Origin of the sequence: Dielma fastidiosa (genome assembly GCF_003475485.1) — a bacterium.
Taxonomy (GTDB): Bacteria; Bacillota_I; Bacilli_A; order Erysipelotrichales; family Erysipelotrichaceae; genus Dielma; species Dielma fastidiosa.
Genome location: NZ_QRQL01000008.1, coordinates 57,182 through 114,852, shown reverse-complemented (window position 1 = coordinate 114,852; position 57,671 = coordinate 57,182). Strand labels below are relative to the sequence as shown.

Annotated in this window: 67 protein-coding genes, 1 pseudogene, 1 CRISPR repeat array and 1 riboswitch (2 of these 70 running past the window's edge); of the genes and pseudogenes, 63 read left to right on the top strand and 5 right to left on the bottom strand. The window is 38.8% G+C overall.

Annotation, left to right across the window (positions count from 1 at the left end; genetic code table 11):
• The 56 genes and pseudogenes from DWZ33_RS14360 to DWZ33_RS14095 form a co-directional block, all read left to right on the top strand.
• Nucleotides 1-332: the 3' portion of a VRR-NUC domain-containing protein gene (locus tag DWZ33_RS14360; protein ID WP_118455459.1), read on the top strand. The gene continues 13 nt to the left of window position 1, outside the view; only the last 332 of its 345 coding nucleotides appear in the window; its start codon lies off the left edge, out of view; it ends in the stop codon at nt 330-332.
• Between the two features lie 2 nt (nt 333-334).
• Complete coding sequence (locus DWZ33_RS14355; protein ID WP_220452450.1) at nt 335-2,062, top strand: AAA family ATPase; 1,728 nt, start codon at nt 335-337, stop codon at nt 2,060-2,062.
• Nucleotides 2,062-2,268, top strand: coding sequence for a hypothetical protein (locus DWZ33_RS14350; protein WP_118455455.1), 207 nt, complete (start codon nt 2,062-2,064; stop codon nt 2,266-2,268). Before DWZ33_RS14355 ends, DWZ33_RS14350 begins: the two co-directional genes overlap by 1 nt.
• A 30-nt stretch (nt 2,269-2,298) precedes the next feature.
• The gene (locus tag DWZ33_RS14345) at nt 2,299-2,784 is read left to right on the top strand and encodes a DUF669 domain-containing protein (RefSeq protein WP_118455453.1); all 486 of its coding nucleotides are present in this window, start codon (nt 2,299-2,301) and stop codon (nt 2,782-2,784) included.
• 86 nt (nt 2,785-2,870) lie between these two features.
• Nucleotides 2,871-4,622 carry a hypothetical protein gene (locus DWZ33_RS14340; protein WP_118455452.1) on the top strand — a complete coding sequence of 584 codons (1,752 nt, stop codon included), beginning with the start codon at nt 2,871-2,873 and terminating at the stop codon, nt 4,620-4,622.
• Nucleotides 4,622-5,050 (top strand): hypothetical protein, encoded by a 429-nt coding sequence (locus DWZ33_RS14335; RefSeq protein WP_118455450.1) that lies wholly within the window; start codon nt 4,622-4,624, stop codon nt 5,048-5,050. Before DWZ33_RS14340 ends, DWZ33_RS14335 begins: the two co-directional genes overlap by 1 nt.
• 6 nt (nt 5,051-5,056) lie before the next feature.
• Nucleotides 5,057-6,964 (top strand): phage/plasmid primase, P4 family, encoded by a 1,908-nt coding sequence (locus DWZ33_RS14330; protein WP_118455448.1) that lies wholly within the window; start codon nt 5,057-5,059, stop codon nt 6,962-6,964.
• 3 nt (nt 6,965-6,967) lie between these two features.
• Entirely contained in the window at nt 6,968-7,984 is a 1,017-nt protein-coding gene (locus DWZ33_RS14325) for a DNA cytosine methyltransferase (protein WP_118455446.1), read from the top strand.
• 197 nt (nt 7,985-8,181) lie between these two features.
• Entirely contained in the window at nt 8,182-8,703 is a 522-nt protein-coding gene (locus DWZ33_RS14320; RefSeq protein WP_182425740.1) for a DUF3310 domain-containing protein, read from the top strand.
• Nucleotides 8,690-9,325 (top strand): FAD-dependent thymidylate synthase, encoded by a 636-nt coding sequence (thyX, locus tag DWZ33_RS14315; RefSeq protein WP_118455442.1) that lies wholly within the window; start codon nt 8,690-8,692, stop codon nt 9,323-9,325. Before DWZ33_RS14320 ends, thyX begins: the two co-directional genes overlap by 14 nt.
• 22 nt (nt 9,326-9,347) lie before the next feature.
• Entirely contained in the window at nt 9,348-9,653 is a 306-nt protein-coding gene (locus tag DWZ33_RS14310; RefSeq protein ID WP_147352898.1) for a hypothetical protein, read from the top strand.
• Nucleotides 9,646-9,846, top strand: coding sequence for a hypothetical protein (locus DWZ33_RS14305; RefSeq protein ID WP_118455438.1), 201 nt, complete (start codon nt 9,646-9,648; stop codon nt 9,844-9,846). Before DWZ33_RS14310 ends, DWZ33_RS14305 begins: the two co-directional genes overlap by 8 nt.
• 175 nt (nt 9,847-10,021) lie before the next feature.
• Nucleotides 10,022-10,291 carry a hypothetical protein gene (locus DWZ33_RS14300; RefSeq protein WP_118455436.1) on the top strand — a complete coding sequence of 90 codons (270 nt, stop codon included), beginning with the start codon at nt 10,022-10,024 and terminating at the stop codon, nt 10,289-10,291.
• Nucleotides 10,281-10,859, top strand: coding sequence for an HD domain-containing protein (locus DWZ33_RS14295; protein WP_118455434.1), 579 nt, complete (start codon nt 10,281-10,283; stop codon nt 10,857-10,859). Before DWZ33_RS14300 ends, DWZ33_RS14295 begins: the two co-directional genes overlap by 11 nt.
• Before the next feature lie 281 nt (nt 10,860-11,140).
• On the top strand, nt 11,141-11,563 hold the full coding sequence (locus DWZ33_RS14290; RefSeq protein WP_118455432.1) for a DUF1492 domain-containing protein: 423 nt from the start codon (nt 11,141-11,143) through the stop codon (nt 11,561-11,563).
• Between the two features lie 129 nt (nt 11,564-11,692).
• On the top strand, nt 11,693-12,190 hold the full coding sequence (locus DWZ33_RS14285) for a terminase small subunit (RefSeq protein ID WP_182425738.1): 498 nt from the start codon (nt 11,693-11,695) through the stop codon (nt 12,188-12,190).
• A complete protein-coding gene (locus DWZ33_RS14280) occupies nt 12,180-13,433 on the top strand; it encodes a PBSX family phage terminase large subunit (RefSeq protein ID WP_220452449.1) in 1,254 nt (417 codons plus the stop codon). Before DWZ33_RS14285 ends, DWZ33_RS14280 begins: the two co-directional genes overlap by 11 nt.
• 24 nt (nt 13,434-13,457) lie before the next feature.
• The gene (locus DWZ33_RS14275) at nt 13,458-13,778 is read left to right on the top strand and encodes a hypothetical protein (protein ID WP_118455429.1); all 321 of its coding nucleotides are present in this window, start codon (nt 13,458-13,460) and stop codon (nt 13,776-13,778) included.
• A gap of 21 nt (nt 13,779-13,799) precedes the next feature.
• Nucleotides 13,800-15,296, top strand: a pseudogene (locus tag DWZ33_RS14270) (phage portal protein).
• A complete protein-coding gene (locus tag DWZ33_RS14265) occupies nt 15,296-17,359 on the top strand; it encodes a minor capsid protein (RefSeq protein WP_118455427.1) in 2,064 nt (687 codons plus the stop codon). Before DWZ33_RS14270 ends, DWZ33_RS14265 begins: the two are co-directional and overlap by 1 nt.
• Nucleotides 17,360-17,375: 16 nt before the next feature.
• Complete coding sequence (locus DWZ33_RS14260) at nt 17,376-17,672, top strand: hypothetical protein (RefSeq protein ID WP_118455426.1); 297 nt, start codon at nt 17,376-17,378, stop codon at nt 17,670-17,672.
• A gap of 288 nt (nt 17,673-17,960) precedes the next feature.
• Nucleotides 17,961-18,566, top strand: coding sequence for a phage scaffolding protein (locus DWZ33_RS14255; protein WP_118455424.1), 606 nt, complete (start codon nt 17,961-17,963; stop codon nt 18,564-18,566).
• A gap of 50 nt (nt 18,567-18,616) precedes the next feature.
• Entirely contained in the window at nt 18,617-19,693 is a 1,077-nt protein-coding gene (locus DWZ33_RS14250) for a phage coat protein (protein WP_118455422.1), read from the top strand.
• A gap of 22 nt (nt 19,694-19,715) precedes the next feature.
• Nucleotides 19,716-20,168, top strand: coding sequence for a hypothetical protein (locus DWZ33_RS14245; protein ID WP_220452446.1), 453 nt, complete (start codon nt 19,716-19,718; stop codon nt 20,166-20,168).
• Complete coding sequence (locus DWZ33_RS14240) at nt 20,144-20,524, top strand: hypothetical protein (RefSeq protein ID WP_118455420.1); 381 nt, start codon at nt 20,144-20,146, stop codon at nt 20,522-20,524. Before DWZ33_RS14245 ends, DWZ33_RS14240 begins: the two co-directional genes overlap by 25 nt.
• The gene (locus tag DWZ33_RS14235) at nt 20,524-20,994 is read left to right on the top strand and encodes an HK97 gp10 family phage protein (protein ID WP_118455418.1); all 471 of its coding nucleotides are present in this window, start codon (nt 20,524-20,526) and stop codon (nt 20,992-20,994) included. The genes DWZ33_RS14240 and DWZ33_RS14235 overlap by 1 nt, the downstream gene beginning before the upstream one ends.
• Nucleotides 20,991-21,416 carry a phage tail terminator family protein gene (locus tag DWZ33_RS14230; protein WP_118455417.1) on the top strand — a complete coding sequence of 142 codons (426 nt, stop codon included), beginning with the start codon at nt 20,991-20,993 and terminating at the stop codon, nt 21,414-21,416. The genes DWZ33_RS14235 and DWZ33_RS14230 overlap by 4 nt, the downstream gene beginning before the upstream one ends.
• A gap of 9 nt (nt 21,417-21,425) precedes the next feature.
• Complete coding sequence (locus tag DWZ33_RS14225) at nt 21,426-21,608, top strand: hypothetical protein (protein WP_118455415.1); 183 nt, start codon at nt 21,426-21,428, stop codon at nt 21,606-21,608.
• Between the two features lies 1 nt (nt 21,609).
• Nucleotides 21,610-22,917, top strand: a complete 1,308-nt coding sequence (locus DWZ33_RS14220; protein WP_118455413.1) for a phage tail sheath family protein — start codon at nt 21,610-21,612, stop codon at nt 22,915-22,917.
• Nucleotides 22,918-22,934: 17 nt separating this feature from the next.
• Nucleotides 22,935-23,408 carry a phage tail tube protein gene (locus DWZ33_RS14215; RefSeq protein ID WP_118455411.1) on the top strand — a complete coding sequence of 158 codons (474 nt, stop codon included), beginning with the start codon at nt 22,935-22,937 and terminating at the stop codon, nt 23,406-23,408.
• A gap of 78 nt (nt 23,409-23,486) precedes the next feature.
• Nucleotides 23,487-23,918 (top strand): phage tail assembly chaperone, encoded by a 432-nt coding sequence (locus DWZ33_RS14210; protein ID WP_118455409.1) that lies wholly within the window; start codon nt 23,487-23,489, stop codon nt 23,916-23,918.
• A 242-nt stretch (nt 23,919-24,160) separates the two neighbouring features.
• Nucleotides 24,161-26,293, top strand: coding sequence for a tape measure protein (locus tag DWZ33_RS14205; RefSeq protein WP_118455407.1), 2,133 nt, complete (start codon nt 24,161-24,163; stop codon nt 26,291-26,293).
• A complete protein-coding gene (locus tag DWZ33_RS14200) occupies nt 26,293-26,970 on the top strand; it encodes a LysM peptidoglycan-binding domain-containing protein (RefSeq protein WP_118455405.1) in 678 nt (225 codons plus the stop codon). Before DWZ33_RS14205 ends, DWZ33_RS14200 begins: the two co-directional genes overlap by 1 nt.
• Nucleotides 26,971-26,988: 18 nt before the next feature.
• A complete protein-coding gene (locus DWZ33_RS14195; RefSeq protein WP_118455403.1) occupies nt 26,989-27,954 on the top strand; it encodes an XkdQ/YqbQ family protein in 966 nt (321 codons plus the stop codon).
• Nucleotides 27,944-28,345, top strand: a complete 402-nt coding sequence (locus DWZ33_RS14190; RefSeq protein WP_220452445.1) for a DUF2577 domain-containing protein — start codon at nt 27,944-27,946, stop codon at nt 28,343-28,345. The genes DWZ33_RS14195 and DWZ33_RS14190 overlap by 11 nt, the downstream gene beginning before the upstream one ends.
• Nucleotides 28,342-28,746, top strand: a complete 405-nt coding sequence (locus DWZ33_RS14185; RefSeq protein WP_118455400.1) for a DUF2634 domain-containing protein — start codon at nt 28,342-28,344, stop codon at nt 28,744-28,746. The genes DWZ33_RS14190 and DWZ33_RS14185 overlap by 4 nt, the downstream gene beginning before the upstream one ends.
• Complete coding sequence (locus DWZ33_RS14180) at nt 28,747-29,811, top strand: baseplate J/gp47 family protein (protein WP_118455398.1); 1,065 nt, start codon at nt 28,747-28,749, stop codon at nt 29,809-29,811.
• Entirely contained in the window at nt 29,804-30,421 is a 618-nt protein-coding gene (locus tag DWZ33_RS14175; RefSeq protein ID WP_118455396.1) for a putative phage tail protein, read from the top strand. Before DWZ33_RS14180 ends, DWZ33_RS14175 begins: the two co-directional genes overlap by 8 nt.
• On the top strand, nt 30,402-32,486 hold the full coding sequence (locus tag DWZ33_RS14170) for a hypothetical protein (protein ID WP_147352897.1): 2,085 nt from the start codon (nt 30,402-30,404) through the stop codon (nt 32,484-32,486). The genes DWZ33_RS14175 and DWZ33_RS14170 overlap by 20 nt, the downstream gene beginning before the upstream one ends.
• A 375-nt stretch (nt 32,487-32,861) precedes the next feature.
• Nucleotides 32,862-34,016 (top strand): RNA-directed DNA polymerase, encoded by a 1,155-nt coding sequence (locus tag DWZ33_RS14165; protein ID WP_220452444.1) that lies wholly within the window; start codon nt 32,862-32,864, stop codon nt 34,014-34,016.
• Nucleotides 34,013-34,279: a hypothetical protein gene (locus DWZ33_RS14160; protein ID WP_118455390.1), complete on the top strand. Its 267-nt coding sequence runs from the start codon at nt 34,013-34,015 to the stop codon at nt 34,277-34,279. The genes DWZ33_RS14165 and DWZ33_RS14160 overlap by 4 nt, the downstream gene beginning before the upstream one ends.
• Before the next feature lie 18 nt (nt 34,280-34,297).
• A complete protein-coding gene (locus DWZ33_RS18455) occupies nt 34,298-34,405 on the top strand; it encodes a CD1375 family protein (RefSeq protein ID WP_276330539.1) in 108 nt (35 codons plus the stop codon).
• Nucleotides 34,406-34,442: 37 nt separating this feature from the next.
• A complete protein-coding gene (locus tag DWZ33_RS18450; RefSeq protein WP_276330538.1) occupies nt 34,443-34,568 on the top strand; it encodes a CD1375 family protein in 126 nt (41 codons plus the stop codon).
• A gap of 72 nt (nt 34,569-34,640) precedes the next feature.
• Nucleotides 34,641-34,940: a hypothetical protein gene (locus DWZ33_RS14155; protein ID WP_118455388.1), complete on the top strand. Its 300-nt coding sequence runs from the start codon at nt 34,641-34,643 to the stop codon at nt 34,938-34,940.
• Nucleotides 34,941-34,945: 5 nt separating this feature from the next.
• On the top strand, nt 34,946-35,149 hold the full coding sequence (locus DWZ33_RS14150; RefSeq protein ID WP_118455386.1) for a holin: 204 nt from the start codon (nt 34,946-34,948) through the stop codon (nt 35,147-35,149).
• A 1-nt stretch (nt 35,150) separates the two neighbouring features.
• The gene (locus DWZ33_RS14145; protein WP_118455384.1) at nt 35,151-36,143 is read left to right on the top strand and encodes an SPOR domain-containing protein; all 993 of its coding nucleotides are present in this window, start codon (nt 35,151-35,153) and stop codon (nt 36,141-36,143) included.
• Between the two features lie 69 nt (nt 36,144-36,212).
• Nucleotides 36,213-37,742, top strand: coding sequence for a type II CRISPR RNA-guided endonuclease Cas9 (gene cas9, locus DWZ33_RS14140; RefSeq protein ID WP_147352896.1), 1,530 nt, complete (start codon nt 36,213-36,215; stop codon nt 37,740-37,742).
• The gene (cas1, locus tag DWZ33_RS14135; RefSeq protein WP_118455380.1) at nt 37,739-38,674 is read left to right on the top strand and encodes a type II CRISPR-associated endonuclease Cas1; all 936 of its coding nucleotides are present in this window, start codon (nt 37,739-37,741) and stop codon (nt 38,672-38,674) included. Before cas9 ends, cas1 begins: the two co-directional genes overlap by 4 nt.
• Nucleotides 38,675-38,678: 4 nt before the next feature.
• Nucleotides 38,679-38,990: a CRISPR-associated endonuclease Cas2 gene (cas2, locus tag DWZ33_RS14130; RefSeq protein WP_118455525.1), complete on the top strand. Its 312-nt coding sequence runs from the start codon at nt 38,679-38,681 to the stop codon at nt 38,988-38,990.
• The gene (locus tag DWZ33_RS14125) at nt 38,987-39,895 is read left to right on the top strand and encodes a hypothetical protein (RefSeq protein WP_118455378.1); all 909 of its coding nucleotides are present in this window, start codon (nt 38,987-38,989) and stop codon (nt 39,893-39,895) included. The genes cas2 and DWZ33_RS14125 overlap by 4 nt, the downstream gene beginning before the upstream one ends.
• A gap of 92 nt (nt 39,896-39,987) precedes the next feature.
• Nucleotides 39,988-40,682: direct repeats of the CRISPR family, unit length 36 nt; unit sequence AATAGTGATTCTAGTAAAATGTATTTGTGCTTAGAC.
• Nucleotides 40,683-40,820: 138 nt separating this feature from the next.
• A riboswitch (NiCo riboswitch) is annotated at nt 40,821-40,914 on the top strand.
• A gap of 111 nt (nt 40,915-41,025) precedes the next feature.
• Complete coding sequence (locus DWZ33_RS14120) at nt 41,026-41,952, top strand: cation diffusion facilitator family transporter (RefSeq protein WP_118455376.1); 927 nt, start codon at nt 41,026-41,028, stop codon at nt 41,950-41,952.
• Between the two features lie 103 nt (nt 41,953-42,055).
• A complete protein-coding gene (locus DWZ33_RS14115; protein ID WP_118455375.1) occupies nt 42,056-43,171 on the top strand; it encodes a DUF362 domain-containing protein in 1,116 nt (371 codons plus the stop codon).
• 447 nt (nt 43,172-43,618) lie between these two features.
• Complete coding sequence (locus DWZ33_RS14110) at nt 43,619-44,404, top strand: histidinol-phosphatase (RefSeq protein ID WP_118455373.1); 786 nt, start codon at nt 43,619-43,621, stop codon at nt 44,402-44,404.
• Nucleotides 44,405-44,414: 10 nt separating this feature from the next.
• Nucleotides 44,415-45,374: a hypothetical protein gene (locus tag DWZ33_RS14105; protein WP_118455371.1), complete on the top strand. Its 960-nt coding sequence runs from the start codon at nt 44,415-44,417 to the stop codon at nt 45,372-45,374.
• A gap of 35 nt (nt 45,375-45,409) precedes the next feature.
• Complete coding sequence (cls, locus tag DWZ33_RS14100; RefSeq protein ID WP_022937823.1) at nt 45,410-46,951, top strand: cardiolipin synthase; 1,542 nt, start codon at nt 45,410-45,412, stop codon at nt 46,949-46,951.
• Between the two features lie 13 nt (nt 46,952-46,964).
• A complete protein-coding gene (locus tag DWZ33_RS14095; RefSeq protein ID WP_022937822.1) occupies nt 46,965-47,819 on the top strand; it encodes a patatin-like phospholipase family protein in 855 nt (284 codons plus the stop codon).
• A 51-nt stretch (nt 47,820-47,870) separates the two neighbouring features.
• Here DWZ33_RS14095 and DWZ33_RS14090 read toward each other — a convergent pair whose 3' ends face one another.
• The 4 genes from DWZ33_RS14090 to DWZ33_RS14075 form a co-directional block, all read right to left on the bottom strand.
• Nucleotides 47,871-48,401, bottom strand: a complete 531-nt coding sequence (locus DWZ33_RS14090) for a flavodoxin domain-containing protein (protein WP_118455369.1) — start codon at nt 48,399-48,401, stop codon at nt 47,871-47,873.
• Entirely contained in the window at nt 48,394-48,783 is a 390-nt protein-coding gene (locus DWZ33_RS14085) for an FMN-binding protein (protein WP_118455368.1), read from the bottom strand. The genes DWZ33_RS14090 and DWZ33_RS14085 overlap by 8 nt, the downstream gene beginning before the upstream one ends.
• A complete protein-coding gene (locus DWZ33_RS14080) occupies nt 48,770-49,261 on the bottom strand; it encodes a MarR family winged helix-turn-helix transcriptional regulator (RefSeq protein WP_118455366.1) in 492 nt (163 codons plus the stop codon). The genes DWZ33_RS14085 and DWZ33_RS14080 overlap by 14 nt, the downstream gene beginning before the upstream one ends.
• Before the next feature lie 279 nt (nt 49,262-49,540).
• Complete coding sequence (locus DWZ33_RS14075) at nt 49,541-50,362, bottom strand: undecaprenyl-diphosphate phosphatase (RefSeq protein ID WP_022937817.1); 822 nt, start codon at nt 50,360-50,362, stop codon at nt 49,541-49,543.
• 308 nt (nt 50,363-50,670) lie between these two features.
• On the opposite strand from DWZ33_RS14075, the gene DWZ33_RS14070 reads away from it, so the two are divergent.
• The 7 genes from DWZ33_RS14070 (at nt 50,671) to DWZ33_RS14040 (ending at nt 57,419) form a co-directional block, all read left to right on the top strand.
• Nucleotides 50,671-51,846, top strand: coding sequence for a S1C family serine protease (locus DWZ33_RS14070; RefSeq protein WP_118455364.1), 1,176 nt, complete (start codon nt 50,671-50,673; stop codon nt 51,844-51,846).
• A gap of 313 nt (nt 51,847-52,159) precedes the next feature.
• Nucleotides 52,160-52,624: a DUF986 family protein gene (locus DWZ33_RS14065; protein WP_022937815.1), complete on the top strand. Its 465-nt coding sequence runs from the start codon at nt 52,160-52,162 to the stop codon at nt 52,622-52,624.
• Nucleotides 52,625-52,766: 142 nt separating this feature from the next.
• Nucleotides 52,767-53,225 carry a PTS sugar transporter subunit IIA gene (locus DWZ33_RS14060; protein ID WP_182425736.1) on the top strand — a complete coding sequence of 153 codons (459 nt, stop codon included), beginning with the start codon at nt 52,767-52,769 and terminating at the stop codon, nt 53,223-53,225.
• A gap of 9 nt (nt 53,226-53,234) precedes the next feature.
• On the top strand, nt 53,235-54,536 hold the full coding sequence (locus DWZ33_RS14055) for a PTS sugar transporter subunit IIC (protein WP_118455360.1): 1,302 nt from the start codon (nt 53,235-53,237) through the stop codon (nt 54,534-54,536).
• Nucleotides 54,537-54,562: 26 nt separating this feature from the next.
• Nucleotides 54,563-54,877, top strand: a complete 315-nt coding sequence (locus tag DWZ33_RS14050; protein ID WP_022937812.1) for a PTS sugar transporter subunit IIB — start codon at nt 54,563-54,565, stop codon at nt 54,875-54,877.
• Between the two features lie 8 nt (nt 54,878-54,885).
• Complete coding sequence (locus DWZ33_RS14045) at nt 54,886-56,370, top strand: sulfatase (RefSeq protein ID WP_118455358.1); 1,485 nt, start codon at nt 54,886-54,888, stop codon at nt 56,368-56,370.
• A gap of 86 nt (nt 56,371-56,456) precedes the next feature.
• Nucleotides 56,457-57,419 (top strand): sugar-binding transcriptional regulator, encoded by a 963-nt coding sequence (locus tag DWZ33_RS14040; protein WP_022937810.1) that lies wholly within the window; start codon nt 56,457-56,459, stop codon nt 57,417-57,419.
• Nucleotides 57,420-57,575: 156 nt separating this feature from the next.
• Here the strand turns inward: DWZ33_RS14040 and DWZ33_RS14035 are convergent, their stop codons facing one another.
• On the bottom strand, nt 57,576-57,671 hold the 3' portion of the coding sequence (locus DWZ33_RS14035; protein ID WP_118455356.1) for a helix-turn-helix domain-containing protein. The gene runs 1,308 nt beyond the window's last position; only the last 96 of its 1,404 coding nucleotides appear in the window; its start codon lies off the right edge, out of view; it ends in the stop codon at nt 57,576-57,578.

Below are 57,671 nucleotides of genomic sequence, written 5' to 3'. Positions count from 1 at the left end.
AAAACTTTGAAAACAAAATCAAAGGATTCCTGAAAGACCATGGATGTTGGTTCTTGAAATATTGGGGCGGTGCAGCATATACAAAGTCAGGCATCCCTGACATCCTGGCATGTTGCAATGGAAAGTTCCTTGGGATTGAAGTCAAGGCAAAGAATGGAAAACCAAGTGAATTGCAGCTTTACAATTTGAAAAAGATTGATGAAGCAGGTGGTTTTGCAATTCTTCTTTATCCTGATGATTTTGAAACCTTCAAGACTATGATTGAACTGATTCAGAGTGGATGCACATGTGGTCAGTATTATAAAAAATTGAAAGGAAGGTGGTCAAGTTGATTGTGTCACACAGCAAAGTGGAATGTTTTGAATCCTGTCCATATAGATATGATTTGAGATACAACCAGGAAATCAGAACAATCCCACCTGATAATGCAGACAATGCATTGTTTCTTGGAACAGCACTTCACACTGGACTGGAAAAAGATGTTCAGACAGCAATTCATGAATATTTTATGGAATATCCAGTCATAAGTGATGCTCACATCAATGAAGCAATGAAACTTGAAGTGATGATTCCAAAGGCAGCAGCAATGATTCCATCAGGTGAACATGAAGTGAAAATTGAAGATGATGACTTCATTGGTTTCATTGACCTGCTTGCACCTGCAAAAACAGAACAGAAACTTGGTGGTGAACATCAGGTAATTCCAAATGTTTATGACTTGTATGATTTCAAATATTCAAACAATGTCAGCAAATACAAGGATTCACCACAGCTTCACTTATACAAGTATTTCTTTGAAAAGAACAATCCAGGAAAAATCATCAGAAACATGTTCTTCCTGTTTGTGCCAAAGGTGAATATCAAGCAATCAAAGAAAGAAGACCTTTTCCAGTTCAGGCAAAGATTGCAGGAAGAACTGGACAAGAAAGAACCACAACTGGTTCATATAGAATATGACCCTGAAAAGGTCATCAACTTCCTTCTTTCAACAAAAGGAATGTTGGAAGCAAAGGATTTTCCAAAGAACACAAGTTGGTTATGCAACTATTGTGAATATAAAGACTATTGTCAGAAAGGGATTGATTTTATGAATTTACCAAGTAGTGAAAGAAGAAACATCAGTGAAACAAAGAAAAGAAAAATTTGGATTTATGGTGCTGCATTTAGTGGAAAGACAACCATGCTTGATGATGCACCAAATCCGCTGAACTTGAACACAGATGGAAACATCCAGTTTGTCACAATGCCTTATGTCAGCATCAAGGATGAAGTCACTGTCAATGGCAGAATGACCAACAGGAAGTTTGCATGGGAAGTTTTCAAGGACACCATTGCAGAACTGGAAAAGAAGCAGAATGACTTCAAAACCATCATCATTGACCTGTTGGAAGATACCAGGGAAATGTGCAGGGTGTTCATGTATGATTCCCTTGGAATTCAGCATGAATCTGATTCAGGATTTGGAAAGGGTTGGGATATTATCAAGACAGAATATCTGTCCACAATGAGAAGATTTTTCAACCTTGACTATGAAAATCTTGTGGTTGTATCACATGAGGACATTTCCAAGGACATCACCAAAAAGAATGGTCAGAACATCACCAGGATTGCACCAAACATTCAGGATGCAATTGCAAATAAGATTGCAGGAATGGTGGACATTGTTGCAAGGGTTGTTGTGGAAGATGATGACAGCAGAACACTGAACTTCAAGCAGAATGAAGTCATCTTTGGTGGTGGCAGATTGAAAGGAATCAGTCAGACAACCATTCCCCTTTCATGGGATGCTTTGATGGATGTTTATGACCAGGCAAATCAGGCAGCAGGAAGCACACAGGAAGCCACACAGCCGACTTCAAGAAGAAGGTCAACCAAATCCACACCTGACACAGAAAATCCTGCCACAGACGATTCTGACAAGCCACAGCAGGATTCAGAGCCTGCACAGGAATCAAATGAAACAGCAGAACCTTCTGCTGAATCAGATACACAGCAGGATGCACCACAGGAAGAAGCACCTGCACCAAAAACAAGAGTTAGAAAAAGAAGGGGTGAAAACTAATGGATGAATTATTGAAGATGTTGCTTGAAGCAGCAGAAAAAGAAGGAAAAGTGCATGTTGTGAAGAAGACTGTCAACAAGGAAGACAGCATCATCAAGGATGCACAGGAACTGGCACATGCAAACAAGGTTCTGTATGATGCCCACATCAAGGAAGGGTTCAACAGTGCAGAAGCACTTGCCCTGGTAGTTGCAACATTAAATTAAAACAAAGAAAGGTTAAAATGGTGAAAAATTATGGCACAGGATATGTTCAGCAAATGGGATAAGGAAATTGACACAGAAGGATTGCAGAAGGATGTTGAAGAAGCTGCTGCAAATGGTGGTCAGGGCAATTATAAGGAAGTTCCACATGGCAATTATGAAGTTGCAGTTCAGCAGATGGAACTGAAAGCATCCAAGAAGGGTGACCCTATGGTCAGCATTTGGTTCAAGATTGTTTCTGATGGTGAATACAAGGGAAGTATGATTTTCTATAATCAGGTTGTCACCCAGGGATTTCAGATTCACAACTGCAATGAAATGCTTCGCAAGATGGTTGAAGAAATGGGTGCAGACATGCCTGTTGTGGAATTCAAGACATACAAGCAGTATTCTGAATTACTTATGGACATCTTTGAAGCGGTTGCAGATAACTTTGAATATGGTTTGAAGTACACTGCAAACAAGAAGAACAAGGATTTCAGTGACTTTGAAATCACAGATGTATTTGTTCTTGAGTAATTGAAACAAGGTTCTTCCCAGGATGCAAATTTTTTTGAAATCAATGTATCTTGGGAAGATACCTGATTGAAAGGAAGGTGAAGAAAATGCTGTTTTATGACTTTGAAGTCTTCAAATATGACTGGTTGGTTGTTGTCTTGGACATGAATGAAAAGAAGCAGCATGTCATCATCAACAACAAGGAAGAACTTGAAGCATTATATCAGGCAAACAAGAATGATATTTGGGTTGGTTTCAATTCAAATTATTATGACCAGTATATTTTGAAAGGAATCCTTTGTGGATTTGACCCAAAAAGAATCAATGATTTCATCATTATCAAAGGACAACCTGGATGGAAATTTTCTTCACTGCTTCGCAATGTACCATTGAACAATTATGATGTAATGCTGAACCTGGACAAAGGGTTGAAATGGTTTGAAGGAAGTATGGGGAACAACATCAAAGAATCAGGTGTTCCATTTGACATTGACAGGAAACTGACACAGGAAGAAATTGATGAAACAGTGAAATATTGTATTCATGATGTAGAACAGACTGTTGAAGTGTTCCTTCAAAGGAAGGAAGAATTCAATGGAAGATTGGAACTTGTGAAACTTGCCTGCAAGGGAAGACCACTTGACCTGTCTTTGATTTCAAAAACAAAACCACAGTTGACTGCAATCATCCTGGATGCACACAGGCAGGGTGACAGAAATGATGAATTTGACATTGATTTCCCTGACACAAACCAGGTAAAAAAATACAAAGATGTCCTTGACTGGTATTCAAATCCTGATAACAGATGTTATTTCAGACATGTTCCAGGAAAGAAGAAGCCTGAAAAGAATCAATATTCAGTGATGGTTGCAGGGTGTCCACACACTTTTGCATGGGGCGGTGTTCATGGTGCTTTGGAAAAATACAGCGGTGAAGGATATTTTCTGATGATGGATGTTGCTTCACTTTATCCATCATTGATGATTAGATACAATCTGCATAGCAGGAACATTGTTGACCCACAAAAGTTTGTGGACATCTATCATGAAAGACTGGAACTGAAAAAGAAGAAAGACCCATTGCAGGCGGTTCTGAAAATCGTGTTGAATTCAACCTATGGTGTATTGAAGGACAAGAACAATGATTTGTATGACCCTTTGATGTCAAACAAAGTTTGTGTCTATGGTCAGATTCTTCTTCTTGACCTGATAGAACACATTGAACCTTATGCACAACTGATTCAGTCCAACACAGATGGTATTTTGATAAAGATGCCTGATGGACAGGATGAAGATGAATGGTTCAACAAGATTGATGACATTGCTTATGAATGGGAACAAAGAACTGGTCTGACACTGGAATTTGATGAATACAGAAAAGTTTTTCAGAAGGATGTGAACAACTATATCATTGTTGCACCTGATGGACATGTAAAGTCAAAAGGTGCTTATGTGAAGAAGCTGTCAAATCTTGATTATGGGGATTTCCCTATTGTGAATCATGCCTTGGTTGAATATATGACCAAGGGTGTTCCAGTGGAAAACTTCATCAACAGATGTGATGACCTGAAAGAATTTCAGATGGTCACAAAGATAACAAATAAATATTCCACCATCCTGCATGGTGATGAACCGATAAAAGAAAAATGCATCAGGGTGTTTGCTTCAACCAAGGAAACAGATGCAGGTGTCAAGAAGGTATCAATCCGAACAGGGAAACCTGAAAAGATTGCATCCAGTCCTGAACACTGTTTCATCTTCAATGAAGACATGGCTGATGTCAGATGTCCTTCATACCTGGACAAACAATGGTATGTGGACATGGCAAATAAAAGATTGGAAGATTTTGGGGTGATGTGATGGATATACAAATCAAATATGACAATGGACAAATGAATATTCGTATGGATGCATTCTTTCCAACATCCCAGGCAAGATTGAAGAAACTGTTGAAGGTTGTTGACCTGGATTTTGAACACAGGGAAGAAATAATGCAGACCATGCAGCAGTTCTTTCAGGACAAGGTGAATGAACTGGAAGAAAGAAGAATCAGTTCAGGAAAGAAAGCTGTTGAATATAAACAGAAGGTTGCAGACACAAATGCAATTATTGAATCCAGGAAGCATCCAAATGGTGTTCCATTGACCAAGGATGAACTGGCAGACATAAAAGAACAGAACAAACACTTCAAAGCGGTATATGCAGGATGCATGTCTGATTTCAACAGAAGCATCAGGCAGAAGGATTTGTTCTTGAAGCACTTGGAAATATTAGAGCAAAGGAAGTGATGAAGGATGTTTTTCAAAGGTTATGTTGAAACCAAGGACAAAAAGTGCATAGAGAAATTCAAAAACAGAACAGACTTCAAGACTTATGAACAAGTCAAGTCACTTCCTGAATTTGCAGGAATTTTGGATGAAGAAACAATCCTGGTTGACATTGATGACTTTGAACAGTCAGAAGTGTTGATGAATATTGTGGAAGACTTGCAGTTGAATTGTAGAGTTTACGCAACAACCAGGGGAAAGCACTTTTTGTTCAAGAATGCAGGTGTTGAAAAATGCTTCACACATTGCAAACTGGCAATTGGTTTGACAGCAGACATCAAGGTTGGTGTCAAAAATTCCTATGAAATATTGAAATATGATGGCAAGGAAAGGGAAGTCATTTATGACATCTATCAGGAAGATGGTGAAGTCTATCAGGAAATTCCAAAGTGGATGCTTCCAGTCAAAGGAAAGGCAGAATTCCTGGACATGGATGCAGGTGATGGAAGAAACCAAGCATTGTTCAATTACATCCTGACCTTGCAGTCAGCGGATTTTGAAAAGGAAGAAGCAAGGGATGTGTTGCGGATAATCAACAAATATGTCCTGAAAGAACCTTTGTCTGATGAAGAACTGGAAGTCATCATGCGTGATGAAGCATTCAGCAAGCCTATATTCTACAAGGGAACAACCTTCCTGTTTGATAAGTTTGCAGTGTTCTTGAAGAACAACCATCACATCATCAGATTGAATGGTCAGCTTCACATGTATAAAGATGGAATCTATGTGTCAGGGCAGGAAGAAATTGAAGCAGTGATGATTCAGCACCTTCCACAGTTGAACAGGGCAAAAAGACAGGAAGTCATGGCATACCTGAACATTTTAATCAGGGATAACACAAAGGCTGCACCTGCTTGCATGATTGCATTCAGAAATGGTCTTTATAATGTTGCAACAGATTCTTTTTCAGATTTCACACCTGATGTGGTTATCACAAACAAGATTCCTTGGGATTTTAACAGGCAGGCATACAGTGAAGTGATTGACAACATGCTTGACAATGTTTCCTGCAAGGATGCAGAAACCAGGTCACTTCTTGAAGAAATTGTTGGTGCTTGCATGTATAGGTCAAACACACTTGCAGGTGGAAAAGCATTCATCCTGACTGGAACAGGCAGCAATGGAAAAAGTACATATTTGAAGACCCTTTCAAACCTTATGTCTGAAAAGAATATTTCATCACTTGACTTGAAAAAGTTGGGTGACCGATTCAGCACAGTCATGATGTTTGGAAAATTGGCAAACATTGGTGATGATATTTCAAATGAGTTTGTCACAGACACAGCGGTCTTCAAGAAAATTGTCACTGGTGAAACCATTGATGCAGAACAAAAAGGGCAACCAAAGTTTGACTTCAAACCATTCTGCAAGCTGCTGTTTTCAGCAAATAGCATTCCAAGGATGGGGAAAGGTTCTGATTCACAGGCAATCATGAGAAGACTTGTTATTGTTCCATTCAATGCAAAATTCAAGTCTGATGACCCAAATTTCAAACCAGGAATTGAAGAAGAATTGAAAGGTCAAGAATCCATGGAATATCTGATTCAGCTTGGAATCCAGGGATTGAAAAGGGTTCTTGAAACAAAGAACTTCACCACATCAGCAGCAATGCAGCAGGAACTTGAAGAATATGAAGAAAGAAACAATCCGCTTCTGATGTTCGTCAAGGATTGTGAAGATGAAGACTTTGAACTGGAAAATGAACCAACATCAGCGGTTTATGAAAGATATAAGGAATTCTGCCTGTCAGAATCCTTGCAGGTACTGTCAAAGATTGAGTTCAGCAGGCAGATGGTGAAAACATTCAACTATAAGATTGTGAACAAGACAATCAACAAGAAAAAATACAGATTATTTCAGAAGGTGGTGAACTAATACATGGAAGAACAGAAATTGCAGATTCTTGAATTGTTCGGTGGAATTGGTTCACCCAGGGTTGCATTGAAGAACCTTGGTGTTCCAGTGAAATCTATTGACTATGTGGAAATTGATGAAAAGGCGGTCAGGTCATACAATGCAATGTTTGCTGATGAATTGGCATATAAAACACAGTCAGTTGTTGGATGGAATCTGAAACCTGACATCCTGATTCATGGAAGTCCTTGTCAGGATTTCAGTATTGCAGGACACCAGGGAAAAGCAACAGCATCAGAAGGAAGAATCAATAAAGGAAAAGGTGGTGATGAAGGTTCAGGAACAAGGTCATCCCTTATGTGGGAAACAGTTCACATCATTGAACAGATGGGTGAATGGAAACCAAAGGTTGTTATTTGGGAAAATGTGAAGAATGTTTTGTCAAAGCACATGAAGCATAATTTTGAAAAGTATCTTTCATATATGAAAATGCTTGGATATACAAACAATTATGAAGTCCTGGATGCAAGGGATTTTGGACTTCCACAGGCAAGACAAAGGGTTTTCACAGTTTCTGTCCTGGATGGTGAACCATTTGATTTTGACATGATGAAAAGAAAACCTATGAAAGACATTCAACAGTTCCTGGAAGAAAAGGTTGATGATTGTTATTTGGTAACACAACCAAGTGTTTATTCTGTAATAGGCAAAAAGGGAATAAGAAGGGCAACCATAATCAAAGAATATGCAAATACAATCACAACAAGACAGGACAGAACACCTGCACAGGTCATTGACCTTGGCGGTGGAAAGTACAGATATTTGACAGAACTGGAATGTTGGCGGTTGCAGGGATATTCAGATGAAGATTTTCTTGCAGCAAAATCTACTTGTCAGGTTGAAGAAGGGAAGATGAACAGAACATTGTATCATCAGGCAGGGAATTCAATTGCAGTTCCTATTTTTGAAGCAATGTTTGAAGTGATGCTTCCAAAATTTTTTAACATAAATGTATCTTTAGAATATACAGAAAGGCGGTGATGTATCTTGGTAAAACCAACAGACATTGTTGACAACTTCGGTGATTCATACCTTGGTTGTCCGAACTGCAAAGAACCAGTTCATTTTCCTTTGATAAGGAATCCACAACACATCTATGACAAAAGACCAAAGCGGTGTTCAAAGTGTGGTGAAGAATTTGACTGGTCTGATAGCAAAGAAGGGAAAGGTGATTGATGATGTCAAATGTGATTCATCCTGGACACTATAACATCCCAGAAAGAAAAGAATGCATTGAAGAAATGCTTGAAAAATTTGGTTATGAGAAAACAGAAGCATTTTGTGAACTGAATTCTTATAAATACCAGTACAGACATGAACAGAAGAATGGTCAGGAAGACCTGGACAAAGCTGCAAACTATCAGGATATGTTGCAGCATTATCAGGAAGAAGACCCAAGATTCAAGATTGCTGAACACTTTGGACTGGAAGGTCAGAAGAATCAGTTGATTGAAGAAATGGCAGAACTGACCCAGGCATTGACAAAGTGGAACAGGAAATGTGGACTTGGACAACCTGTTGCATCTGAATGGTCAGTCAAAGCACTGGAAGAACACATCTTTGAAGAATTGGCAGATGTGAAACTGGTTCTTGACCAGGTGATTCACCTGATGGAATGTGAAGACCAGGTTCAGAAGGTTATGAAACAAAAAATTGAAAGAACTTTTGAAAGGATAGGTGAACAGAATGCAGGCAATTAAAGCATACACACAGATTTACAATGATTTTGATGGACAGAAGATGTTGGAAAAAATTGAAAAGGTTGCAAGAACCTGTTACAAGTCAGAAGAAAAGATTCAGGAAGGTTCTGCTGAAAAGATGGTTGCATCCCTTATCAAGTCAGGACATGAAGCAATGCTTGAACATGCATCTGTCACAGTAAAGTTTGTTGTTGACAGGGGAATCAGTCATGAACTGGTCAGACACAGACTTGCATCCTTTGCCCAGGAATCCACAAGATATTGCAATTATTCAAAGGATGATTTTGGTTCTGAAATCACATTCATCATTCCTGAATACCTGGACTATAAGTCAGCAGGATGGAACACCTGGAAAGAAACCATGAAAGCATGTGAAGATTCTTATTTCAAACTGCTTGATATTGGTCTGACACCACAGGAAGCAAGGGCGGTTCTTCCAAACAGTTTGAAGACAGAAGTGGTCATGACTGCAAATCTTCGTGAATGGCGACACTTTTTCAAACTTCGTGCTTTAGGAACAACAGGGAAACCACATCCACAGATGCTTGAAGTGACAGTTCCCCTGCTTGAAGATTTCAAACAGATGATTCCAGTTGTCTTTGATGATTTGGTGGTGAAGTAATATGAACAGGCAGCAAAGAAGAATGGCACAAAGGAAGGGTCTTCCAGTAACACATGAACCAGTCTTCAACATGAAGCAGTCTGACATCAAGAAGATGAAGCAGGATGCAACAGAAGCAGCGGTGGATGCAGCAATGATTCTTCTGCTTGGAATTCCAGTGAAGGTCATGAAAGAAAAATATGGTTGGGGCATGAAGAAAAGACTTCCTGAATTTTGTGAAGCAATGATTGATGTCTATACAGATTTTCAGAATGGTGACATGACACTGGAAGAATTTGCAGACCTGATTTATCAGGAATGTGGGGTGAAATTTCAGAAAAATGAATAAGTACAACAATGAAGGTTATCCTGACCCAACTGCATATTATGGCATGAAAGAAATTGTCAAGGAAGAATCCGAACAGGAAAGAAAAATCAGACACCTGATGCACATTATCAGGGAAGCTGCACACCTGGCAGGATTTGAAGTGGTCGGAAGAATCACCTTCAAGGATAAGAAAACAGGAAAGGAATTCAAATAATGAACAGAATCAAACAGTTTTTCAAAAGATTGTTCTGCAAACATGAATTCAGTTGGTGCAGAAAGGTTGAAAAGTTCCACTGCATCAGCGGTGAAACACAATATCTTGTTTGTCAGAAATGTGGAAAAATCAAAGACACAAGATTCATCAGATATGATTGAAAGGATGTGGTGATATGAAACCAGTTAGAACAGAAACAACAAATGCGGTTTACACACTGGAAGGTTGTCAAGACCTTCCAGTGACAAGATACACAAATGTGATGAACAATGAGCAGGGTGTTGAATGCTGTTGGGAAATGGATGCACAGGACTTGGAAAACATCAAGAACAATGGTGGAAAGGTTTATCTTTACATTCAAGGTTCTGCTGTTCCACCAGTGCTGTTGACAACTGAAAGTGCAGTGTTCTTCCAGGAAGGGAAAGGTGAAAATGATGAACAATAAAATTCAGATAGACACATTTCTTGATTTCATGAATATTGGTGGAAAACCTATCATCAATGTGGACACAATTGACTGGTTGGTGAACAATGGTTTCTTTGTCAAGCCTGCTGCAATCAAGCATCATGGCAATTATACTGGCGGTCTGTTTGACCATTCGTTGATGGTTGCAAAGGTTCTTGTGGAAATGACACAGAAGTTTGACATCCCTTGGACAAGACCTGAATCACCATACATTGTTGGAATGCTTCATGATGTCTGCAAGATGGATGACTATGTGGATGACAATGCATCTGATGTGGTGGTCATGGGAACTGGTTCACCTATCAGCAAAGACCCAAAGTGGACATACAATCCTGCACCTATGTTCAAAGGTCATGGTGACAAGTCGGTGATGATGCTGTCACAGGTGATGACCCTGACAGAAGAAGAAATGTTGTGCATTAGATTTCACATGGGTGCTTATGTCACTGATGATTGGGATGCTTATGACAGAGCAATCAGGAAATATCAGTCAGTGTTGTTCACTCACACTGCTGACATGTATGCATCAAAAGTGAAAGATGTATAGGTGAAAAGTCAAGATAAAAGTCAAGATGTCAAAGCCTGAAAGCCTTGATTTTACTGGAAAAGTCAAGATGTCAAGATGTTTTCTATTTAAGGATATATAAAAGAATGAAATCATCAAAATTTAATGATTCTCTAAAAAATACTTATAATAGTAAAAACACATCACATCTTGACTTTTCAGAAGGTCAAAGTGATTCAAAGCCTTGAAAATAAAGGATTTCTTGAAATCAAGATGTTGAATTCAAGATGTTGACTTCTTGAATTAGAAAGAAGGTGAAAGATGTGACAACAAAAGAATACCTGTTGCAGATAAAGGAACAAGGAAAAAACATTCTGAATCAGGAAGAATATATTCAAAGATTAAGGGATTCTTTAGGGGTTGCAGGAATTAGATATGATAAGGAAAGGGTGCAAAGTTCACCTGAACCTGATAAATTTGCAAGAATTTTCGGTCAGATATTTGAAGAAGAAGAAAAGTTGCAACAGATGAAGGATGACCTTGCATTGAAAAGGGTTGAAATTATCAATCAGATTCATCAGCTTGAAGACAGCAAGCATCAGAATGTCTTGTATATTGTGTATGTTGACGGAAAGAACCTGAAAAAAGCAGCACAGGCAATGTGTTTTTCTTATGATTATGTAAAGGAAATACATATTGCAGCTTTGCAGGCATTTGAAGAAAAGTTCCCACCACAGTCTGCTTGAATCCCACTGTCATGTTATAGTAAACTATAACATGAAATGTTAGGTCAATTGAAAGCATCCAAGGAAACACCATCCAGTTTCCAAGGGTGCTTTTCTTATGTAAATTTTTAGAAAGGCAGGTGTTGCTGAATGGCAAAACTGACAGATAAACAGAAAAAGTTTGTTGAAGAATATCTGATTGACCTGAATGCAACACAGGCTGCAATTAGGGCAGGATATTCTGTTAAAGATGCAAAAGAACAAGGATATGAGAACCTCACAAAACCTCACATTAAAGAAGCAATTTCAAAAGCAATAGCAGAAAGGTCAAGAAGAACTGGAATCAGTCAAGACAGAGTTGTGAATGAACTTGCAAAAATTGCATTTGTAAATATGCTTGATGTTGTTGATGAAGAAGGAAAAATCAGGTCAACAGCATCAGAAGATGACCTTGCATGTATTGAATCTATAAAACACAAAGAATCCAGTTCAATCAATGGTGATAGTACAGAAAGGGAAATCAAGATTGCATCCAAATTAAAAGCACTTGAACTTTTAGGAAAACATCTTGGAATGTGGAATGACAAGTTGGATGTAAATATGAATGTTCCTATTATTTTTGAAGGGGAACAAGACATTGCTGATTGATGATTCTGCAATTAGAATAAATTTACCAAAATTGATTGATGTTGGATATGGTGATTTTTGGAAAACAAAACAAAGATACAGAGTTTGCAAGGGAAGCAGAGGTTCAAAGAAATCAAAGACCACAGCCTTGAACATGATTTTCAGATTGTTCAAATATCCTGAATCTAATGGGTTGTGTGTCAGAAGGTATTCAAACACCTTGCGTGATTCTGTCTTTTCAGATTTGAAATGGGCAATTCATAAAATGGGTGTTGATTCACATTTTGAATGCACTGTTTCACCTATGCAAATAACAAGGAAAGCAACTGGGCAAAAGATTCTGTTCAGGGGACTTGATGATGGTTTGAAAATCACATCAATTGCAGTTGATAAAGGTGTTCTTTGTTGGGTATGGATTGAAGAAGCCTATGAAATAAGCAATGAAGATGACTTCAACAAATTGGATATGTCCATTCGTGGTGAAGTTCCTGATGGATATTTCAAACAAATAATATTGACATTCAATCCTTGGTCTGCAACATCCTGGTTGAAACCAAGGTTTTTTGACAATCCTGATGAAGATACATTTATAAAGACAACCACATGGAAATGCAATAAATGGTTGGATGAAGCAGACAGGAACATCTTCTTGAAGATGCAACAGAACAATCCAAGAAGATACAGAATTGAAGGTGATGGTGAATGGGGCATTGCAGAAGGTCTGATATATGAAAAAGTCAGATTTGAAGACTTTGACATTGATGCAGTCAGAGCAATCCCAGGAATCAAGTCTGCTTTTGGTCTTGATTTTGGTTTCACTGACCCAAATGCATTTGTCTGTTTGATGATAGACAATGCAGCAATGAAGATATATGTCTTTGATGAATGGTACAGAACAGGTGTGACCAACAAAATCATTGCACAGGCAATCAAAGACAAAGGATATGGTGGACAGCGGATTGTTTGTGATTCTGCTGAACCAAAATCAATTGCTGAATTGCAGGAAGAAGGAATCAAGGCAGAACCTTCCAGGAAGGGAAAAGACAGTGTAAATCATGGAATCCAGTTGATTCAGAACTATGAAATCATTGTCCATGAAAAGAACTGTCCTGAATTCAAGAAAGAAATTCAAAATTATTGTTGGGAAACTGACAAGAATGGAAAACCAACAGATAAACCTGACCATGAATTTTCACATGGTATGGATTCCATGCGATATGCAACAGGAAAGGTTCTTGTTGGTGACACATTCAGCTTTGATTAGTAGGAAAAGGGAAGGTGAAAAACAGTGACAGTTGATGTTTTAGGTACAAAGTACACAATAACAGAATCCAACAAGGTGAAAGATGACAATTTGAACAATGGTGATGGTTATTGTGACCATTCCACAAAACAGATTGTCATTGACACCTTCCAGGATTGCCCTGGTTCACTTGCAGACCTGAAAAAATACAGACAGCAGGTCATCAGACATGAACTGGTTCATGCATTCCTGTTTGAATCAGGTCTTGGTGCTGATAGTTGGGGAATAAATGAAGAAATAGTGGACTGGATTGCATACCAGTTCCCAAAACTGGCAGAAGCCTTTGCAAAGGTGGATGCACTATGATGAACAGAAAGGTGGTGAAGAATGATGTTCAATTTTGCTGAATCCTTCAAAGCAAAACTTGAAAGACTGGTCAATGTCAATGCAGCATCCAAATTGACGGATGAACAGTTCATTGTGAAGGAAATAAACAGATTCAAGCAGTCGCAAAGAAGGAAAGAAATGCTTGATGGTGAAAAATACTTTGATGGATGTCATGACATTCTGACAAGGGAAAGAACTGTCATTGGAAAAGATGGTGAACTGGAAGTTGTCAAGAACCTTCCAAACAACAGAATTGTTGACAATCAGTATAAAAAGATGGTCATTCAGAAATCCAACTATCTGTTGGGTCAACCTTTCACCATTCAGTGTGACAATGAAGTTTATTTGAAGATTCTGAAACAGTTCTTGAATAAGCGGTTCATGCGAACACTGAAAGCGGTTGGTGAAGATTCCCTGAATTGTGGAATTGGTTGGTTGTTCCCTATGTATAATGACAAAGGGGAATTCATCTTCAAGCGGTTCAGACCTTGGGAAATCATTCCAGGGTGGAAGGATGCAGAACACACTGAACTGGAATATTTCATCAGAATCTATGAAGTGGTTGGATATGTTGGAAACACAGAAAAAGTCATTGAAAAGGTTGAAGTTTATGATGAATCAGGTGTTTCCTACTTTGAATTGACTGACAGCGGAACACTGAAACCTGATGGTGAACAGCATGTTCCATATTTCAGTATTGAAGACCAGGGATTCAATTGGACAAAGATTCCTTTGATTCCTTTCAAATATAACAACAAGGAAATTCCATTGATTAAAATGGTGAAGTCCTTGCAAGATGGTCTGAATCTGATTGAATCAAATTTCCAAAATCAGATGGAAGAAGACACAAGGAACACAATCTTGGTTCTTGTGAACTATGATGGTGAAAATCTTGGTGAATTCAGAAAGAACCTTGCAACCTATGGTGCAGTGAAGGTCAGAACAGTGGATGGTGCAGGCGGTGATGTCAGAACACTTCAAGTGGAAGTCAATTCTGAAAATTACAAGTCCATCATTGAACTGTTCAAAAAGGCAATCATTGAAAATGCAATGGGATATGATGCAAAAGATGACAGAATGAATGGAACACCAAACCAAATGAACATTCAATCAATGTATTCTGACATTGACCTGGATGCAAATGGAATGGAAACTGAATATCAGGCATCTTTTGAAGAACTGCTTTGGTTCTTGAACATGCACCTTTTCAACATTGGAATGGGTGACTTTGAATAGGAAGAAGTGGAAATCATATTCAACAGGGATATGATGCTGAATGAAGGTGAAGTCATTGACAACATCAGCAAGTCTGTTGGAATCATCAGTGATGAAACACTTGTTGCACAGCATCCATGGGTTGATGATGTTCAGGCAGAACTGGAAAGACTGGATGAACAGAAACAAAAGAACATGGAAGAATTTGGTCTTGGTATGATGCAGGGTCAGAATGTTCCTGGTTCTGATGAAGAAGGACAGGAAGGTGCAGGTGATGAATAATGGCAAAAAAGAAAAAGTCATCTGCATACTGGAAGAAAAGATTTTCTGAACTGGAAAATGCACAAAATCAGTATGGACAGAACACCTTCCATCAGATTGAACCTGCATTTGATAAAGCACAAAGACAGATTCAGGCACAGATTGAATCCTGGTATTCAAGATATGCAAAGAATAATGGAATCACAATGGCAGAAGCAAGAAAACAGTTGTCTGCTGCTGAACTGAAAGAATTGCAATGGGATGTCCAGGAATACATCAAATATGGACAGCAGAATGCAATGAATCAGCAGTGGATGAAGGAACTGGAAAATGCATCTGCAAGATTCCACATCAGCAGACTGGAAGCCTTGAAACTTCGGACACAGCAATCATTGGAAGTTGCTTTTGGCAATGAACTTGATTCCTTGGATGGTATGGTCAAGCACCTTTATCAGTCAGGATATTATCACACATGTTTTGAAGTGCAGAAGGGTTTCAATATTGGTTGGGAAATTGGTCAGATTGATGAAAGGAAGCTGCAAAAGATTATTTCAAAACCTTGGGCAGCGGATGGAAAGACTTTTTCAGACAGGGTGTGGCAATCAAAGACCACAATGGTCAATGAACTGCATCAGCAACTGACCAGGACAATCATTCAGGGCAAAGCACCTGATGAAGCAATCAGAACCTTGTCAAAGTATGTTGCAGACAAGACCAAAAATGCAAAGTATGCAGCAGGAAGACTTGTGATGACTGAACAGGCATTCATTTCCAGTGCTGCACAGAAGGATGCATTCAATGACCTGGATGTGGAAGAATTTGAGATTGTCGCAACACTGGACAGTCACACTTCTGAAATATGTCAGAACATGGATGGACAGCACTTTCCTATGAAGGACTTTGAACCTGGTGTCACTGCACCACCTTTTCATGTTTGGTGCAGGTCAACAACTGTTCCATACTTTGATGATGAATGGGGCAGAAGCGGTGAAAGGGCAGCAAGGGGTGAAGATGGTAAAACATACTATGTTCCATCTGATATGACCTATCCTGAATGGCAAAAGTCATTTGTTGATGGTCAAACAGAAGATTTGAAACCAGTTGTTCCTGATGATATAATGGAAGGTAAACCACAAACACTGGCAGAAAAAATTCAAAAAGTCAAAGAAGACATTGCTGCAAATGGTGGTGTCATCACAGAAGACCACATCAAAGCAGCAGGAAAAGCTGTTCAGGATGATTTGGTTGCTTCCAGGGCAGTATTCAAAAAGGATTTTGATGATGCAACTGCTGCATATAATAATTCAGACATCAAAAAACAGATTGATGAATTGGATGCAAGAAGAACAGAACTTCACAAGAAATATTATGATGCACCTTATGGTTCTGATGAAAGAAAGCAGTTCTATAATGAATGGGAACAGGCAAAGGCTGATTATTGGAAAGTTTATTCCAGTGATGAAGCAATTTCTTTAAGAAGCAGGATTTCTGATGCAAAGAAGAAATATGAAGGAACATGGGAAACAAATGCTGATGAATTGACTGAAAAACTTGGTCAGTTCAGAACAATGGGAATTGGAAGTCATGACCTGAAAAAAGAACACTATTCAGGCAGGGGAACATTGCGTGATATTGTTACAACAGCATATTCACATTATCCTGCTGATTGGGTGGAAGCATCCATTAAGAAAGGACATTTGAAAATATCAAAGGTTTCAAGGGGATTCTATGATGGAAGAACCATTGCAATTGATGGATTGTCAGAATCAAGTCAGATTTCAACTGCATTTCATGAACTTGGTCACAGATTTGAAGATGTGGTCAAAGGAATCTATGAAGCAGAAGATGTTTTCTATAAAAGAAGAACCAAAGGATGTCCTTTGGAATGGCTTGGAACTGGTTATTCAAGGTCAGAAAGAACAAGAAAAGATAATTTCCTTCATTCCTATATGGGCAAGGAATATCCTGACAACTTTTATGAACTTGTTTCCATGGGTTTTGATTGGGCATACACTGACCCAACAAGATTGTGGGCAGATGAAGATTTTGCACAATTCATTTATGGAATTCTATCATTGAAATAGAAAGGCGGTGTTGTTTATGGCAAAGATTGTTGCAACTGGAAAATATTTGACTGACAGAATCACTGTTGAAGTCACACAGGAAGATGGAACACTGGTCATCACAATGGATGACAATGAATCACCTGAATTGCAGAAACATCTTGATGATTGTATAGCAAGACAACCTGCAATGGGTGGAACATATTTCCCTGAACCTGATTCAATGCTTGCTGCATTCAATGTTTTGAACAGCATTTTCTTTGATTCACTTGAAGAAATCAGTGTTGATGGTGACATTGGTGAAATTCCTTATGAAGAAAAGACCATATATTGATGAAAGGCATCCTGAAAAGGGTGCTTTTTAATACGGTAAAATATCAGACTTGTTGAAAAATCTATGAAGATGAAAATGTGCAGGGGTGACACAGAAGTAACTTCCTTTCAGCAAGGCTGATTTTTTATTGTCCTGGTGGATGACATAAAAAGCCACATCACAAAGAATCTTTTGGTTTTCAAACCAAGGTCATCTTTTTAGGATTGCAGATGTAAAAGAACAAGTTCAAATGGACATGGACTGAACCATGAAAAAATAATGTTTTTGAAGAAAGGATGGTATTGAAAAATGAAGAAAGAAGAATTTGTGAAGTTAGGAATTGATGAAGAAACTGCAAAGAAGTGTGAAGCTGCTTCCCAGGAAGAACTGAAAGGTTTCATCCCAAAGACAAGGTTTGATGAAGTGAACAACGAAAAGAAGAAGTTGGAACTTGACCTTCGTGACAGGGATGGACAGCTTGAAACCTTAAAGAATTCCACAGGTGATGTGGAAGCAATGAAACAGCAGATTGCAACATTGCAGGCTGACAATAAAGCAAAAGATGAAGCACATGCTGCTGAAATCAAGAAAATGAAGGTGGATGCTGCTGTTGAAGCTGCACTGACAAGTTCAGGTGCAATCAATGCAAAGGCTGTTGTTCCTTTCCTGAAAGATTTGGACAAGGCTGAACTTGCTGATGATGGCACAGTGAAAGGTCTTGCAGAACAGATTGAAGCACTTACAAAGGCAGATGACACAAAGTTCCTTTTTACTGCTAAAAAGCAGACCCAGGTGAAAGGTGCAAAACCTGGTGAATCAGGAAATGAAGATGGTGACCATGGGGTTGATACTTCCAAGATGACCTATTCTGAAATGATGGCATATCTTGCACAGAATCCTGATGCACAAATCTAAAGCACCAAGAACACACAACAATATTTTATGAAAGGAAAAGGTGAAACAAAATGGCAAAATTTGATTCCAAAAGTTTCAATCCCCAGGCATTCGGAAAGTATGTTGACCGAATTCCTAATGTAACTAAAAACGAACTTGCAAAGAGTGGTGCTGTTGGCACGAATCAGAATGCACATGATGCACTTGCAAATCAGACTGGTTCTTTGTATGCAAGAGTTCCTTACTTCGGCAGAATTGATGGTTCTACCAGTCAGAACAATGATGGTGGACATGACATTGAGAGCAGCAACACAACCACTTATGAACAGGGATTCATTGTGGCAAGCAGAATGGATGGTTGGACTGAAAAGTCTTTCAGCAAGAACATCACAGCAGGTGTTGACTTCATGGACAATGTTGCAGCACAGATTGCTGACTACAAGATGGATGTTAAGCAGGCAATGTTGCTTGCAATCCTTGCAGGCGTTTTCAGCATGAAGGCAACTGGAACTGGTGTTGCTGAAAAGGCTGCAAAGGAATTCCTTGAAAAGCATGTCTATGACATCACTGGAAACACTGGTGATGATGCACTTGTTGCTTCCACTACTTTGAACAAGGCAATTCAGAAAGCAGGCGGTGACAACAAGAACATCTTCAAACTTGTCATCATGCACAGTGAAGTTGCAACACATCTTGAAAATATCAAGCTGTTGAAGTACATGACACAGACTGATGCAGATGGTATTGAAAGAGAACTTGCACTTGCAACCTGGAATGGAAGAACTGTTCTGATTGATGACAATATGCCTACAACGGAAGTTGAAGCAAAAGAAGGTGTTGAAGCATACACTGCATACACCACTTATGTTCTTGGTAATGGTTCAATCATCCTGGATGACATTGGTGATGAAGTTCCGTATGAAATGAGCCGTGACCCTAAAACAAATGGTGGTCAGGACACACTTTATGTTCGTGACAGATACATTTGTGGTGTTGATGGTATTTCCTTTGAGAAACCTTCTTCCATCACTGCATCTGCTTCCAACACTGACCTTGCAACTGGAACAAACTGGAACATCATCAATGATGGTACAAAGGCAATTCCACACAAGGCAATTGCACTTTGCAAGATTGTTTCCAAGGGTTAATTGATGAAAGGGGTGTTGCTGAATGAATGAAATGATTCAAAAAGTTCTTGCAAACATCCTGACTATTATGAACAACACCAGTCTTTCAGAACCATTCTATGAAGCGGTTCTGAAAAGACTGGTTTCTTTTGGGTATAACCTGGAAGAAGATGATGGTTGGGTTTTATGTTTTTGTATGCAAAAAGTTGAAAATCACATCAAGAATTTTTGCAACACTGATTCAATCCCTGATGGTTTATTTAATGCAGCAGTTGACAGGGTTTGTGGTGAATTCTTGTTCACAAAAAAGCAGACTGGACAGTTGGACATTGGTGAACTTGACCTGGATGGTGCTGTCACAAGCATCAAAGAAGGTGACACACAAATCAATTTTGATGCAGGGTCATCTGATGAATCCAGGTTCAATCAACTGGTGAACTATCTGATGAATCAAGGGGAAGGTGATTTGATATGTTTCAGAAAAATAAGATGGTGAAAAAAGCAAGAAAAGCAATTGAATCCATGTATGAAGGAACATGCACAATCACTGAACACCAAAAGGTTCAAAAGGATAACAAATCAACAGGTTTTCAGGATGTGATTGTTCAGGAAGATATTCCTTGCAGATTGTCTTTCAAGACAATCAACAACACAAATCCAAATGAAAATGCTGCATCCGCACTTGTCCAAGTAACAGAAGTATTCCTTGCACCTGAAATTGTTGTCAAGCCTGGTTCAAAGCTAACAATCACACAGAATGGTGTCACCACAGATTATAAATCCAGTGGTATTCCTGCAACTTATAGCACGCACCAGGAAATAGTGGTTGAAATCTTTAAGGGGTGGGCATAATGGCAAGCGGTGGAAATGTCGATTTTAGGGAATTGCAAGAGTTCAGAAGGAAGATGGAAGCATCATTGAATGATGACCAAATCAATGACTTCATAGAATCTTGTGCAAAAGAACTGGCTGCAAGGTTGCTTGCAAAGGTTATCAAAAGGACACCTGTTGGACAATATCCTGCAAGCACAGGAAAAAAAGGCGGTACACTTCGCAGGGGTTGGACTGGTGGAAAAACACAAGGTGGAAAGGCTTATGCCGATTCATTGCGTGTGAATCATTATGGAAATACTTATGTGATTGAAGTGGTGAATCCAGTTGAATATGCATCCTATGTGGAATTTGGTCATAGAACCAGGAATCATGAAGGATGGGTTGAAGGAAAATTCATGCTGACCATTTCAGAACAGGAAGTTCAAGGTGATGCTGCAAAGATTCTTGAAAACAAACTGAAAAGAAAGTTGGGTGAAGTTTTCAGATGATAAACAAAATCATTGATGGAATCAGTGTTGCAATCAATGCTGAATTTGGTGATGACTATGAAATTTATACTGAATCAGTTGAACAAGGTTTGAATGAACCTTGTTTTTCCATTTTATGTCTGAATCCTACAAATGAACAGTTCCTTGGAAGAAGATATTTCAGAAAGAATCAGTTCTGCATTCACTATTTTCCAAAAGGTGAAGAAAAGAACAAGGAAATCAATGAAGTCAGGGAAAGGTTGTTTGAATGCCTGGAACTGGTGACAGTTGATGGTGATTTGTGCAGGGGAACAAATATGAGTAGTGAAACAAGTGATGGTGTACTTTCGTTTTTTGTGAACTATGACATGTTCATGTATAAGATGCAGGAAGGAACACCGACAATGGAATCTTATGATTATAGCACTGATGTGAAAGGATAAGGTGAAAGAATGGTAAAGAAAGAACCTATGCAGGAAGCTGTTTCCAAGTATAACAAGGAACAGATTCTTGCATCAAACAAATATTACAACAGACATGATGTCATCAATGCCCTTTGGACTGATGGTTCAGAAAAGTCCATTGAAGAAGTGGATGACATGATTGAAAAATTTATGAAAGGAATGGTGAAGTAAAATGGCTTTAGGCGGTGGAACATTTACTGTTCAGAACAAAGTGCTTCCTGGTGCATATATCAACTTTGTTTCACTTGCAACTGCAACTGCAACATTGTCTGACAGGGGATATGCAACAATGCCACTTGAACTTGATTGGGGCATTGAAGGGGAAGTGTTTGAAGTAACAAATGCAGATTTTCAGAAGAATTCCATGAAAATCTTTGGTTATGATTACACCAGTGAAAAGTTGAAAGGTCTTCGTGACCTGTTCAAGAACATCACCACACTGTTTGCATACAGATTGAATGGTGATGGGGTTAAGGCATCCAATGCCTTTGCAACTGCAAAGTATGCAGGAACAAGGGGAAATGACATCAAGATTCAGATTCAGGTGAATGTGGATGATGACAGTCTTTTTGATGTCAACACATATCTTGGAACTGTTATGGTTGACAGTCAGACTGTTGCAAAAGCAGCAGACCTTGTTGCAAATGATTATGTGACATTCAAGTCCAGTGCAGAACTTTCAAGCACAGCAGGAACACCACTTGAAGGTGGAACAAATGGTAATGTCACAGGAACAAATCACCAGGCATATTTGGACAAGATTGAATCTTATTCATTTAATGCAATGGGTGTTGTTACCACAGAAAACACCATCAAAAGTCTTTATGATGCATTTTGTAAAAGAATGCGTGATGAAGTTGGTGCAAAGTTCCAGGTGGTTCTTTATAACAAGGCATCTGATTATGAAGGTGTTATCAATGTAAAGAACAAGACAACTGATGAAGGATGGTCAGAAGCATCCCTTGTTTATTGGGTGACTGGTATTTCAGCAGGATGTGCAGTGAACAAATCAAATCTGAACAAGGTTTATGATGGTGAATTTGCAATCAATGTTGACTATACACAGACACAGTTGACAAAGGCAATTCAGGCAGGTGAATTCACACTTCATCAGGTTGGTGATGACATCAGAGTTCTTGAAGACATCAATTCCCTTGTTACGGAAACAGAAACAAAGGCATACATCTTCAAGGACAATCAGACCATCAGAGTGATTGACCAAATTGCAAATGACATTGCAGTGCTTTTCAACACCAAATATCTTGGTGCTGTTCCAAATGATGAAGCAGGCAGAATCAGTCTTTGGGCAGATATTGTCAAGCATCATGAGCAGTTGCAGGACATCAGAGCAATTGAAAACTTCACTGATGAAGATGTAAAAGTTTCCCAGGGTGACACCAAGAAAGCGGTTGTTGTTCAGGATGCAGTGACTGTTGTCAATGCAATGGCAAAACTTTATATGACTGTCACAGTGATGTAAGAAAGGGGTGAATCAGAATGTCTAATATCACAATGAAAGCAAAAGATTCCATTTCTGCAAAGTTGGCAGAATGTTTCATCACAATTGGAAACAACAGATACAACTTCATGCAGGCAATCAATTTTGAAGCAAATTTTGAAAGGACAAAGACAGAAGTTCCTATCCTTGGAAGAACAGGAACTGGAAACAAGTCAACTGGTTGGAAAGGTACTGGTTCAGCAACTTTCCACTACAATACCAGTATTTTCAGGGAAATGATGTTGAAGTACAAGGACACTGGTGAAGATGTCTATTTTGAAATTCAGGTGACCAATGAAGACCCTACAAGTGCAGCAGGCAGACAGACAGTTGTCTTCATGGACTGCAATATTGATGGTGGTATCCTGGCAAAGTTTGATGCTGATGGTGAATACCTGGATGAAGAACTGAATTTCACTTTTGAAGACTTCAAGATGCCTGAAACCTTCAAGTTGCTTGATGGTATGCAGTAAACATTTTGACCCACATGTCTTCAAAATAGGCATGTGGGTCTTATTTTTTTAGAATAAAACAGAAAGGTGGTATATACCATGTCAGATTTAAGCAGATTTTTGAAAGCAAACAAAATCAAAAGAGAAAATACAACTTTTGCAGCAACAAAATCCCTTGTGGATGCAAAGGGCAATCCCCTTCCTTGGACAATCAAACCTTTGACAACCAAGGAAAATGATGCAATCAGGGATGAATGCATGATTGATGTTCCTGTCAAGGGAAAACCAAATGTTTTCAGACCGAAACTTGATACAAGCAAATATATTGGCAAGATGATTTGTGCATGTGTGGTTGAACCAAACCTTTATGACAAAGACTTGCAGGATTCCTATGGTGTGATGTCACCTGATGATTTGCTGAAAGAAATGATTGATGACCCTGGTGAATATCAGGAATTTGCAACCTTTGTTCAGAACTTCAATGGTTTCAACACTACACTGGAAGACAAGGTTGAAGAAGCAAAAAACTAATTGAAGAAGGGGATGCAGAAGCAAACTTTGCACATTATGCATTGCAGAAACTTCACATTTTACCTTCACAATTTGTAAATTTGAGTATGGAAGAAAAGGCTTTTGTGATTGCTTCAATCAAAATCAGAATCGACAAGGAAAAGAAAGAAGCAGCAAAAGCAAAGAAAGGAAAATAAAAAGGGATGAATGTTGGTGTTCATCCCTTTTCAAATTATACCAAGAAAGGATGGTGAAGAAGAACAATGGCAAGTATAGCAACATCAATTCAGATTATTGATAGAGTTTCAGCACCAATCAACAACATGATTGTTGCACTGGACAATATGTGTTCTGCTTATGAATCTGTTCAGGATTCCATGAACACTGGTTTCAATACAAGAACCATTGACCAGGCAAGACAGGCAATTGATGCTGCTGCACAACAGGTCACACAGCTTGGAAACAACATTGAAGATAATGAAGAACATCAGCAGAACTTCAACAGGTCTGTTCAGAATGGTTCATCTGCTATGGATGGATTGCTTGGAAAGGTCACAAGCCTGGTTGCAGCTTATGCGACATTTCAGACTGTTGAAAAAGTGATGGACATGTCTGATGAATTGACCCTGACAACAGCAAGACTTGACATGATGAATGATGGATTGCAGACCACAGATGAACTGGTAAATATGGTTTATGCATCAGCACAGAATGCAAGGGGTTCATTCACTGATATGGCAGCAGTTGTTGCAAAGTTTGGAAACAATGCAAAGGATGCATTCAGCAGTTCAGAAGAAGTTGTTGCTTTTGCAAACTTGATTCAGAAACAGATGACCATTGCAGGTGCATCCACACAGGAAGCAAGCAATGCAATGTTGCAGTTGTCACAGGCTTTGGGTTCAGGTGTGTTGCGTGGTGATGAATTGAATTCCATCTTTGAACAAGCACCAAACCTGATTCAGTCTATTGCTGATTATCTTGATGTTCCTATTGGAAAAATCAGGGAAATGGCACAGGATGGACAGTTGACAGCGGATATTGTAAAAAATGCAATCTTTGCAAGTGCGGATGACATCAATGCAAAATTTGAACAGATGCCTATGACCTGGGGTCAGGTATGGACAACCATGGGAAATGCTGCACTGATGCAGATGCAACCAGTTCTGACAAAAGTCAATGAGATTGCAAACAATGAAGATTTCCAACTGTTTGCAGCAAATGCGGTTTCTGCTTTTGCAACTGTTGTGGAATGGTTGTTGAATATCCTGGAACTTGCATCTTCCATTGCAGCCTTTATCAGTGATAATTGGTCAATCATTGAACCTATTGTTCTTGGTATAGCAACAGCACTTGGTCTTTACACAGCAGCATTGATTGCAAACAATGTTGTTCAGGGAATCAGTGCAGCAATGGCAGGGGTGAAAGCTGCTGCTGATATGATGCAGGCAGGTGCAACCTTCACAGCAACAGCAGCACAATATGGACTGAATGCAGCTTTGATGGCATGTCCTTTGACATGGATAATTCTTCTTATCATTGCCCTGATTGCAATTATTTGTGCTGTTTGTGCAGCAATCGCAAAGATGACTGGTGTTGCAAACAGTGGTTTTGGTGTGATTTGTGGCGGTGTGAATGTTGTTATCCAGTTCTTCAAGAACTTGGGTCTGACAGTCGCAAACATTGCCCTTGGAATTGGAAATGCAATTGCAGCACTTGGTTCAAACATGATGACTGCATTCCACAATGCAATTTGTTCAGTCCAGTCTTGGTTCTACAATCTGTTATCAACTGCACTGACAGTTGTTGCAGGTATTTGTGAAGCACTGAACAAACTTCCATTTGTTGAATTTGATTATTCAGGAATTACAAGTGCAGCAGATGACTATGCAGCAAAAGCATCAGAAGTAGCAGGAAACAAAGAAGACTACAAGTCAATTGGTGATGCATTCAATGAAGGAATGTCAACCTTTGACACATTCCAGGATGGTTGGGCATCAGATGCATTCAATGCAGGTGCAGCTTGGGGTGATGGTGTTGCAGATAAGGTTTCCAACATGTTCAGTGGAAGTGATGGCGGTGTTGATACATCCAACATGTTCAATGGCGGTGGTTATTCAGGATATGATGCAGGTCAAGTTCCTGCAAATATTGCAGATACTGCTGCAAATACTGGAAAAGCTGCTGATTCACTGGACATCACAAGTGAAGATTTGAAATATCTTCGTGACATTGCGGAAACAGAAGCAATCAACAGATTCACCACAGCGGAAATTAAAGTGGAAATGACAAACAATAACAATGTTTCAGGTGACATGGATTTGGATGGTATGGTTGATTACCTTGCAAATGGTGTGAATGAAGCTATGGAAAAAGCAGCGGAAGGGGTGCATGACTAATGGCATATAGTGTTTATCTTGATAAAATTTTGTGTCCAATTGCACCTTCAAAGTTGCAATTGAAAATCAAGAATCAGAACAAGACCTTGATTCTGATGAATGAAGGGGAAGTCAATATTTTGAAAACAGCAGGTCTGACTGACATCAGTTTTGACCTGCTGATTCCAAATGTGAAATATCCTTTTGCAAAATATGATTCAGGGTTCAAAAGAGCAAAATACTTCCTGGATAAATTTGAAAAGATGAAGACATCAAAGAAACCTTTCCAGTTTATCATGGTCAGACAGCTTCCAAATGGAAAAGGTCTGTTCAATACAAACATTAAGGTTTCAATGGAAGATTATCAAATCAAAGAAGATTCCAAGGAAGGTTTTGATGTAACAGTAACAATCAAATTGAAACAGTATAGGGATTTTGGAACAAAGACTTGTAATATCAAGTTTGCGAAAACAAAACCAACTGTTCAGAAGGAAAAGAAAAGGGAAACCACAAATTCCCCTGCACCTTCATCAAATAAATCATACACAGTGGTCAAGGGTGACTGCTTGTGGAATATTGCAAAGAAGTTTTATGGAAATGGTTCAAAATATACTGTCATCTATAACGCAAACAAAGATAAAATCAAAAATCCAAACTTGATTTATCCAGGACAGGTGTTGACCATTCCATCAGCATAAGAAAGGCGGTGAACACTTTTGGATGTAAATATTGAACTTCTGATTCAGCATGGTGACAAAGTGTTCATTCCTGTTGTGCAAGAAGGAATCACCTGGGCAACTGAAAGAAAAGGTTGTCCAGGTGAATTGAAGTTCAAAGTTGTCAAGGATGATGTTATTTCCTTCACAGAAGGGGATGCTGTCAGACTGAAAGTCAATGGTCAGAATGTTTTTTATGGATTCATATTCAAGAAACAAAGAGATAAGGAACAAATCATTTCTGTCACTGCTTATGACCAATTGCGATATTTGAAAAATAAAGACACCATTGTCTATGAAAACAAGACAGCAGGTGAATTGATTCAGATGATTGCAAAAGATTATATGATGCAAACAGGAACAATTGAAGACACTGGATTCAAAATCAAGTCCAGGGTGGAAGAAAACACATCTTTGTTTGATATGATTCAGAATGCATTGGATATGACACTTGAAAATCAGAAATATATGTATGTCATGTATGATGATTTTGGAAAGATTGCATTGAAAGGTTTGGACAACATGCGGTTGAATCTTCTGATTGATGAAGAAACTGGTGAAAATTTTGATTATACATCAAGCATTGATTCCAACACATACAACAAAGTGAAATTGACTTATGACAATGACAAAACTGGAACAAGGGAAGTTTATATTGCACAAGATTCAGAAAACATGAATGCATGGGGTGTTCTTCAATATTTTGATACTTTGCAGGAAGGTGAAAACGGAAAAGCAAAGGCAGATGCACTTTTGTCTTTGTATAACAAGAAAACAAGAAATCTGACCATCAAAAATGCTTTTGGTGATGTCAGGGTCAGGGCAGGTTCAATGATTGTTGTCATGATGGATTTAGGTGATATGAAATTGAAAAACCTGATGCTTGTTGAAAAGTGCAAACATGAATTCAAAGAAAGTCAGCATCTTATGACTTTAACATTGAGAGGCGGTGAATTTGTTGCTTGATGCAAATGATTTATTAGCAAGTATAAAAAAGGCAGCACAGGAAGCAGCAGAAGCAGGACAACCTGCTGATTTCTGTTTTGGAAAGGTAACAAGTGTAAAACCATTGAAAATACTTGTTGAACAGAAAATGACCCTTGGTGAAGCACAGCTTGTTCTGACCAGGAATGTCACTGATTATAAAACTAAAATCACTGGTAGTAATGTTCAAAACTATTATTACACTGGTGACATTGAATCAGGAACTGCACCTGTTTCCCCTTCACATGTTCATGCTGTTGGGAAAATTACAGTGACAATTCACAATGCTTTGACGGTTGGTGAAGAAGTTGTACTGATGAAGCAAAAAGGCGGTCAGAAATATCTTGTCCTGGATAGGGTGGTGAAAACATGATTCCTTCAACAAACAACATTTTGTCCTATGACTTGGAAATGGAAACAGAACCAAGTGTAAATTACAAAATGAATATAAAACAGGACATCATCAATGGAACTGTTGATGAATTGGAAGCAATGAAGCAGGTGATTTATAAGATTCTGAACACTGAAAGATACCAGTATATCATTTATTCCTGGAATTATGGAATTGAATTGATGGACTTGTTTGGAATGCCTGTCATTTATGTCATTCCTGAACTTGAAAGAAGAATCACAGAAGCACTTATTCAGGATGAAAGGATTGAATCAGTGGATGACTTTGAATTTGACAGTTCTGAAAAAAGAACAGTCAAAGCATCATTCACTGTTCACACAATATTTGGTGATGTTCAAACAGAAAAGGTGGTGAATTATTAGATGTATGAAAATGTAACTTATGAAGACATTCTTCAAAGAATGCTTGACAGAGTTCCTGAAAATATGGACAAAAGGGAAGGTTCAATCATTTATGATGCACTTGCACCTGCTGCTGTTGAACTTCAACTGATGTATATTGAATTTGATGTCATTCTGAAAGAAACCTTTGGTGATACTGCATCCAGGGAATATCTTATCAGAAGGGCAGCAGAAAGGGGAATCACACCACAGCCTGCAACTTATGCGGTTTTGAAAGCAAAAACTGTTCCATCTGACCTTCAAATTCCACTTAATTCAAGATTTTCATTGAATGATTTGAACTATTATGTGGTTGAAAAGATTTCTGATGGTGAATACAAGATGCAGTGTGAAACTATTGGAAAGATTGGAAACAGTTATTTTGGTGATATGATTCCAATTGATTATATTCAGGGTCTTGAAAGTGTTGAACTGACAGACCTTCTGATTCCTGGTGAAGATGAAGAAGACACTGAACTTTTGCGACAAAGATATTTTGATTCATTTGATTCAAAGGCTTATGGTGGCAATGTTGATGATTACCTGAATAAAACAAACAGTCTTCCTGGTGTTGGAAGTACAAAAGTCACACCAGTTTGGAATGGTGGTGGAACAGTTCTTTTGACCATATTGAATTCAGAATATGGAAAAGCATCTGACACCTTGATTCAGACAGTTCAAGAAGAAATTGACCCAACACAGGATGGTTCAGGAATAGGAATTGCACCAATTGGTCACATTGTCACAGTTGAAACAGCATCAGAAGTTGCAGTCAATGTTTCTGCATCCATTACCTTTGAAGAAGGGTATTCATGGACAGGTCAGAAAGCAGCAATTGAAGAAGCTGTCAAAGGTTATCTTCTTGAAATTAGAAAAGAATGGGCAAATCAAAGTGCATCTGTTGTCAGAATAGCACAGATTGAATCAAGAATCATGGCACTGAAAGGTGTTCTTGATATTGCAAACACGAAAATCAATGATTCTGAATCAAATCTGATGTTGACAAAATATCAGATTCCAGTGTTTGGGGGTGTGGTAAATGATTAGAGAAGTAAACCTTCTTTCTTTTCTTCCTGAATTTGTTCAGGAATACAGAGAAATAAAACACATCATGAATTCAGAACAGCCTGAAATTCAGAAACTGGAAAATGAAACAGAAATCATTAAAAACAACCAGTTCATTTTGTCATGTGATATTGATGGAATCGCAAGATTTGAAAATCTGCTTGGTATAACACCAAAACCTGATGACACCCTGGATGCAAGAAAATCCAGGGTTATCACCAGGTGGAATGATTCAATCCCTTACACATACAAAGGATTGCAGGAAAAATTGAATGTCATGTGCGGTGAAGGAAATTATTTATTGATTCCAAGTTTCAATGAATATGGACTTGAAATTGTGGTTTCCCTTCCTTTAAGCGGTCAGGCAGATGAACTTGATTATATGCTTTCATACATGATTCCTGCAAATATTGTTGTGACTTCAAGAAATAACATGGTCAGAACAATGACAGGATGTGTTCATGGTGGTGGAACTACCATTGAAACAAGCAATTTCACTTTGCAGTCAAAGGTGAACCTTGACCATGTTCTGAACAGTCTTATGACTGGAACAGGTGTGGTTGTATCAAACATTGAAAGAACAATCAATTAGAAAGGTGGAATATAAAATGCAAGATTTAGTTATTACAAATCAGGGTCAGGAACTTATTGCAAAAATGATTGCAGGAACTTCAACTGCAAGTTTTACAAAGATTCAGACTTCTGATTATGATTATTCAACAGCATCTTTGAAGGATTTGACATCCCTTTATGATGTAAAACAGGAAGCACTGGTTTCTTCTGTTTCAAGAACAGACACAACCATGGTTGAAGTGCTTGCTGCAATCAACAACAGCAACCTGGATTCAGGTTATTATGTCAAAGCACTTGGTCTTTTTGCAAAGGACATTGAAGACAATGAAATCCTTTATGCAGTCAGCATTGAAACAGACAATCCTGATTATATGCCTGCATTTGGTGGAAAAACTGTCAGCGGTATCACATACAAGATGAATACCAAGGTTGATATTTCTTCCCAGGTAACACTTGAAATCAATCCTGCTGCTGTTCCAACAATGCAACAGGTTCAGAACATTGTGATTGCAATTTCTACACATGAAAATGAAACCATTTATGGTGAAGTTGGTGTTCATGGTTTCAGATATTACAATGAACAATTGCAGGTGAAGAATGAAGAAGGTGAATGGACTGATGTTGAATCAGGCGGTGGTGGAATTTCCCCTTCAAATGTTTCTGACTTGAAAATCAAGGTTGGAAATCAGAAACTAACAATCTTTTGGTCTGACCCTGGAAACACAGTGGTTGAAGGACAAACACTTTGCACATGGAAGGGAACAAAACTTGTTCAGAAAGCAGGTTCTTATCCTGAAAATGCAAAAGATGGAACAGTTCTTGTTGATAATCAGACACTTGATGCATTCAAGACAAATGGTTTTGAAATCAACAATCTTGTGAATGGTCAGACATACTATTTTGCACTGTTTCCTTATGCAGACACTGGTGCAACAAACATCAATGAAGCAAACAGGGTTGCAGGTACACCACAGCCTTATAAAAAGATGACTGCAATCATTGACCTTTCCAACAGCAATCCTGCAACATGTGTCACTTATGCTGATGATGCTGTTGGAATGACAGCAGGTGATTCTGCTTGGGATGAATTCTTTGGTCATTATCCAGTATTGCTGAAAAATGGTGTTGAAGTTGGGAAGTTGAATCCAAACAACTTTGACCAGTTTGAAGATGGAAGAACTGCTGATATTTCAAGCGGTGATGCAGGTGATGCAATGATTGCATTTCCAAGAAGGGGATTGACAATCACAACCAGTGGAACAAAAATCACTATTTCCATGACTGATGACCCTGACAATGAAGACTTTGAATATAATGCACATACCAGGGGAACAACACCAAAAGATGTCTTCTATCTTGGTGTTTACAAAGGTTATGTTGCATCAAGCAAGTTGCGTTCACTGAAAGGAAAATCAATCACTGCAAATCAGACAATTGGAACATTCAGGACACAGGCACAGGCAAATGGAAGTGGATATGAACAGTCAGGTTTCTATCAGCTTACATTCAGACAGTGCATGTATATTTTGAAATATAAGAACCTGAATTCACAGACAACTGTTGGTTATGGATATGTTCTTTCCAGTCACAATGCAGCAATTGCATCAGGTGGAACAGAAACATGGGGAATGGATTGTGAACTTATCAAAGCAACAAATCCTTCTTACATGACTGACCAAAATCATCATGTGAAATGTTTTGGTCTTGAAGATTTTTGGGGCAACATTTGGGAATGGATTGATGGACTTGTGTCTGACAGTTCAAGAAATGTATTGACTGCAAATAGTGGATTCAATGACAGTGGTTCAGGATATACAAACAATGGAAATGGCGGTGTTTCTGCTAACATTGGAAACTATATGTCCAAACCACAGGGAAGCACAAAAGCAGGATTTGTTGCAAAGGAAGTCAGTGGTTCAGAAACCACATACTTCTGCGATTATGCTAGTTTGTATGCTTCTTGTGTGGCGCGGTTCGGTGGTGGTTGGGATAATGCTGCTGCTGCTGGTGCTTTTCCGCTTTATGTGCGTACTGCTTCTTCGTATTCGAATGCCTATGTCGCTGCCCGCCTGATGTATTTATAAGATTCTTTTTGAAGGACACCTGAAAGGGTGTCCTTCATTTATGGAGAATAGATAAGGTGATATTGTTCATCAGAATTTAGAAAAAAGCCAAACACACGATTATACTAATTTGTATACTTCATGTGTAGCGAAATTCAGTGGTAATTGGAATAATACTGCTAATACTGGTACTTTTCAACTTAATGTGAATAATACTTCTTCGAATTCGAATACCAATATCACTGCCCACCTATTGTTTTCAAAATGTTTGTTCATTTATGGTTTCAATGACATGACTGTCTTTGAAATATACACTGGTTATCTATTGCCCTGGCACTTGCCAAAACACAAAAAATTCAAAAATTGTATTAGTAGGGAAACCGAACATTCAAGACTATGAAAACATCAAAGGAAACCAAAGCAATGAAAAGATACGGAAATATTTATGACAAGATTTGTGACATGGACAATTTAAGACTTGCACACCAAAACGCAAGGGAAGACAAGTTGTTCTATAAAGAAGTGAAAATGGTTGATTCTGACCCTGACAAATACCTTTCCATGATTAGGGAAATGCTGCTGAATGAAACATATCAAGTTTCAGAATACACAATTTCAATAATCAATGACAAGGGAAAAGAAAGGGAACTTGCAAAACTTCCTTATTTCCCTGACAGAATCATTCAATGGGCAATTATGCTTCAAGTGGAAGATATTTTCTTGAAGACATTTTGTTCACATACTTGTTCCAGTATTCCTGGAAGGGGAATCAAAGAAGCATATATGCTGACAACAAAATATATGAAAGATAGAATCAACACCAAGTATTGCTTGAAGATAGATGTTTCAAAATTCTATCCAAGTATAAACCATGACATCCTGAAAAAGATGTTGCGGAAAAAGTTCAAAGACAAAAGACTTCTTTCACTTTTTGACAAAATAATTGATTCTTACCCAAAACAGACTGGTGTTCCTATTGGTTCATACCTGTCACAATATCTTGCAAACTTTTATTTAGCATATTTTGACCATTGGTTGAAAGAAGAAATTGGTGTGAAGTATGTGGTCAGATTTGCTGATGATATGGTCATATTTGGTGCATCAAAGCAGGAACTTCATTCCTTGATTCATGAAATTAAGAAGTATATGAAAGACAATCTTGAAATCAGGGTCAAGGACAACTGGCAAGTATTCCCCACTAATACAAGGGGTATTGACTTTGTGGGATATAGATTTTTCTATGATTTCATTTTATTGAGAAAATCAACCTGCAAAAGATTCAAGAGGAAAATGCTTAAAATCAAAGCAAAGTGGGATGATGGGAAACTTCCAAATTATTCAGAATGGTGTTCTGCAAATTCTTATATTGGATGGTTGAAGTGGTGTGATTCTTGGCGGTTGTTTGAAAAGTATATTGAACCAATTGTCAATGCATTGGTTGCCTATTATAAGTTTGTGGTCAAAAAGGATGCAAAACCAAAGGCAAGAAACAATGCAGTGATTAAGTATGTCAACAAAATTTATCAGAAGAAAGGAAGGGTTGCAGCATGATTGATTGTGGTTATGTAACAGGCAGCAAAGAACAGGCGGTGGAACTGATTGTTGGTATTGACACAGTATATGTCCATGATGACATTCAGCTTCTTAAAAAAGAAGATGAACAGGGAAATCCTGTTGAAGTGTATCAATATCATGAAGTTCAGTATGACAAAGATGAATATATCAAGGTTATGTCTGAAAAGAATTCTGAACTGGAAAATCAGTTGACTGACACACAGCTTGCACTTTGTGATGTCTATGAACTGATTGGTTAAGAAAGGCGGTGAATCAGGATGGCAAAGGTTTATGCAGACTTAATCAGAAAAGGAAAGAAAACCATTGATGATGTACCTGCAAAGTTAAAGGATGAAGTTCAGGCAATCCTTGATGCAGATGTTTAATCACATCAAAAATTGGTTCAGAAAGGTGGTGGAAAGCATGGCAGTTGTATATGCAACTTTAATCATCAAAGGCAAGAAGACTTTTGCTGATGTTCCTGACAGAATCAAGGAACAGGTGAAGCAGGTTCTTATTGACCTTGATTGTGGTGACCTTGCACAGTAATTGAACAAGAAATCAGAATGACACCTTACATGTTTGTGTAGGGTGTCTTTTTTAAGAAAGGCGGTGAAATCAATGACTATTGAAGTAGCACTTTTGATTTCCATTCTTGCGGTGACTTGTTCAATTGTCAGCACTATTCTGAATATCAAAAGGAACAATGCTGCTGACAGTAAAAAAGAAGCAACTGAAATGACCACAGTGATTGTGAAGTTGGAAACAATCAGCAATGGTGTTTCAGAAATAAAGTCAGACATCAGAAATATAAAGACTGATGTTCAGGAACTTCGTGACAGGGTAATCATTGTTGAACAATCAGTCAAGTCTGCACATCACAGGCTTGATGGAATGGAAGATGGAAGAAAGGAAGGTTGAATTAAATGAAAGATTGGAAAAAATGGATAAAAGCAGCAGGAATCAGAGCAATCAAGACTGTTGCACAGACTGCAATTGCCACAATTGGCACATCTGCTGTTCTTGGTGATGTGAATTGGGTTATGGTTGCAAGTGCTTCTGCACTGGCAGGAATCCTTTCAATCCTGACAAGCATTGCAGGACTTCCTGAATTGAAAGAAGGTGAATAATATGGGATATTCAAACAGTCCATTGGTGTGTTATACTGGTTTAAGTCCAAACCATTCAGGACAGAGAACACACAGAATTGACAGAATCACACCACATTGTGTAGTTGGTCAGTTATCTTGTGAAACCATTTGTGCCTGCTTTCCAAAGGGAAGGGATGCATCCTGCAATTATGGAATCGGTTCAGATGGTAGAATTTCTTTGATTGTTGAAGAAAAGAACAGGTCTTGGTGTTCTTCCAGTGGTGCAAATGACCAAAGAGCAGTTACAATTGAATGTGCATCTGACAAAACTGCACCTTATGCAATGACAGATGCTGTTTATCAGTCACTTATCAAGTTATGTGTGGACATCTGCAAGAGAAATGGAAAGACCAAACTTCTTTGGTTCGGTAACAAGGACAAGTCTTTGAATTATGAACCAAAGGATGATGAAATGGTCATCACAGTTCACAGATGGTTTGCAAATAAGTCTTGTCCTGGCGACTGGTTATATTCAAGACTTGGTGACCTGGCAGAAAAGGTGACTGCACAGCTTGGTGGAAAGTCTGATGAAGGTGTTCTTTATCGTGTCCAGGTTGGTGCATATACTGTCAGAGCAAATGCAGATGCACAGCTTGCAAAGGTGAAAGCAGCAGGTTTTGACACATACATGATTCAGGTGGATGGATTCTTCAAGATTCAGGTTGGCGCTTACAGTGTGAAATCAAATGCTGATGCTATGCTTGCAAAAATCAAGGCAGCAGGATTTGATGCTTTTATCACAACCAAGGGTGGTCAGGCAGTGTATGCATCCACAGAAGTGAAAAAGACAATTCAGGTTGGAAGCACAGTCAGATTGAACAAGGGTGCAAAGACTTATTCAGGCGGTTCAATGGCATCCTTTGTTTATGAAAGGAATCACCAGGTGAAAGAAATCAGCGGTGACAGGGCAGTCATCACCTATGGTGGAACTGTTGTTGCAGCGGTTAAGGTGTCAGACCTGACACTTGTGTGATGGTGTGCATTGTTTTCCATTAGAAACTGGTTAGTAACAAAGCACCCTGAAAAGTGCATAAAATAAGGGTTGGGAACTATCCAAGCGAAAATACCGGATGATTTACAAGAAGAGTTTAGTGCAAGAGCTTTGAATGATACAAGATATGCTACTAAGGTTATTTGTGAGATTTTAAAGTATTGTTTTCCTTCCATCAAAGTTAAAAGCTTTACGGGGCAGATAACGGATAAATTAAAGGGAGTTTGGGGATTAAAAAATCTGACACATTCCTATCAAAACCCAAGTTATATACTGCATGATGAATTTGATGAAGAATTGAAGAAAAAATATGATTTGCTGTCACTTTATATTACAGAAGAAAAAAATAATAAAGAGATTAAAAAGCTGAAGGAAGAAGTTGTGAAGCTGGAGAAACAAAGAGATCAAAAAAATCGTAAAAATCATCTTCATCATGCGTTGGATGCTGCAATTATTGCGTGTGCCACAGACTCCTTGCGTAGACGAGTAGAAATTCATGAGCAGAATCTGAGACAAAATTCATCTACAATGAGGAAATTTAAAGTTTCCGTAGTAGATCCGGCAACGGGTGAAATATCAACGCAAATAATCAATAGGACGGTGGCTGACTATGGCCAGCTTTATGATTTAACAAAGAATAGTGATCCTCGTCATTTCCCAATGCCATATGATAGTTTTAGGGATGAAATTAAATTAAGACTTTATGAGCGTGATGAGGCTACAATGAAGCGTGGTCTCATGTGTCTGGCAAATTATAACGCGGCGCAGGTAAATCAATGTAAGCCAGTGATCATTTCTCACCAATATACTAAAAAGGTAAATGGGCGGTTACATAAAGCTACTATCTATGGTGTTGCGCCGAAGCCTAAAACAGAAAACACAGTTGTTTTAACGAATCGAATGGCTGTAACTGATAAGAAATTTGATTATAAACAGCTTGATAAAATTTATGATAAAGAGGGGACTCAAAAGGCAGTGTATGAGGCTGTTAAATCATGGTTAAGCGGATATGCAAATGGTGAGGAAGCTTATAATTCACACAAGGAATTGCCTAAAAATAGTAATGGTAATCCAATTAAGAAAGTAAAATTAGATTATGATAGTCCAAAGGAAGAAATATTGCTGCATGAAGAGAAAAAACAATATGTAGAAAAGGAGAATGTAATCCAAACGCATGTGTTTAGACGTGAAGATTCTGATAAGCTATATTTTATAGGCATGGATCGCTATCGAGTGATGAATTTTAAAAATGACCCTGAGGTGCTTATTTGGTGGGGACAATCGAAAAATAATCGAAAAATCAAATATAGTGAATTAGCAAGAGAAGGCTATATTCCTTATGTGAAATTATACAAGAATCAAATCATTTTATTGGAATTGCGAAATGGTGCTAAGGGGTTATGTAAGGTTGGTGGATTTAGTTCGGGAATGTTTGAAATTGTCAGTATCTTAGGTGATGATTTTGATATTTTAGCCTCAGGTTTACAAAGTAAATCTAAATCACAATTACAAATAACAATATCAACAATTAAATCTATCCAACCAATAAATGTAGATATTTTAGGCAAGGTACATTTATGAGCTATCGTCAAATTTATATACGCAAAGCTGAAAAGTTATCGCTTAGGCATCATAGTTTAATTATTAAAAAAGAAAGTGAAGAGATTGCGATTCCTTTGGAGGATATCGCATCTCTTCTTTTAGAAGATAACAAAACTGTAATCACTGCAGCATTGTTAGCAGCACTGTCTGATTATTATATAACTTTAATCATTTGTGATGAAAAACATTTACCAATAACACAAACATTGCCGATGAATATGCATTATAAACAATTAAAAGTATTTTATGATCAGTTAGGTGTTAAGAAGCCTTTTAATTCCCAACTATGGAACCGCTTAATTCATTATAAAATTATGAATCAAAAAGCAGTTATTGACAGCACTGTTAAGAATGAAGATGCATCTATCAAATTGAAGCAATGTATTAAAGATTTGCAGTCAGGTGATAAAACAAATAGAGAGGCTATAGCTGCCAAAATATTTTTTGAAGCAATGTACGGAAATGTATTTAGTCGTAAAAGAAAATCAGAAGATGCTGTGAATGCTGCTTTGAATTATGGATATAGCATTATTGCCGGACAAGTTACTCGTGTCCTGACAATGTATGGTTTTAATACAAATATTGGCATTCATCATGAATCAATGAATAATAGCTTCAATCTCAGTTATGATTTTGTGGAACCTTATCGCCCTGTTGTTGACCTTTATGTTTATAAGCATTTGAATGAGTTAGATTATCCGCTTCCTATAGCTATCCGAAAAGAATTAATTGAACTTCTTCAATTTAAAGTGAAACTGAATAACAAATTTTATAATCTTCAGTTTGCCATCGAAGAAGCTGTGAAAAGTTATATAAAATGTTTAGAAAATGATGATTCTTCATTATTGTGTTTGCCTGAACTTACCATAGATGAAAATGAAAATCAAGAAGATGATTCAATCGAGTTATAAATACATGCGATTAATGGTTGCTTTTGATCTTCCGATGGTAAGTAAACGTGATAAAAGGGTTTATACAAAATTTAGAAAGTTTCTGATGGATGATGGTTTTATCATGATGCAGTTTTCTGTTTATACTAGATTTTGCCGAAACCAAGCAGATGCAGATAAACATATACAGAGAGTAAAGTCTAATTCGCCGGATACAGGGAATGTCAGAATTTTATCCATTACAGAGAAACAATTTGAAGATATGCTATTAATAGTAGGGACAGCTATTCCTACAGAAAGAGAAGTAGATAAAAAATTTACATTGGTGATAGAATGAATAAATTTAGTTTTTATTATAATGAGCAGTATTATGAATTAAAATTTGATAAAATACTATGTTTTAATATCAACTGTAAGTATATGAATGATTTAGCCGATATAATAATTGATGGATTATCTGGAGGAACTAAAGAATTTCAATTTAATAATACGTTTATTAAGAAAAAAGAATACGAGGTCATTGATTATAATGGGACCACTATATTGGACGATTTAAAACTAACATCAAAAAGTTATAATTTAAAGTTTCTTAAAGCAATAGTACAAGAATATGAGTATAAAGATATGTTATTAGCTCAATTGGCAGAATGCTTATGTGACATACAATTGGCAGTTCAAAGCAAATATAAGTTTTTGTTAGAAGATTACCCAGGACTAGTTTCCCCTGAATTTAAAACGGATAATTTAGAGAATATTTTTCAAAACTTATTTCATTTAGTCGATAAGGAAGAGATTAATAATTCAATATCCAGGGAAATGCAACTGTTGCTGATACTTCATTCCTTAGATATTAAAAGAGATAGCTTTTTAATTATTCGAGATTTCAAACAGGGATTAGATTTATCACAACAATTATATATTTTGGATAAGATGATGAGGAATGAAAAAGTGCATGTTGTATTATTTCTTAATGATGCAGAATTTTATTATTATACAAAAAATTTGATTTCTCATTTATTTGTAACAGATTATAAAATTGATTGCGTTTTTAATAATGAAATAATTGAGAATTGTGAAGAAAAAATTTTGTATAAAGATTTTTTGGATCGTGATGAATATCATAATGTTATTAAAGTTCTAGAAAAACAGCATATGTTTCTTAAATACAATGAATTGTTATCTGAACGAGCTGATTTTATAAATTATTTTTTTGAGAAATACAACATAAATGATGTGATATAATCAGAAAAGGGTAAAATTATAAGAAATATTACATGATGAATGTAAGAAAAGTTAGTAAAATACGTCTGAAATGAAGTAAAATCTTGCTATCTAATAGTGATTCTAGTAAAATGTATTTGTGCTTAGACTAACCATCAGCACTAATAGTAAAGGTATCAATAGTGATTCTAGTAAAATGTATTTGTGCTTAGACGCCCGGAATTGTCACAAGAGCAAATTAATGAATAGTGATTCTAGTAAAATGTATTTGTGCTTAGACCTTTTAATTCATTTAGTAATTCTTCAGGTTAATAGTGATTCTAGTAAAATGTATTTGTGCTTAGACTAGGCAGGCAACTATGGCAATCTATGTAATAATAGTGATTCTAGTAAAATGTATTTGTGCTTAGACAGAAATATTTGAATAAAAAGGCAATGGATAAATAGTGATTCTAGTAAAATGTATTTGTGCTTAGACTTATAGGCTGCGTTGATAATGATGCCACTCAATAGTGATTCTAGTAAAATGTATTTGTGCTTAGACTCAGAAACATGCTCTGCATTAGGCTTAACGAATAGTGATTCTAGTAAAATGTATTTGTGCTTAGACTAACTTTTTTACTGAAATATGATAGAATAAAATAGTGATTCTAGTAAAATGTATTTGTGCTTAGACGCACTTTAAATGTACCATTAGAGGTAAATAAATAGTGATTCTAGTAAAATGTATTTGTTCTTAGACCATAGTTAAATAGCTTGTTAACAAAATTGCAATAGTGATTCTAGTAAAATGTATTTGTGCCTAAATAATGTTATTAATTGCATTTCAAAATTGCATTTCAAAATTATTGCTTTCAGCCTCACACTTCCTTGACACCCCTCATATAATATGTTATAACACAGTTAACTCTTTGCACTGCATTACATTCTATTGAATGCGAGATCAACAGTACAAACTGAGCAGGCGATGAACCTTTAAGGTCATGGGGCCGGGCTGCTGAGGCGGCAACAGATGTTAACTTAGCATCTGTGGGACAGTTGTATGTTCCACAGATGTTTTTTTTAACCATTTGCGGAATTCATTCTCAATGAAGTGCCATAAGAGACAAGACATTTTCGTACATTTATGACGAAATTAGGAGGACTCTTTTATGACAACAGAAAACAAAACGCCATGTGAAATGGCAATCAGCACCGCTGACAAGAATGAAGCGGTAATTATTCGCAAACTGTCAATGGTAAGTTTAATTGGCAACACCGCATTATCCGGTTTTAAAATGTTCGCGGGCATCGCAGGCAACTCAGGAGCTATGATTTCCGATGCCATCCACTCTTTCTCAGATGTTTTAACAACTTTAATCGCGTGGGTCGGTGTCAAGGTTTCCAAGAAAGCCGCTGATGACTCACATCCTTATGGTCATGAGCGCTTAGAATGTGTCGCGTCATTAATCCTAGGACTGGTATTAATGGCTACCGGACTTGGGGTTGGAAAGGTTGGAATAGAAAATATCATTGCCAATCAATATGATGCGTTAGCCGTACCCAAAGCCATCGCTCTTGCCGCTGCCGTATTTTCCATAATAGGAAAGGAAGCAATGTTTTGGTATACAAGGCATTATGCACGAATCATTCATTCATCCGCATTCATGGCAGACGCATGGCATCACCGTTCAGACGCGCTTTCCTCTATCGGCTCATTGATCGGCATTGCCGGTGCGATGTTAGGCTACCCCGTCATGGACTCAATCGCAAGTGTTGTCATCTGTTTATTCATTTTAAAGGTTGCTTACGATATTTCAAAAGACGCGCTGATCAAAATGCTGGACACTTCCTGCGGTGAAGATTATGAAGAGCAGCTGACTAGCTTTATTGCTGAAAAGGAATCTGTACTATCCGTCGATATGCTTCATTCACGGATGTTTGGCAACAAGGTTTATATTGATTTAGAAATATCTGTTGATGGCAATAAATCACTCCGTGAGGCTCACGAGGTCGCTGAGCTTATACACAAGGATGTAGAACATAACTATCCTGAAATTAAACATATCATGATCCATGTAAATCCGGCGAATGAGTAAAGTTCAAAACATCGTTATTCATTTATCTCAACTATCACAACTCACCAATTGTACTTTAAACACAAAAAAAGTATAATAGGCGTATAAATGGGAGGTATGAATTATGGATAAAGCTAAAGTTTACTATTGTGACTTTACCGCAACGGCTGACTGCAATCTGCTTCAAAAGCTGGAAAAGCTAATCAAAACGGCAGGTATTGAAACAATTGATTTCAAGGATAAATTTACGGCAATTAAAATACATTTTGGTGAACCGGGAAATCTGTCTTATTTAAGACCTAATTATGCGAAAGTTTTAGTTGATTTAATTAAAAAGAATGGCGGCAGCGCTTTTCTTACTGACTGCAATACACTTTATGTAGGCCGCCGTAAGAACGCGATTGATCATTTGGATACAGCTTATGAAAATGGCTTCAATCCTTTTGCGACAAACTGTCATGTCATTATCGCTGATGGCTTGAAAGGCACTGATGATATTGATGTGCCGGTTAACGGCGAATATGTGACATCAGCAAAAATTGGCCGTGCTGTTATGGACGCTGATATTTTCATTACGCTGACACATTTTAAGGGTCATGAATCAACTGGTTTTGGCGGCTGTCTGAAAAATATCGGCATGGGCTGCGGTTCAAGGGCCGGTAAGATGGAAATGCATTATAGCGGCAAGCCGATGGTTAATCAGGAAATGTGTGTCAGCTGCGGTCAGTGTTACAAAAATTGTGCGCATGGTGCTATTTCATTTGTTGATCGCAAGGCCGTTATCGATCATACCAAGTGTGTTGGCTGCGGCCGCTGCATCGGTGCCTGCAATCATGATGCCATCCACCCTACCAATGGTTCTGCCAATGATCTGCTGAATAAAAAGATTGCGGAATATTCGCTGGCTGTTGTTCAGAACCGCCCGCAGTTTCATATCTCATTAGTCGTTGACGTATCACCATGCTGCGACTGTCACTCTGAAAACGATTTGCCAATCATCGGTGATGTCGGTATGTTTGCGTCTTTTGATCCTGTCGCTATCGATCAGGCATGTGCTGATATGTGTCAAAAGGCACCGGTTATTCCAGGTTCTCAGCTTGCCAAAAACCGGAAACACCACTGTGATCACCATGATCCGTTTACCGGCACGCACCCGGATACAAATTGGGAAGTTTGTTTGGAGCATGCGCAGAAAATCGGTCTCGGCACCCGCAGCTATGAATTAATCGAAATTAAATAACTAGTAAAAGCAAAACCCGCTGTCACAATATGTCAGCGGGTCTTTTCATTTTAAACAGAAAAAAAGAATTGTCTTTTGACTAGGAGGACAATTCTTGAGGGCTGTGAAACAATTGCTTTCGTTGAGTTTTAGGTAGGTAGGGACAAATATAGTTCATGAAAAAGTTTAATGATTGTTTCACATGCATACTATAACACGTCATTAACAAAAAGAAAACGGAAGTGACAAAACTGTAACACAATTTTAACTCAATGTTAATAATCAGCATAGTATATCTTGAAAAGAGGTTTCTGATGAAAGATAAATGGATTGAGCTGAGTCTGTTTGCATTGATTTTAGTGATTCTTGCGGTGATACTGAATTTTAGACAGATCGTGCAATATCTGATGCTAATACTATAAATTGTTCGTTAATCAGTGTATAATAAAGGGGATTGGCAGGTGGAATATGAAAAGTAAACAGGATTTTAATATGCATACCCACACCAAGCGCTGCGGACATGCCTACGGCGATGATGAACAATATGTTTTGGCCGCTATTGATGCAGGTTTTAAACAGCTTGGCTTTAGTGAACATATCGGTTATACATGGTTTGATATACCGACAGACCGCATGCTTTATCGGGATACTAATGATTATCTGACTTCGATTTATCATCTGAAAGAAAAGTATCGTGACAAAATTGATATTAAAGTTGGTTTTGAAATCGAGTATTATGATAGTGAGGTTGATTTTCTTAAAGACATGCGTGAACGCTGTGATTATATGATTGTTGGTCAGCATTGCAAATATGTTGATGGTTTTGGTTTTGATTATTTATGCCGGGATGAGGATGTCAGAGATTATACTGATCTTGTCTGTAAGGCAATGCACAGCGGTTTAGTCAGCTGTTTGGCGCATCCGGATTACTTCATGCTTGGTCGCCGCAGCTTTTCCAAGGCTTGTGAGGAAGCGGCGCATCAGATTGCCCAATGCGCGGTTGAATGTGATGTTTTGCTGGAAGTAAATCTGAAAGGAAGAAAGAGCGGCAAGAAGCCTTATGCACAAGGTGACGCTTATCCGTATCCTTATCGGCCTTTTTGGGAAATCATTGCCCAATATCCGGTGCAGTGTGTCTATGGCTATGACGCTCATGTACCCGTTGATCTGCTTGATGAACGAGCAATTGATGAATGCAATAAACTGATTGAGGGTCTGAATCTGACCTTTGCGGATGAATTTAAGATAAAATAGGAGATGAATTATGAAGCAGGATTTAAAAGATAAATATACACAAACTTATGGCTGCCGTTTTTATTCATGGCAGAAGAAGAAATTCCATGCGGCCTTAGATGAGGATTTTAAGGCATTGGGAATGGAAGGCTCTGTGCTGATGAAGAAACGTTTCAGTGTTTTTCCGCGTTATGATTATGTGTACGGTAATTTGAAACAGGCGAAAAATATCTTGGTGATTCCTTATGATACGCCGGAACGCTGTCTGTGGTATAAGAATACATATTATGTCAATAACGGAACAAAGAATCAGAATGCCGGTTTAGTACAGACATTTGTACCGATCATTGTATTCTATCTGCTGTTTGTTGTCTTGCTGTATGTGCTGCCGCCTTATTTTCCAACGGCTGGGGCGCAGGCTGCAATCAGTCTGATCAGTTTATTGCTGATGGCACTGATTCTAGTTGCATTAACTAAGGGATTTCCTAATAAGAAGAATTTTAACCGTAATACGAGCGGTATTCTGGCAGCTCTTGAAATTGCGGATGCAATTGGGGTTGACGGCCGCCGCAAGACAGCCTTTGTCTTTACAGACGCGAATAAGGGTGTCTTCTTCGGTGATATGATTTTAAAGGATGAATTATCCTTTATGAATCGTAATCCCAATGTGATTCAGCTGAATTGTGTTGGTAACGGTGAGGAGCTTTCAATCGGTTATACACAGGGTAACCGCAAGTCAGCCAATGAATTAGTTAAATGCTGTAAGGGTGATGTGAAGCATGAAATGTGTGAATTAAAAGAGGAGGAACGTCAGAATTCTTCGATGGCACATTATAAAAAAGGATTGTTGGTTACCAGTGGTACAATGAATGAAAAGGGCTATCTGGTAACAATGAAAACAGCTTCCGGGAAGGATTGTGTCCTGGATGATGCTTTGATTGATACGGTTACTGAAATGCTGAAACGCTTTATCGCTGCGGATAAGAAATAAGCTTTATTATTTAGTCAAGGGCGGGAGGTGAACTTATGAATTTGAAGAAGCTGGTAAGCGTGCTGACTTCTAAGACGGCTTTTGTGGCTTACCTGATTCTGCTTCAGCTGTTGTTTTTGCTGAGTGTGGTTTCAATACTGAGCGCCTATTCCAGATTTATCAATCAGATTTTAAATCTGCTGAGTATTGTCATGGTCATCTATATCATGAATAAGGATGAAAATCCTTCTTATAAACTAGCTTGGATCGTTGTCATTATGCTGGTGCCGATTTTCGGCGGACTGCTTTATCTGCTGTTTGGCGGTCAAAAGGTGCCGAAGGCTTTAATGCGCCGTGATCATGAATCACAGCTAAATGTTCATAGGATCATTTCACAGGATAAGCAGATCATGCAGGAAATCCGCGATCAGGATGAGAATGCTTATAAGCAGGCTAATTATCTTTGGAAAAATGCTGATTTCCCGGTTTATAAACGGACGCAGACAACCTTTCTGCCAAGCGGTGAGGTAAAGTTTGAACGGTTAGTTGAAGAATTGAAAAAAGCGAAGAAATTTATCTTCCTTGAATATTTCATTATTGAAGAAGGGATTATGTGGAATACCATCCTTGATGTTTTGGTGGAAAAGGTGAAGCAGGGTGTTGATGTCAGATTGATGTATGATGATGCCGGCTGTATCCCTAAGCTAGATCCCGATTATTATAAGACGATTCAGGCACTGGGCATTAAGTGTAAGGTATTTAATCCGATTCAGGCAAAACTGGCGATACAAATGAACAATCGTGATCACCGTAAGATTGTGGTGATTGATGGTTTGGTTGGCGTAACCGGCGGTATTAATTTGGCTGATGAATATATGAATGCGAAAACAGTCTATGGTCATTGGAAAGATTGTTCAATTATGATCCGCGGTGAAGCGGTATGGAATTTTACTTTGATGTTTCTGCAGTTTTGGAATTATGATGAAAAGGTTTGCGACGACTATCTGCTGTATAAAGCGGATGCTCATGCCTTTGATGATCTGAGTGATGATGGGTATGTACAGCCTTTCTCTGATTCACCGACGGATGATGAGCATGTGGGTGAAAATATTCATATCTCACTGGTAAATGCCGCAAATCGTTATATATTCATTCAGACGCCTTATTTGGTATTGGATAATGAAATGAAAACATCGCTGGAGCTGGCGGCTAAATGCGGCGTTGATGTGCGCATCATGGTACCGCATATTCCGGATAAAAAGTTTGTGTTTGAGGTAACGCGGGCCAATTATCGCTCTCTGCTTAAGAACGGTGTGAAGATTTATGAATATACCCCGGGCTTTGTCCATGCGAAAACGATGGTCACTGATGATAAATTGGCAGTTATTGGTACGATTAATCTTGACTTCAGAAGTTATTATCTGCATTATGAATGTGGTGTCTGGATGTATGAAAGCCGGGCTGTCATGGATCTGAAGGCAGATTACTTAAAAACATTGGAAAAATGTGAAGAAATCACTTACGAAAAATATATGAAGTCAAATATTTTGAGAAGGGCTTACCGTTCCATTTTAAGTCTGTTCTCACCATTGCTTTAAAGGAGATTGAAGAATGAAAGAAAAAATAGGTTTAATCTGTGAAGGGGGAGGCACTAAAGCGGCATATACGGCAGGTGTTCTGCAGTGCTTCTTAGATAACAATATTGAATTCCCCTATACGGTGGGTATCAGTGCCGGAGCGGTTTGTCTGATGCCGTATGTGTCTAAGCAGCGGGATCGTCTGCGGGTGACAGGCGTTGATTCCGCAAGCCGTAAGGAAGCGGTCGGTTTATCACCGATCCTTCATGAACACGCGGTATTCGGTATTTATTCTACCTACAATTATATTGAGGAAATGACACCGCTGGATCATGAGGCTTATCAAAAAAACGCTGCCCAGATGGATGTTGGTTTATATAATTTGGATACTGGTGAGGTTGAATACTTTGATAAATCTTATCATGAACAGGATGATATTTTGATTAAAGCAGCCTGTGCTTTGCTGTTGCTGACGAAACCGGTGGCATTTAATCATGGCACTTATATGGACGGCGGTTTGGTCGATATGATTCCCATCGAGCAGTCCATTCGTCAGGGCTGCAGCAAGCATGTCTTCATTTCAACCAAAGAAGAGAATTATGTCCGTAAACCGGCGGCTAAGTATCAGCTGATGCTGGCATCGCTGTTTTATGGCAAGTATAAGCATGTACGCAAGGATCTTGAGCTGCGCCATGTTCATTATAATGAACAGTGGGAGAAGGTAAAACAGCTTGAAAAAGAAGGCAAGGCGATAACCCTTCGGCCATCAAGAGATATGGGAGTTACCCGTTATACTCAGGATAAGGAATTGCTGGGGGCTTGGTTTGACCTAGGTTATCAGGATACTTTGGATCGCATGGATATGATTCTTGATTTTATCAACAGTTAAAACGACGATTGTCGTTTTTTTTGTCAAATAAAAAGAGAATCACGTGGATTCTCATTGCATAGATACTTTAAGATATTCAATAAGCGGTGCTAATTGTGAAGAATCACTCCAGTCATAGCTGCCATCATCAGCTTCTGCCAGCGCCTTCATCCAAGGTTCAAATTCAGCGGGATCTTTTTTGGTAAGTGATTTGCGCAGGGCCTTGCATAATGTGCGGTCAATTAATTTCATCTTCTGTTCATCATAGGCACCCCGTGCATAAAACAGAGGAATGCCGCTCATTTCCTGAAGATTCTGCGCCTTGAGTTTAGAAACAGCGGCTTCATCATAAGGACTCGCACCGACTGCCAATACGACCAATTTTTTAGCTGTTAAGGCAGATATGTGCTTTTTCAGCTTTTTAATTCCGGCAATTCCGCCCGCATAGATGCCGCCGATCAGGACAATCTGATCATAATCGTTAAAATTATAATCAAAAGCATCGAGGGACTTGATATCACCTTGCAGCGCCTCGTTAAGCCATGCTGCGTATTTAGCCGCTGAACCATATTTGGATTTATATAAGATTAATGTTTTATTCATAAGCTTCTCCTACTGCCGTTTCAACGGCTTTTAAAATACATTTGCTGCTGATGGTAGCATTTGATATGGTATCAATTTTAAGACTTTGCTGCTCAATAATCATTGGGATAATCGCTTCGGCGGGTTTTCCGAGGCCATTGAGATGCTGTAAAAGATCGATATCAACTATTTGATGATTCTTGATGGTTACTTGTACCTTAACACTTACTGGCAAAATGGTATACTCACCAAGCGTATCGCCGTCTTTTAATGAGGCTCGATCCAATTCTTTTACGCTTAAGCGATTGGCTTGGTGAAGGGCATTTGCACCGATTGCCAATCCGATACTTATCAGCAGCAAAAGCGGGCAGGCCAGCAGCAAGCATTTTTTATATTTCTTCATGATTCATACTCTTTTCAAAGTGCTCAATGCCATCATACATTTTCATCATCAGCTTATACAGCTGTTCAATTTCCTGATCGTCATATACCGTAAATAATTCACTGAGCTTCTTTTCATATTCAGAAAAAATTTCATTAAAAAATTGCTTCATTTTATCAGTGGGGGCAATACAGGCAGCGCGTCCGTCCTTTGACTGCTGATTGATTTGCACATAGCCTTTCTTTTCAAGGACTTCCGCAAGCTTTTTGATATTCTGACGTGAACAGCCAAGCAGCTTCCCCAATTGTGTAAAGGTTAATTCCTTGTCAGCCTGTTTTACCATCGTCAAAAGCATAAACTGCTTTAAGGTTATCTGTGGAATACTGCTGTCAAACAATGTCTGCAGACGGTTGCCGGCAATAAACAGCGTACTGAAGATTGCTTTTTCTTGTTTCTCCTTTGAATCTGAGAAACGTCGTATCAGATCTGTAATTTCCATTTGGTTCCTCCATTATAAGTAACTAATTACCTAAATCCATTATAGCAACCAGTTACGCATATGTCAAACAAATAAAAAAAGCAGCCAGAGCTGCTAGAAATTAAATATAGTAAATACTGCTGTCAGCATTCCCTGATCTACTGCATACATATACAGAAGATATAGGGCAAAAAGACAAAGTCCGAAGAGGACTAGCTTAAAGATTTTTTTAATCAGCCCGAAGATAATAAATAGGGCTAATAATATCAGAATAATCGATGAATCCATAAAATTTCACTCCTAACGAATAAAGGCAAAGTACAAAAGGACAAGCACCCCCAAAGCGATGCGGTAATAACCAAAAATCTTGAAATCATGTTTGCGGATATATTTCATCAATGCGCGGATTGCAACGACGGATACTAAAAAGGCTGTGACCATACCTACCAAAAGAACCAATACCTGCGCAAAGGTGAAAGAACCGCTGTACTTAACAATATCAAGCAATGAAGCACCAAACATCACCGGAATCGCGACAAAGAAGGTGAATTCACTGGCAACGGTTCGTGATAAACCAAGCATGATGCCGCCTAAGATTGTCGCCCCGGAGCGTGAAGTGCCGGGAATTAATGCTAATACCTGAAAGACGCCGATCAGCAGTGCTTCTTTGTAAGTAATTGCATTTAATGTGTTGGTAACAGATACTTTCTTTTGGTTCTCAATCAGAATAAAGCCGATACCGTAGACAATTAAAGTGATTGCCACCACCGTTGAATTAAAAAACAGCTCTTTGATCGTATCATTAAATAAAACACCAATAATACCGGCTGGCACACATGCTACCAGAACCTTAGACCATAATTCAAAGGTATTGGCTTTTTCGGTTGCTGATTTTCTTCGGGAGAAGGGATTCAGCTTATGGAAATACAGTAATACTACGGCAAGAATCGAGCCAAACTGAACGACAACGAGAAACAGATCGACAAACTCAGCAGGAAACTGCATTTTAATAAATTCATCAACCAGAATCATATGACCGGTGCTGCTGATTGGCAGCCATTCAGTGATGCCCTGTACAATGCCAAGCAAAATCGCTTTTAATATTTCAAGAGTAAGATTCATAATTTCCTCCAGACTTTCCTATTATATGAAAAGAATACTCATTTATTGTACCTTGACTGGCGCTATACTTCAAGATTTTTTCGCAAACCCATTCGGTTTATTAGTTAAATACAGTTGTTCATTTAAGTTTACGCTGAATCAAAAAAGGGGATATAATAAGGCGGTAAAGAGCATTGGTGACAGCCTAGATAATCTTGCGTAAGATTTGACGAAATTTTCCATAATTGTTCACCTAATTTTCACATTGATTTCATATAAATGTCACGAATGCTTCCTATACTAGAAGCATAAACAAGGAGGTTGAGTTTATGAGTAATGAAGAAAGAAATCCTGAAATACTGGAAGCAGAGGTTAATGAAACACAGGTTGAACAGCCTGAGAAGAAGCACTTCTTCCGTTCGAATAAAAAAATTATCGCATTGTGTCTGGCAGGCTGTTTATTATCCACTGGATTAGGCTTTGCCGGCGGTTATCTGGCAGTCAGCTTGACGAGTCCAAGCAATGACAGCAGTAAATCAGTTTTGTATCAGTCAGTGATACAAACGAAGGCGGATGGCAGTGAGGCAACGAATATGTCAATTCCTGATGTCGCGGCAACAGTAAAGGAAAGTGTGGTTGAGATCGTTACATCAACGGTTAAGACTAGTACCTTCCTGCAGCAATATGTAGCCAGCGGTGCCGGTTCGGGAGTGATCATTTCATCAGACGGTACGATTATAACGAATAATCATGTAATTGAGGGTGCTACTTCGATTACGGTACGTTTAAGTGATGGTACAGAATATGACGCGGAAGTGATTGGCAGTGATTCGCAGACCGATGTCGCGGTAATTAAAATCAACGCGTCTAATTTAAAACCAGCCGTCTTTGGTGATTCAAGCAATCTGGTAGTTGGTCAAAGTGTTGTCGCGGTTGGCAATCCATTAGGTGAGTTAGGCGGCTCAGTGACCGAGGGTATTATCAGCGCGCTTGATCGTTCAATTACAATCAGCGGTCAGACTATGACGCTGCTGCAGACTACGGCGGCTATTAATCCGGGTAATTCCGGCGGCGGTTTATTTAATACAAATGGCGAACTGATCGGTATTGTCAATGCTAAATCAAGCGGCAGTGATGTCGAAGGTATCGGCTTTGCGATTCCGGTTAATATTGCCAAGGAAGTTGCGGAGCAGCTGATCTCAAACGGTAAGGTTGAAGGCCGTCTGACATTGGGCATCAGTTATGTGGAAATCAGCAATGTACAGACAGCGATGAGCTATGGTGTGAATACTCTTGGCTTATTAGTTGCGGAAGTAAGTGAGGGCTCTAATGCTGAACGTGCGGGCTTCATGAAAGGCGATTTGATTATTGCTGCCGATGATGAACAAATCTCTTCTTCAGCGGAATTAAAGGCTAAGCTGCAAAGTCATGTGCCAGGTGATACAATGACTTTCAAGATTATTCGTGATAAGCATTACATTGATCTAAGTGTTGTTCTTGAATAATAAATAATCATCAAGAGTAAAATAAAAACGGCGGAGCAAGCGCCGTTTTTATATGCGATTTTTCTGTTTTCGAAGTGAAAGGGATTTAAACACTTCATGTTTAACAGAAGTTAAAGGCAACATATTCTGAGTATCGCAATACAGAAGTATGTCTTCATCAGCCTTTATGCTTCCATTTTATCGAAAGCACTTACAAAATTCAAGTTCAAAATGTTAAATTCTCATTGAAAAGATTCAAAATGCACAAATGTTCATCATAAGTCTGCTATAATATCAGTATCAATGAGAGTAATTTCAAAAGGAGTGGATTTTTATGGTTATAGTTATACTTTGTGTCGCATTGGGTGTATTCCTTGCCTACAAACGTGTTAAACAGTTTCTGATGACCCGCACGGCCATTCAGGAAGCAATCAAGGGCGGCCAAAAGCTTCAGCTGCTGCGTTTAAGCACCGGCAATGTCATTCTGTTTCTGATTACTGCCGGCTTAGCGGGATTCGCGTTATATCGTTATATTGCTGATCCGGTAACGACCGCGGTCTGTGCATTGCTGATTCTGTTAAGTATCGGTGAAATCTTTGGCGCTATCACAGTTAAAGACTTCTATTATGATGAACATGGCTTTTTCTATTGCAATAAATATTTTAAATACAGTGAAGTAAAGAAGCTGACAACCCAGAAGGGGATCGTTATGATGTATGGGGTAGAGACAACAACGAATGATTTATTCTCGGTCAGCAAGCAGGCTTATGAGATCATTGCAAAACATAGTAAGAAGTAACTTTTATGAACGGTTATTAATTTATATGAATTTTTAAAACTTTAGAAATGCACATTCGTGCAAGTAAATGGCAGAGCGTTGACAAATGTTCTGCCATTTATTATTTTATAAGTGTAAAGCGCTTACACCAAGGAGTGAAATTATGAAGGAAGAATTACTTAGCAAAGATTGTATTCAAATCGCCGATAGCGTTACGGACTGGCAGGCCGCAATTAAGCTGGCGGCACAGCCGATGCTGAACAAGGGGTATATAGAAGAACGGTATATTGACGCGATGATTGAAACAGTCAATACGCTGGGTGCCTATATTGTTATAGCTCCAAATATTGCCATGCCGCACGCACGCTCAGAAAGCGGTGCTCTGAAAAATGGTTTTGCCGTATTAAAATTGAAAACCCCCGTATATTTTGATGAGTCTCAAGACAGCCGGGCGGTATTGATTCTGCCGATTTCATGTGTTGATAATGCTGCACATATGAAAATGCTGCAGGCTTTGGCAGCCGTACTTGGCGACCCTGAGCTTGCGGAAAAGGTCGTAGGCAGCAATGAAATTGATGAGATTTATAACATATTCGCAAACGTTGAATTAGAGGACGAATAAGGAGGAAATATGAACGGATTTATTAGCTTTATCGTTAATGACTTTTTGACACAGCCGGTTATCCTGATCGGATTGCTGATCTGTATCGGCTATATCATGAATAAAGAAAGTATTACCAAAGTAATCACCGGTACCTTAAGTGCCATGGTTGGTATTCAGATGGTAATCTTTGGCGGCGGCCAGTTTACCAGTATTTTTAAACCGATTACCACAGCAGTAAGTAATTCATTTGGTATTCAGGGTTATATCATGGATTCTTATGCTATGAAGGCCACAACTCAGGAAGCCTTGGGCAGTCTGTTTGGTCTTGTCGGTTATGTATTCCTGATCGCTTTCGCAGTGAATCTGGTGCTTGTTTATTTTGGCCGTTTTACAAAAGCAAAGGGTATCTTCCTTACAGGTAATGCCGGTATTGCGCATTCACAAGCTATTTTATGGCTCGTTCTAGCAACTTTAGGACTCGGCACAACCGCTTCTGTTATCATTGCCGGTGTATTAGTTGGTGTTTATTGGGCATTCTCTACGACCTTGGCGTATAAGACGGTCGATGATGTGACAGGCGGCGCCGGTTTCACCATCGGTCATAATCAGCAGATTGGTATTTGGTTCTTCGGAAAGATCGCGCATTTCTTCGGCAATCCGGAACAGGACGCGGAAAACATGAAGCTGCCGGGCTGGCTGAATATTTTCAATAATAATGTTACTTCAGTAGCTATCATTATGACAGTTTTCGTAGGTGCCTTCATGGCACCGCTGGGAATCAGCGGAATTCAGGAATTAGCAGGTAAAACACACTGGTTTGTTTATATTATTTTAACGGGTATCAATTTCTCAATGAACATGGTTATCCTGCTGACTGGTGTGCGTATGATGTGCGGTGAGTTGACCGGCGCGTTCAAAGGTATTCAAGAAAAGATCGTACCAGATGCAGTGCCTGCTATCGACGTTGCGGCCTTGCTGCCTTTCTCACCAAACGCGGCTACTTTAGGTTTCATTTTCACAACGGTTGGTACTGTATTAGCAATGTTAGTCTTATTAGCTATGAATTCTTCAATCATGGTACTGCCTGGTTTCGTACCGCTGTTCTTCTCAGGTGGCCCAATCGGTGTTGTTGCGAATAAATACGGCGGTATTAAATCAATTATCGTATGTTCAATTTTATTAGGCTTTATTCAGACTTTCGGCAGTGTTTGGGCGATTAATCTGATGTATTATCCAGAAGGAACTGGTTGGTCTGGCATGTTTGACTTCTCAACATTCTGGCCAGCAGTGACTGAGGGCTTACGTTTTATCGGCAATTTAATTCATTAATTAAATAAATCATGGAGGAAAAAAAGATGAAAGATAAGGTAAATGTATTATTTGTATGCGGTTATGGTGTTGGCAGCAGCGCTATTTCAGAATCAATCGTTAAAAAGGCTTTAGCCGCTGACGGCATCAATGCAGAGGTAAAGCATACCGCTGTAGGTGAAATGGGTTCACAAAGCGACTGGACAGATATTATCGCTATCTCTAAAAAATTGGCTGAAGGTGCTTCTTTCCCGGCAGATGCCCATGTAATCGAGGTTGTTAATATCATGGATGGTAAGGGGATCGCCGCTTCAATCGGTAAGATCGTTGATGAATTTTATCCTGAAGCACGTAAGAACTAGGTGGTTCGATGAGAACGATCATCGTTTTTTATGACAGTCTGAATAAGCGCTTTTTACCGCCCTACAATCCAGATTGTGATACGATTGCGCCTAATTTTGAACGATTGGCACAAAAAGCCGTTACCTTTGACAACTCTTATGTAGGCAGTATGCCATGTATTCCAGCTCGCCGTGAGCTGCATACCGGCCGGCATAATTTCCTTCATCGTGAATGGGGACCCCTGGAGCCTTTTGATGATTCAATGCCGGAAATCTTAAAGAAGCATGGTGTCTATACCCATCTGATCAGCGATCATCTGCATTATTGGGAAGATGGCGGCTGCAACTTCCACGCCCGCTATTCATCTTGGGAAGTTGTGCGCGGTCAGGAGGGAGATCATTGGAAAGCGGAGATAAAAGATCCGCAGATTCCAGAGGTTGTTTTTGTACCAAAGAAACAGACTGGCGAGGGGGTCAGCGGACTTTGGCGCTATGACTGGATAAACCGCAAGTATATCATTGAAGAAAAGGATTTTCCGCAGACGCAGGTGTTTGACCGCGGCTGTGAATTTATTGAAAAGAATCAGGATCAGGACAATTGGCTTTTAGATATTGAAACCTTTGATCCTCATGAACCCTTTTATGTTCCGCAGGAATATCTGGATCTCTATCCGGAGGACTATGACGGCAAGCATTTTGATTGGCCGCGCGGTCAGGTTGATCAAAGTGAAGCTGAAGTCAATCACTGCCGCCGTCAATACAAGGCCTTAGTGTCAATGTGTGATAAAAATCTAGGCCGGGTATTGGATATGATGGACCGCTACAACATGTGGGAGGATACGATGCTGATTGTCGGCACCGATCATGGCTTCCTGCTGGGCGAACATGGCTGGTGGGGCAAGAATCAAATGCCTTATTACAATGAGGTCGCAAACAATCCATTATTTATTTGGGACCCGCGCTGCAAGAAACAGGGTGAACATCGTCAGAGTCTTGTACAGCTGATTGACTGGGCACCGACAATCTTGAATTTCCATGGCCTTGAGGTACCAAAGGATATGCAGGGCTATGATTTAAGCAAGGTGATTGAAAAGGATGAAAAAGTACGGGATACGGCAATTTATGGTGTATTCTCCGGTCATGTGAATATCACCGACGGTCAGTATTCCTATATGCGCGCCGCTGTGAAGGGCAGAGAGAATGAGGTATATAACTATACTTTAGTTCCTCAGCATATGACAGAGCGGTTTAAGGTTAAGGAACTTCAGGATGTTGAGTTAAGAGAACCGTTTACCTTTACAAAGGGCTGTTCTGTTTTGAAAATTAAAGCGAAAGAGAATTATAAGGTCTCACAATTCGGCAATCTGCTGTTTGATTTGAAGGATGATCCTGAACAGCTTAAGCCAATCCGCAATGCGGAGGCTGAGAAACGTCTGATTGCGGCAATGATTGCGAAGATGCGTGAAAATGACGCGCCAGAGGAGCAATTCTACCGTTTGGGATTGACTGATTAATCATTAAATAAAAAACACTTATGGATCTTATGATTTATAAGTGTTTTTGCTTCAAAATGTTATAATAAATGAAAGGAGGGGGTAATATGAAAATTAATGATGAAGAATTGGGCATCATGGCAGAGGTTGCCAGTCTATACTTCGAACAGAATTTTTCACAGCAGGAGATTGCTGATAAGCTCTATTTTTCAAGATCTAAGGTAAGCCGTCTGTTAAGCAAGGCCATTGAAAGCAAGGTGGTTGAGATAACGATTAACTATCCGCTGGAGCGGATTATGAATCTTGAGATGAAATTGAAAGACATATTTGAACTGAATGAGGTTATCGTCATCAAAGATTATTCCACAACCTATGAAATGCTGCTGAAACGTCTGGGGAACGCGGCGGCTCAGTATTTGGATGGCGTGATCAAGGATAATACTTCAATGGGTATCACATGGGGACAGACGATTTATCATATCGTAGAAGCCATGAATGCCAATCATCATAAGAATCTGCGGGTGATCCAGCTGATGGGAACGACAGAGAGTGATAATAACAGTGCCTATGACGCACCGGAATTAGTGCGTAAGATCGTTGATAAATACGGCGGCAGTTTTTCACAGTTCTATTCACCGCTGGTAGTGGAAAATGAATTGGTGCGTGATTCATTAGTCCGTGAGCCGATTATCCGCAAGGTGTTGGAGGAAGCGCGGCAGGTGGATATTGTCGTAACCAGCATCGGGCATTTTTCATCAAGAAAAATCAAGGCATGGGAGCATCACCTTGATGATGCCGGTTATCGTCAGCTCAGCGACAAGGGAGCGGTAGGCGTCTTGCTGGCTCACTTTATTAATCAGCACGGGCATCTGGTTGATGAAACCTTGGATCAGCAGGTAATTGGAATCAAGCTTGAGGATCTTAAGCAAATAAAAAATGTCGTAGCGGTGGCCGGCGGTGTCAATAAGGCCAAGGGTGTATACGGTGCCGTCAAGGGCGGCTATGTCAATACTTTGATCGTTGATGAACGGCTGGCATTAGGACTGCTGGATCTGGAGGCAAAGCAGTAATTACACAGGATAATAAATGATAAAGAAGAATTTAATTATCAAAAGACTGCTTTTTCTTAATCTTAATGATCAATCAGAGACACTTAAGGAAATAAACAAGTAAAAATTAAAAGACAGCCATGGGCTGTCTGATGAGTTGGCTGATTGCCGGCTCTTTTATTTTATAGACTGTATTGCTTTCTCATAACAGCTGCCAACCGCTTTGACATGCTTTGCTAAACCATCTCGAAAGTTTTTATCTAAGAGTGCCTT

Bases quoted from the DNA above. Each gene is read 5' to 3' on its own strand.
- DWZ33_RS14345 (WP_118455453.1), top strand. From the start codon at position 2,299: ATGGCACAGGATATGTTCAGCAAATGGGATAAGGAAATTGACACAGAA.
- DWZ33_RS14225 (WP_118455415.1), top strand. From the start codon at position 21,426: ATGGTAAAGAAAGAACCTATGCAGGAAGCTGTTTCCAAGTATAACAAG.
- DWZ33_RS14245 (WP_220452446.1), top strand. From the start codon at position 19,716: ATGAATGAAATGATTCAAAAAGTTCTTGCAAACATCCTGACTATTATG.
- DWZ33_RS14285 (WP_182425738.1), top strand. From the start codon at position 11,693: ATGGCAAAACTGACAGATAAACAGAAAAAGTTTGTTGAAGAATATCTG.
- DWZ33_RS14305 (WP_118455438.1), top strand. From the start codon at position 9,646: ATGAATAAGTACAACAATGAAGGTTATCCTGACCCAACTGCATATTAT.
- DWZ33_RS14200 (WP_118455405.1), top strand. From the start codon at position 26,293: ATGGCATATAGTGTTTATCTTGATAAAATTTTGTGTCCAATTGCACCT.
- thyX (WP_118455442.1), top strand. From the start codon at position 8,690: ATGCAGGCAATTAAAGCATACACACAGATTTACAATGATTTTGATGGA.
- DWZ33_RS14325 (WP_118455446.1), top strand. From the start codon at position 6,968: ATGGAAGAACAGAAATTGCAGATTCTTGAATTGTTCGGTGGAATTGGT.
- DWZ33_RS14240 (WP_118455420.1), top strand. From the start codon at position 20,144: ATGTTTCAGAAAAATAAGATGGTGAAAAAAGCAAGAAAAGCAATTGAA.
- DWZ33_RS14040 (WP_022937810.1), top strand. From the start codon at position 56,457: ATGAAAATTAATGATGAAGAATTGGGCATCATGGCAGAGGTTGCCAGT.
- DWZ33_RS18450 (WP_276330538.1), top strand. From the start codon at position 34,443: ATGGCAGTTGTATATGCAACTTTAATCATCAAAGGCAAGAAGACTTTT.
- DWZ33_RS14065 (WP_022937815.1), top strand. From the start codon at position 52,160: ATGGTTATAGTTATACTTTGTGTCGCATTGGGTGTATTCCTTGCCTAC.
- DWZ33_RS14060 (WP_182425736.1), top strand. From the start codon at position 52,767: ATGAAGGAAGAATTACTTAGCAAAGATTGTATTCAAATCGCCGATAGC.
- DWZ33_RS14115 (WP_118455375.1), top strand. From the start codon at position 42,056: ATGGATAAAGCTAAAGTTTACTATTGTGACTTTACCGCAACGGCTGAC.
- DWZ33_RS14265 (WP_118455427.1), top strand. From the start codon at position 15,296: ATGGCAAAAAAGAAAAAGTCATCTGCATACTGGAAGAAAAGATTTTCT.
- DWZ33_RS14300 (WP_118455436.1), top strand. From the start codon at position 10,022: ATGAAACCAGTTAGAACAGAAACAACAAATGCGGTTTACACACTGGAA.
- cas2 (WP_118455525.1), top strand. From the start codon at position 38,679: ATGCGATTAATGGTTGCTTTTGATCTTCCGATGGTAAGTAAACGTGAT.
- DWZ33_RS14235 (WP_118455418.1), top strand. From the start codon at position 20,524: ATGGCAAGCGGTGGAAATGTCGATTTTAGGGAATTGCAAGAGTTCAGA.
- DWZ33_RS14070 (WP_118455364.1), top strand. From the start codon at position 50,671: ATGAGTAATGAAGAAAGAAATCCTGAAATACTGGAAGCAGAGGTTAAT.
- DWZ33_RS14330 (WP_118455448.1), top strand. From the start codon at position 5,057: ATGTTTTTCAAAGGTTATGTTGAAACCAAGGACAAAAAGTGCATAGAG.
- DWZ33_RS14160 (WP_118455390.1), top strand. From the start codon at position 34,013: ATGATTGATTGTGGTTATGTAACAGGCAGCAAAGAACAGGCGGTGGAA.
- DWZ33_RS14090 (WP_118455369.1), bottom strand. From the start codon at position 48,401: ATGAATAAAACATTAATCTTATATAAATCCAAATATGGTTCAGCGGCT.
- DWZ33_RS14205 (WP_118455407.1), top strand. From the start codon at position 24,161: ATGGCAAGTATAGCAACATCAATTCAGATTATTGATAGAGTTTCAGCA.
- DWZ33_RS14165 (WP_220452444.1), top strand. From the start codon at position 32,862: ATGAAAACATCAAAGGAAACCAAAGCAATGAAAAGATACGGAAATATT.
- DWZ33_RS14050 (WP_022937812.1), top strand. From the start codon at position 54,563: ATGAAAGATAAGGTAAATGTATTATTTGTATGCGGTTATGGTGTTGGC.
- DWZ33_RS14055 (WP_118455360.1), top strand. From the start codon at position 53,235: ATGAACGGATTTATTAGCTTTATCGTTAATGACTTTTTGACACAGCCG.
- DWZ33_RS14150 (WP_118455386.1), top strand. From the start codon at position 34,946: ATGAAAGATTGGAAAAAATGGATAAAAGCAGCAGGAATCAGAGCAATC.
- DWZ33_RS14350 (WP_118455455.1), top strand. From the start codon at position 2,062: ATGGATGAATTATTGAAGATGTTGCTTGAAGCAGCAGAAAAAGAAGGA.
- DWZ33_RS14080 (WP_118455366.1), bottom strand. From the start codon at position 49,261: ATGGAAATTACAGATCTGATACGACGTTTCTCAGATTCAAAGGAGAAA.
- DWZ33_RS14075 (WP_022937817.1), bottom strand. From the start codon at position 50,362: ATGAATCTTACTCTTGAAATATTAAAAGCGATTTTGCTTGGCATTGTA.
- DWZ33_RS18455 (WP_276330539.1), top strand. From the start codon at position 34,298: ATGGCAAAGGTTTATGCAGACTTAATCAGAAAAGGAAAGAAAACCATT.
- DWZ33_RS14215 (WP_118455411.1), top strand. From the start codon at position 22,935: ATGTCTAATATCACAATGAAAGCAAAAGATTCCATTTCTGCAAAGTTG.
- DWZ33_RS14110 (WP_118455373.1), top strand. From the start codon at position 43,619: ATGAAAAGTAAACAGGATTTTAATATGCATACCCACACCAAGCGCTGC.
- DWZ33_RS14120 (WP_118455376.1), top strand. From the start codon at position 41,026: ATGACAACAGAAAACAAAACGCCATGTGAAATGGCAATCAGCACCGCT.
- DWZ33_RS14155 (WP_118455388.1), top strand. From the start codon at position 34,641: ATGACTATTGAAGTAGCACTTTTGATTTCCATTCTTGCGGTGACTTGT.
- DWZ33_RS14045 (WP_118455358.1), top strand. From the start codon at position 54,886: ATGAGAACGATCATCGTTTTTTATGACAGTCTGAATAAGCGCTTTTTA.
- DWZ33_RS14260 (WP_118455426.1), top strand. From the start codon at position 17,376: ATGGCAAAGATTGTTGCAACTGGAAAATATTTGACTGACAGAATCACT.
- DWZ33_RS14255 (WP_118455424.1), top strand. From the start codon at position 17,961: ATGAAGAAAGAAGAATTTGTGAAGTTAGGAATTGATGAAGAAACTGCA.
- DWZ33_RS14295 (WP_118455434.1), top strand. From the start codon at position 10,281: ATGAACAATAAAATTCAGATAGACACATTTCTTGATTTCATGAATATT.
- DWZ33_RS14085 (WP_118455368.1), bottom strand. From the start codon at position 48,783: ATGAAGAAATATAAAAAATGCTTGCTGCTGGCCTGCCCGCTTTTGCTG.
- DWZ33_RS14340 (WP_118455452.1), top strand. From the start codon at position 2,871: ATGCTGTTTTATGACTTTGAAGTCTTCAAATATGACTGGTTGGTTGTT.
- DWZ33_RS14220 (WP_118455413.1), top strand. From the start codon at position 21,610: ATGGCTTTAGGCGGTGGAACATTTACTGTTCAGAACAAAGTGCTTCCT.
- DWZ33_RS14175 (WP_118455396.1), top strand. From the start codon at position 29,804: ATGATTAGAGAAGTAAACCTTCTTTCTTTTCTTCCTGAATTTGTTCAG.
- cls (WP_022937823.1), top strand. From the start codon at position 45,410: ATGAATTTGAAGAAGCTGGTAAGCGTGCTGACTTCTAAGACGGCTTTT.
- DWZ33_RS14180 (WP_118455398.1), top strand. From the start codon at position 28,747: ATGTATGAAAATGTAACTTATGAAGACATTCTTCAAAGAATGCTTGAC.
- DWZ33_RS14125 (WP_118455378.1), top strand. From the start codon at position 38,987: ATGAATAAATTTAGTTTTTATTATAATGAGCAGTATTATGAATTAAAA.
- cas1 (WP_118455380.1), top strand. From the start codon at position 37,739: ATGAGCTATCGTCAAATTTATATACGCAAAGCTGAAAAGTTATCGCTT.
- DWZ33_RS14250 (WP_118455422.1), top strand. From the start codon at position 18,617: ATGGCAAAATTTGATTCCAAAAGTTTCAATCCCCAGGCATTCGGAAAG.
- DWZ33_RS14105 (WP_118455371.1), top strand. From the start codon at position 44,415: ATGAAGCAGGATTTAAAAGATAAATATACACAAACTTATGGCTGCCGT.
- DWZ33_RS14335 (WP_118455450.1), top strand. From the start codon at position 4,622: ATGGATATACAAATCAAATATGACAATGGACAAATGAATATTCGTATG.
- DWZ33_RS14230 (WP_118455417.1), top strand. From the start codon at position 20,991: ATGATAAACAAAATCATTGATGGAATCAGTGTTGCAATCAATGCTGAA.
- DWZ33_RS14210 (WP_118455409.1), top strand. From the start codon at position 23,487: ATGTCAGATTTAAGCAGATTTTTGAAAGCAAACAAAATCAAAAGAGAA.
- DWZ33_RS14320 (WP_182425740.1), top strand. From the start codon at position 8,182: ATGTCAAATGTGATTCATCCTGGACACTATAACATCCCAGAAAGAAAA.
- DWZ33_RS14095 (WP_022937822.1), top strand. From the start codon at position 46,965: ATGAAAGAAAAAATAGGTTTAATCTGTGAAGGGGGAGGCACTAAAGCG.
- DWZ33_RS14145 (WP_118455384.1), top strand. From the start codon at position 35,151: ATGGGATATTCAAACAGTCCATTGGTGTGTTATACTGGTTTAAGTCCA.
- DWZ33_RS14310 (WP_147352898.1), top strand. From the start codon at position 9,348: ATGGCACAAAGGAAGGGTCTTCCAGTAACACATGAACCAGTCTTCAAC.
- DWZ33_RS14185 (WP_118455400.1), top strand. From the start codon at position 28,342: ATGATTCCTTCAACAAACAACATTTTGTCCTATGACTTGGAAATGGAA.